General features: G+C 63.4%; 57 protein-coding genes (2 of these 57 cut by a window edge). 33 read left to right on the forward strand and 24 right to left on the reverse strand.

The features are described from left to right. Together ASH00_RS08335 and metE are read left to right on the forward strand one after the other, a co-directional pair. Positions 1-752: the 3' portion of a methylenetetrahydrofolate reductase gene (locus ASH00_RS08335; protein ID WP_056547328.1), read on the forward strand. It extends 193 nt beyond the left edge of the window; the window shows 752 of its 945 coding nt (coding positions 194-945); the start codon falls outside the window, past its left edge; it ends in the stop codon at positions 750-752. A 35-nt stretch (positions 753-787) separates the two neighbouring features. After that, entirely contained in the window at positions 788-3,115 is a 2,328-nt protein-coding gene (gene metE, locus ASH00_RS08340) for a 5-methyltetrahydropteroyltriglutamate--homocysteine S-methyltransferase (RefSeq protein WP_056547332.1), read from the forward strand. A 100-nt stretch (positions 3,116-3,215) separates the two neighbouring features. On the opposite strand, the gene ASH00_RS08345 is transcribed toward metE, so the two are convergent. Next, positions 3,216-4,151: a LysR family transcriptional regulator gene (locus ASH00_RS08345; protein WP_056547334.1), complete on the reverse strand. Its 936-nt coding sequence runs from the start codon at positions 4,149-4,151 to the stop codon at positions 3,216-3,218. Between the two features lie 357 nt (positions 4,152-4,508). Here ASH00_RS08345 and nrdH point away from each other — a divergent pair, with 357 nt between their 5' ends. The 5 genes from nrdH to ASH00_RS08370 all read left to right on the forward strand — a co-directional run bounded on the left by nrdH (position 4,509) and on the right by ASH00_RS08370 (position 9,172). Further along, a complete protein-coding gene (nrdH, locus tag ASH00_RS08350) occupies positions 4,509-4,754 on the forward strand; it encodes a glutaredoxin-like protein NrdH (protein WP_056547337.1) in 246 nt (81 codons plus the stop codon). Between the two features lie 42 nt (positions 4,755-4,796). Next, on the forward strand, positions 4,797-5,255 hold the full coding sequence (nrdI, locus tag ASH00_RS08355; protein ID WP_056547340.1) for a class Ib ribonucleoside-diphosphate reductase assembly flavoprotein NrdI: 459 nt from the start codon (positions 4,797-4,799) through the stop codon (positions 5,253-5,255). Then, complete coding sequence (gene nrdE / locus ASH00_RS08360) at positions 5,252-7,402, forward strand: class 1b ribonucleoside-diphosphate reductase subunit alpha (protein WP_056547343.1); 2,151 nt, start codon at positions 5,252-5,254, stop codon at positions 7,400-7,402. Before nrdI ends, nrdE begins: the two co-directional genes overlap by 4 nt. Before the next feature lie 129 nt (positions 7,403-7,531). Beyond that, positions 7,532-8,506 carry a class 1b ribonucleoside-diphosphate reductase subunit beta gene (gene nrdF / locus ASH00_RS08365; protein ID WP_056547799.1) on the forward strand — a complete coding sequence of 325 codons (975 nt, stop codon included), beginning with the start codon at positions 7,532-7,534 and terminating at the stop codon, positions 8,504-8,506. 234 nt (positions 8,507-8,740) lie between these two features. Next, on the forward strand, positions 8,741-9,172 hold the full coding sequence (locus tag ASH00_RS08370; RefSeq protein WP_157359055.1) for a hypothetical protein: 432 nt from the start codon (positions 8,741-8,743) through the stop codon (positions 9,170-9,172). A 25-nt stretch (positions 9,173-9,197) separates the two neighbouring features. Here ASH00_RS08370 and ASH00_RS08375 read toward each other — a convergent pair whose 3' ends face one another. After that, positions 9,198-10,946 carry an FAD-binding protein gene (locus ASH00_RS08375; protein ID WP_056547349.1) on the reverse strand — a complete coding sequence of 583 codons (1,749 nt, stop codon included), beginning with the start codon at positions 10,944-10,946 and terminating at the stop codon, positions 9,198-9,200. Between the two features lie 71 nt (positions 10,947-11,017). Between ASH00_RS08375 and ASH00_RS08380 the strand changes: the two genes are divergently transcribed. Next, a complete protein-coding gene (locus ASH00_RS08380) occupies positions 11,018-11,968 on the forward strand; it encodes a LysR family transcriptional regulator (RefSeq protein WP_056547352.1) in 951 nt (316 codons plus the stop codon). 36 nt (positions 11,969-12,004) lie between these two features. Here the strand turns inward: ASH00_RS08380 and ASH00_RS08385 are convergent, their stop codons facing one another. From ASH00_RS08385 to ASH00_RS08410, 6 genes are all read right to left on the reverse strand, one after another. Further along, a complete protein-coding gene (locus tag ASH00_RS08385; protein ID WP_056547354.1) occupies positions 12,005-12,436 on the reverse strand; it encodes a hypothetical protein in 432 nt (143 codons plus the stop codon). Between the two features lie 274 nt (positions 12,437-12,710). After that, on the reverse strand, positions 12,711-13,442 hold the full coding sequence (locus tag ASH00_RS08390; RefSeq protein WP_056547356.1) for a DinB family protein: 732 nt from the start codon (positions 13,440-13,442) through the stop codon (positions 12,711-12,713). A 76-nt stretch (positions 13,443-13,518) separates the two neighbouring features. Next, entirely contained in the window at positions 13,519-14,286 is a 768-nt protein-coding gene (locus ASH00_RS08395; protein WP_056547358.1) for an SCO1664 family protein, read from the reverse strand. Then, positions 14,286-14,837, reverse strand: coding sequence for a DUF3090 domain-containing protein (locus tag ASH00_RS08400; protein WP_056547359.1), 552 nt, complete (start codon positions 14,835-14,837; stop codon positions 14,286-14,288). Before ASH00_RS08400 ends, ASH00_RS08395 begins: the two co-directional genes overlap by 1 nt. A 15-nt stretch (positions 14,838-14,852) precedes the next feature. After that, on the reverse strand, positions 14,853-15,566 hold the full coding sequence (locus tag ASH00_RS08405) for a histidine phosphatase family protein (RefSeq protein ID WP_056547362.1): 714 nt from the start codon (positions 15,564-15,566) through the stop codon (positions 14,853-14,855). A gap of 76 nt (positions 15,567-15,642) precedes the next feature. After that, positions 15,643-15,957, reverse strand: a complete 315-nt coding sequence (locus ASH00_RS08410; protein WP_157359056.1) for a hypothetical protein — start codon at positions 15,955-15,957, stop codon at positions 15,643-15,645. A gap of 226 nt (positions 15,958-16,183) precedes the next feature. On the opposite strand from ASH00_RS08410, the gene ASH00_RS17220 reads away from it, so the two are divergent. Next, positions 16,184-16,381 carry a DapH/DapD/GlmU-related protein gene (locus ASH00_RS17220; protein WP_442854348.1) on the forward strand — a complete coding sequence of 66 codons (198 nt, stop codon included), beginning with the start codon at positions 16,184-16,186 and terminating at the stop codon, positions 16,379-16,381. A 33-nt stretch (positions 16,382-16,414) separates the two neighbouring features. Here ASH00_RS17220 and ASH00_RS08420 read toward each other — a convergent pair whose 3' ends face one another. Further along, positions 16,415-16,615, reverse strand: coding sequence for a hypothetical protein (locus ASH00_RS08420; protein WP_056547367.1), 201 nt, complete (start codon positions 16,613-16,615; stop codon positions 16,415-16,417). Between the two features lie 154 nt (positions 16,616-16,769). Between ASH00_RS08420 and ASH00_RS08425 the strand changes: the two genes are divergently transcribed. Continuing rightward, on the forward strand, positions 16,770-18,224 hold the full coding sequence (locus tag ASH00_RS08425; protein WP_056547370.1) for a protein adenylyltransferase SelO: 1,455 nt from the start codon (positions 16,770-16,772) through the stop codon (positions 18,222-18,224). A 9-nt stretch (positions 18,225-18,233) separates the two neighbouring features. Here ASH00_RS08425 and ypfJ read toward each other — a convergent pair whose 3' ends face one another. The 3 genes from ypfJ to ASH00_RS08440 form a co-directional block, all read right to left on the reverse strand. Next, the gene (gene ypfJ / locus ASH00_RS08430; protein WP_056547372.1) at positions 18,234-19,139 is read right to left on the reverse strand and encodes a KPN_02809 family neutral zinc metallopeptidase; all 906 of its coding nucleotides are present in this window, start codon (positions 19,137-19,139) and stop codon (positions 18,234-18,236) included. A 66-nt stretch (positions 19,140-19,205) separates the two neighbouring features. Beyond that, complete coding sequence (locus ASH00_RS08435; RefSeq protein ID WP_056547375.1) at positions 19,206-19,595, reverse strand: ArsR/SmtB family transcription factor; 390 nt, start codon at positions 19,593-19,595, stop codon at positions 19,206-19,208. Continuing rightward, the gene (locus ASH00_RS08440; protein ID WP_056547378.1) at positions 19,510-20,805 is read right to left on the reverse strand and encodes an MFS transporter; all 1,296 of its coding nucleotides are present in this window, start codon (positions 20,803-20,805) and stop codon (positions 19,510-19,512) included. Before ASH00_RS08440 ends, ASH00_RS08435 begins: the two co-directional genes overlap by 86 nt. A 152-nt stretch (positions 20,806-20,957) precedes the next feature. On the opposite strand from ASH00_RS08440, the gene ASH00_RS08445 reads away from it, so the two are divergent. The 6 genes from ASH00_RS08445 (at position 20,958) to ASH00_RS08470 (ending at position 27,245) form a co-directional block, all read left to right on the forward strand. Next, on the forward strand, positions 20,958-22,343 hold the full coding sequence (locus tag ASH00_RS08445) for an FAD-dependent oxidoreductase (protein WP_056547380.1): 1,386 nt from the start codon (positions 20,958-20,960) through the stop codon (positions 22,341-22,343). Positions 22,344-22,351: 8 nt separating this feature from the next. Then, a complete protein-coding gene (locus tag ASH00_RS08450) occupies positions 22,352-24,253 on the forward strand; it encodes a glycoside hydrolase family 15 protein (RefSeq protein ID WP_056547383.1) in 1,902 nt (633 codons plus the stop codon). A gap of 33 nt (positions 24,254-24,286) precedes the next feature. Next, positions 24,287-25,063: a thioesterase family protein gene (locus ASH00_RS08455; protein WP_056547385.1), complete on the forward strand. Its 777-nt coding sequence runs from the start codon at positions 24,287-24,289 to the stop codon at positions 25,061-25,063. 102 nt (positions 25,064-25,165) lie between these two features. Continuing rightward, entirely contained in the window at positions 25,166-25,450 is a 285-nt protein-coding gene (locus ASH00_RS08460) for a DUF427 domain-containing protein (RefSeq protein ID WP_056547387.1), read from the forward strand. A gap of 38 nt (positions 25,451-25,488) precedes the next feature. Then, positions 25,489-26,517 carry an aldo/keto reductase gene (locus ASH00_RS08465; RefSeq protein ID WP_056547388.1) on the forward strand — a complete coding sequence of 343 codons (1,029 nt, stop codon included), beginning with the start codon at positions 25,489-25,491 and terminating at the stop codon, positions 26,515-26,517. 14 nt (positions 26,518-26,531) lie between these two features. After that, on the forward strand, positions 26,532-27,245 hold the full coding sequence (locus ASH00_RS08470; protein WP_056547390.1) for a lipoate--protein ligase family protein: 714 nt from the start codon (positions 26,532-26,534) through the stop codon (positions 27,243-27,245). A 77-nt stretch (positions 27,246-27,322) separates the two neighbouring features. Here the strand turns inward: ASH00_RS08470 and ASH00_RS08475 are convergent, their stop codons facing one another. The 3 genes from ASH00_RS08475 to ASH00_RS08485 form a co-directional block, all read right to left on the reverse strand. Further along, entirely contained in the window at positions 27,323-27,952 is a 630-nt protein-coding gene (locus tag ASH00_RS08475) for an MBL fold metallo-hydrolase (protein ID WP_056547393.1), read from the reverse strand. Further along, positions 27,952-29,037 carry an S-(hydroxymethyl)mycothiol dehydrogenase gene (locus tag ASH00_RS08480; RefSeq protein ID WP_056547395.1) on the reverse strand — a complete coding sequence of 362 codons (1,086 nt, stop codon included), beginning with the start codon at positions 29,035-29,037 and terminating at the stop codon, positions 27,952-27,954. The genes ASH00_RS08475 and ASH00_RS08480 overlap by 1 nt, the downstream gene beginning before the upstream one ends. Positions 29,038-29,156: 119 nt before the next feature. Next, positions 29,157-29,414 (reverse strand): mycoredoxin, encoded by a 258-nt coding sequence (locus ASH00_RS08485; RefSeq protein WP_056547398.1) that lies wholly within the window; start codon positions 29,412-29,414, stop codon positions 29,157-29,159. A 149-nt stretch (positions 29,415-29,563) separates the two neighbouring features. Here ASH00_RS08485 and ASH00_RS08490 point away from each other — a divergent pair, with 149 nt between their 5' ends. The 6 genes from ASH00_RS08490 (at position 29,564) to pdxS (ending at position 35,404) form a co-directional block, all read left to right on the forward strand. After that, positions 29,564-29,887, forward strand: a complete 324-nt coding sequence (locus ASH00_RS08490; protein ID WP_082565998.1) for a chorismate mutase — start codon at positions 29,564-29,566, stop codon at positions 29,885-29,887. A gap of 183 nt (positions 29,888-30,070) precedes the next feature. Next, complete coding sequence (thrS, locus tag ASH00_RS08495; protein ID WP_056547401.1) at positions 30,071-32,086, forward strand: threonine--tRNA ligase; 2,016 nt, start codon at positions 30,071-30,073, stop codon at positions 32,084-32,086. Positions 32,087-32,092: 6 nt separating this feature from the next. Then, positions 32,093-32,713 (forward strand): HIT family protein, encoded by a 621-nt coding sequence (locus ASH00_RS08500; RefSeq protein ID WP_056547805.1) that lies wholly within the window; start codon positions 32,093-32,095, stop codon positions 32,711-32,713. After that, on the forward strand, positions 32,703-33,311 hold the full coding sequence (gene pgsA, locus ASH00_RS08505) for a phosphatidylinositol phosphate synthase (protein WP_056547404.1): 609 nt from the start codon (positions 32,703-32,705) through the stop codon (positions 33,309-33,311). The genes ASH00_RS08500 and pgsA overlap by 11 nt, the downstream gene beginning before the upstream one ends. A gap of 136 nt (positions 33,312-33,447) precedes the next feature. Then, entirely contained in the window at positions 33,448-34,290 is an 843-nt protein-coding gene (locus tag ASH00_RS08510) for a hypothetical protein (RefSeq protein ID WP_056547407.1), read from the forward strand. A gap of 199 nt (positions 34,291-34,489) precedes the next feature. Continuing rightward, complete coding sequence (pdxS, locus tag ASH00_RS08515; protein WP_056547409.1) at positions 34,490-35,404, forward strand: pyridoxal 5'-phosphate synthase lyase subunit PdxS; 915 nt, start codon at positions 34,490-34,492, stop codon at positions 35,402-35,404. 84 nt (positions 35,405-35,488) lie between these two features. Here pdxS and ASH00_RS16995 read toward each other — a convergent pair whose 3' ends face one another. After that, positions 35,489-35,761 carry a hypothetical protein gene (locus ASH00_RS16995; RefSeq protein WP_056547412.1) on the reverse strand — a complete coding sequence of 91 codons (273 nt, stop codon included), beginning with the start codon at positions 35,759-35,761 and terminating at the stop codon, positions 35,489-35,491. Here ASH00_RS16995 and ASH00_RS08525 point away from each other — a divergent pair. Beyond that, complete coding sequence (locus tag ASH00_RS08525) at positions 35,751-36,791, forward strand: CapA family protein (RefSeq protein WP_235563236.1); 1,041 nt, start codon at positions 35,751-35,753, stop codon at positions 36,789-36,791. The two genes, ASH00_RS16995 and ASH00_RS08525, sit on opposite strands and share 11 nt — an antisense overlap. Positions 36,792-36,945: 154 nt before the next feature. Here ASH00_RS08525 and ASH00_RS16665 read toward each other — a convergent pair whose 3' ends face one another. The 3 genes from ASH00_RS16665 to ASH00_RS08540 all read right to left on the reverse strand — a co-directional run bounded on the left by ASH00_RS16665 (position 36,946) and on the right by ASH00_RS08540 (position 40,159). Next, positions 36,946-37,368, reverse strand: coding sequence for a hypothetical protein (locus ASH00_RS16665; RefSeq protein ID WP_157359057.1), 423 nt, complete (start codon positions 37,366-37,368; stop codon positions 36,946-36,948). Between the two features lie 62 nt (positions 37,369-37,430). Continuing rightward, on the reverse strand, positions 37,431-38,144 hold the full coding sequence (locus ASH00_RS08535; RefSeq protein WP_056547417.1) for a GNAT family N-acetyltransferase: 714 nt from the start codon (positions 38,142-38,144) through the stop codon (positions 37,431-37,433). Next, complete coding sequence (locus tag ASH00_RS08540; RefSeq protein WP_082565999.1) at positions 38,141-40,159, reverse strand: M3 family metallopeptidase; 2,019 nt, start codon at positions 40,157-40,159, stop codon at positions 38,141-38,143. Before ASH00_RS08540 ends, ASH00_RS08535 begins: the two co-directional genes overlap by 4 nt. Before the next feature lie 140 nt (positions 40,160-40,299). Between ASH00_RS08540 and ASH00_RS08550 the strand changes: the two genes are divergently transcribed. Further along, the gene (locus ASH00_RS08550) at positions 40,300-41,559 is read left to right on the forward strand and encodes a CapA family protein (protein ID WP_235563238.1); all 1,260 of its coding nucleotides are present in this window, start codon (positions 40,300-40,302) and stop codon (positions 41,557-41,559) included. 31 nt (positions 41,560-41,590) lie between these two features. Here the strand turns inward: ASH00_RS08550 and ASH00_RS08555 are convergent, their stop codons facing one another. After that, positions 41,591-42,331 (reverse strand): type 1 glutamine amidotransferase, encoded by a 741-nt coding sequence (locus ASH00_RS08555; protein WP_056547425.1) that lies wholly within the window; start codon positions 42,329-42,331, stop codon positions 41,591-41,593. Continuing rightward, complete coding sequence (locus ASH00_RS08560; protein ID WP_056547426.1) at positions 42,328-43,608, reverse strand: Mur ligase family protein; 1,281 nt, start codon at positions 43,606-43,608, stop codon at positions 42,328-42,330. The genes ASH00_RS08555 and ASH00_RS08560 overlap by 4 nt, the downstream gene beginning before the upstream one ends. Positions 43,609-43,684: 76 nt before the next feature. Here ASH00_RS08560 and pdxT point away from each other — a divergent pair, with 76 nt between their 5' ends. The 9 genes from pdxT (at position 43,685) to ASH00_RS08605 (ending at position 53,779) form a co-directional block, all read left to right on the forward strand. Continuing rightward, positions 43,685-44,410, forward strand: a complete 726-nt coding sequence (gene pdxT, locus ASH00_RS08565; protein ID WP_056547428.1) for a pyridoxal 5'-phosphate synthase glutaminase subunit PdxT — start codon at positions 43,685-43,687, stop codon at positions 44,408-44,410. Further along, positions 44,394-45,152, forward strand: a complete 759-nt coding sequence (locus tag ASH00_RS08570) for a YebC/PmpR family DNA-binding transcriptional regulator (RefSeq protein ID WP_056547429.1) — start codon at positions 44,394-44,396, stop codon at positions 45,150-45,152. Before pdxT ends, ASH00_RS08570 begins: the two co-directional genes overlap by 17 nt. Positions 45,153-45,182: 30 nt before the next feature. Then, entirely contained in the window at positions 45,183-45,755 is a 573-nt protein-coding gene (gene ruvC / locus ASH00_RS08575; protein ID WP_056547431.1) for a crossover junction endodeoxyribonuclease RuvC, read from the forward strand. Positions 45,756-45,889: 134 nt separating this feature from the next. Then, entirely contained in the window at positions 45,890-46,519 is a 630-nt protein-coding gene (ruvA, locus tag ASH00_RS08580; RefSeq protein WP_056547434.1) for a Holliday junction branch migration protein RuvA, read from the forward strand. Further along, complete coding sequence (ruvB, locus tag ASH00_RS08585; protein ID WP_056547436.1) at positions 46,519-47,637, forward strand: Holliday junction branch migration DNA helicase RuvB; 1,119 nt, start codon at positions 46,519-46,521, stop codon at positions 47,635-47,637. Before ruvA ends, ruvB begins: the two co-directional genes overlap by 1 nt. A 195-nt stretch (positions 47,638-47,832) precedes the next feature. After that, a complete protein-coding gene (locus ASH00_RS08590) occupies positions 47,833-48,300 on the forward strand; it encodes a preprotein translocase subunit YajC (protein ID WP_082566000.1) in 468 nt (155 codons plus the stop codon). A gap of 69 nt (positions 48,301-48,369) precedes the next feature. Next, a complete protein-coding gene (gene secD, locus ASH00_RS08595; protein ID WP_056547440.1) occupies positions 48,370-50,130 on the forward strand; it encodes a protein translocase subunit SecD in 1,761 nt (586 codons plus the stop codon). Beyond that, on the forward strand, positions 50,127-51,140 hold the full coding sequence (secF, locus tag ASH00_RS08600; RefSeq protein WP_056547443.1) for a protein translocase subunit SecF: 1,014 nt from the start codon (positions 50,127-50,129) through the stop codon (positions 51,138-51,140). The genes secD and secF overlap by 4 nt, the downstream gene beginning before the upstream one ends. Before the next feature lie 320 nt (positions 51,141-51,460). Further along, the gene (locus ASH00_RS08605) at positions 51,461-53,779 is read left to right on the forward strand and encodes a RelA/SpoT family protein (RefSeq protein ID WP_056547813.1); all 2,319 of its coding nucleotides are present in this window, start codon (positions 51,461-51,463) and stop codon (positions 53,777-53,779) included. Here the strand turns inward: ASH00_RS08605 and ASH00_RS08610 are convergent. The 3 genes from ASH00_RS08610 to ASH00_RS08620 form a co-directional block, all read right to left on the reverse strand. Further along, a complete protein-coding gene (locus ASH00_RS08610) occupies positions 53,776-54,411 on the reverse strand; it encodes a hypothetical protein (RefSeq protein ID WP_157359058.1) in 636 nt (211 codons plus the stop codon). The two genes, ASH00_RS08605 and ASH00_RS08610, sit on opposite strands and share 4 nt — an antisense overlap. A gap of 99 nt (positions 54,412-54,510) precedes the next feature. Continuing rightward, positions 54,511-56,010 carry a DUF349 domain-containing protein gene (locus ASH00_RS08615; RefSeq protein ID WP_056547449.1) on the reverse strand — a complete coding sequence of 500 codons (1,500 nt, stop codon included), beginning with the start codon at positions 56,008-56,010 and terminating at the stop codon, positions 54,511-54,513. A 51-nt stretch (positions 56,011-56,061) separates the two neighbouring features. Further along, positions 56,062-56,110, reverse strand: the final stretch of a protein-coding gene (locus ASH00_RS08620; RefSeq protein ID WP_327019687.1) for a peptidylprolyl isomerase. Its footprint extends 737 nt past the window's final position; 49 of the gene's 786 nt are visible here — the last part of the coding sequence; its start codon lies beyond the right edge, outside the window; it ends in the stop codon at positions 56,062-56,064.

A 56,110-nucleotide genomic window follows, 5' to 3' on the forward strand; every position in this document is an offset into this window, starting at 1 on the left:
ATACGGCCGTCGAGCTGCTCTCCCGACTCCTGTCGGATTCATCACTTCGCCCACTGGCCCACCTGACCTGCGTAGGCAATTCCCGAGAGTATCTGCTGGACCTCGTGGATGAACTCATCACCCTGGGCGTCCGGGGTATCCTCGCCCTCCGCGGCGACACTCCGAAAGAACCCATTGTGGGCGCGGGGGACCTGCCCTATGCCAGCGACCTGGTGAAACTCGTCCGCGAGGCCGAGCGACGCCGAACCGCCCACCTCTGCGCGGGCAGACTGGCCGTCGGCGTAGCGGCGTACGCCACTAGACATCCGGAGTCGCCCAGTTTTGGCCACGACATTGAGGCCTTGCTTGCCAAGCAGGCGGCAGGCGCCGATTTCGCAATTACCCAGGTATTTTTCTTCCCCGACCACTATCAGCGGCTGGTGTCCGCTGCCCGTCGTGCCGGCGTCGACATCCCGATCATCCCCGGCGTCATGCCCCTCACGAGCGTGCGCCGGCTTGATCGACTGGCCGAGCTCGCGGGCATTGAGATGGATCACCAGCTGCGGAACCGGCTGGCGGCAGCCACCGACGACGACGCCCGACGACGCATCGGCGTTCAGGCAACGGTGGACCTCGCGAATGCTGCTCTCGACGCCGGCGCGCCGGGGATTCATCTCTACACCTTCAACGAGCACGCCGCAGCGCTGGACGTGCTCGAAAACCTTCAGCTTCGCCGTCCTCCCGTTCCGGGTGGACTCAGCCGAACCGCTTAGCAAACGTCAAGAAACGTTAGAAAGAGGACATATCCATGAGCACCGCATTTCCGAAAGCCACCGTCATCGGTTATCCGCGCATTGGCCGCCGCCGCGAGCTGAAGAAGGCAGTCGAGGCCTACTGGGCCGGCCGCACCTCAGCCGCTGAGCTTGAGACAACCGCGGCCGAGCTGCGGGCTGCGTCTTACGCCCGCCTGAGCGAGCTGGGCCTGGAGGCCGGCAATTACTCCATCCCGGCGTCATTCTCCCTGTATGACCAGGTGCTGGACACCGCCGTCACCTTCGGTGCCGTGTCGGACCGGTTCAAGGACCTGTACGACGGCGACGGTTCGCTTGGTCTCGATGCCTACTTCACGCTCGCCCGCGGTGACAAGGAGCGCCAGCCGCTCGAAATGACCAAGTGGTTCGACACCAACTACCACTACCTGGTCCCCGAGATCGGTCCCGACACTGATTTCTCCCCGGCAAATGACTGGCTCCTGCGCGACGTCGCGGAAGCCGCCGCAGGTGGGTACGCGATACGGCCGACGCTGATCGGCCCTGTCACGTTCCTGTTGCTCAGCAAGGCCGCGGACGAGGCTCCCGCAGGGTTCAATCCGCTGAGCCGCCTGGATGACCTGCTTCCGCTGTACGTGGAGCTGCTCGGCAAGCTTGCAGATGCCGGCGTCGAGTGGGTCCAGCTCGAGGAGCCGTCCCTGGTGGCGGACCAGGCAATTCCCGAGCGTGAGGTGGCGGCCGCCGTGGAGCGTGCCTACGCAGCGCTGGCCACAAACGCGGTCAAGCGCCCGGCCATCCTGGTTACCAGCCAGTACGGGTCGCTCGGTTCGTTGCTGCCGGTGATTGCCGGAACCGACATCGACGCGCTGCACATCGACGTCTTCAAGGGCGCCGTGCCCGCGGGTGAGGATCTTGCCAAGTTCGGATCGACCACGCTTGTCGCCGGCCTGGTGGACGGACACAACATCTGGAAGGCCGACCTCGGCGCCGCTGCCTACAAGCTGGCCGAGCTGGAAGCCTCAGTGCCCGCGCTGGCCGTGTCCACCTCCACGTCGCTGCAGCACGTACCGCACGACGTCGGCGATGAGCAGCAGCTTGACGCCCAGTTGCGGAGCTGGCTGGCTTTCGCGGACCAGAAGGTGACCGAAGTTGTCACCCTCGCGCGGGCGATCGGTAACCCGGGAGCCATTGACGCTGAAATAGCTGCAACGGACGAGGTTCTGGCATCCCGTGCCGGAGCCGCCGGCGTGAACCGCGCCGAGGTGCGGAACCGCGCTGCCGCGTTGACGCCGTCGGACTTCTCCCGTGGGGACTATGCGGTGAGGCTCGCCGCTCAGGAGGACGCGCTGAACCTGCCCGCCCTCCCGACCACCACCATTGGATCCTTCCCGCAGACCTCGGAGGTCCGTTCGGCCCGCGCACGTGCCAACAAGGGCGACCTGACTGCGGAGCAGTACGAGCAGCTCATGAAGGACGAGATCAAGCGCGTCATCGACCTGCAGGAAGAGCTCGGCTTCGATGTCCTGGTTCATGGCGAGCCGGAGCGCAACGACATGGTCCAGTACTTCGCCGAGAATCTCGACGGCTTCGACGTGACGGTCCATGGCTGGGTCCAGTCGTATGGTTCCCGCTGCACCCGGCCGTCGATCCTGTGGGGCGACGTCAGCCGGCCGGCGCCGATCACCGTTCCCTGGACGGAGTTTGCTCAGTCGCTGACCGAGAAGCCGGTCAAGGGCATGCTGACCGGTCCTGTAACCATCCTCGCGTGGTCCTTCGTCCGCGACGACCAGCCGCTGGGCGACACCGCAAACCAGGTGGCGCTGGCGCTCCGTGATGAGGTGACTGATCTGGAGGCCGCCGGCATCAAGGTGATCCAGGTGGATGAACCGGCGCTGCGCGAACTCCTGCCGCTGCGCACGGAGGAGCAGGCCGGCTACCTCGAATGGTCAGTCAACTCCTTCAAGCTCTCGACGGCGTCCGCTGCTCCCGCAACGCAGATCCACACGCATCTGTGCTACTCCGAGTTCGGAGCGATCATTGACGCGATTGACGGGTTGGATGCCGACGTCACCTCGATCGAGGCGGCGCGGTCCCGCATGGAGGTGGTGCATGACCTGGAGGCGCACGGCTTCCAGCGCGGCGTCGGGCCCGGTGTCTACGACATCCACTCCCCGCGCGTTCCGGGTCAGGATGAGGTGGCCGAGTTGCTGGAAGAGGCTGTGCAGCACGTGCCGGCGCGCCAGCTCTGGGTCAACCCGGACTGCGGTTTGAAGACCCGCGGCTACACCGAGACCGAGGAATCCCTGCGGAACCTCGTCAACGCCACGGTTGCCGTCCGTTCCCAGCTTGAGGCTTCGGTCTCCTAGACGCCCTCACACCCGCTCAGTGCGCCGATGGACACGTTGTGCCGCAAAGTATTCGTGTTCACCGGCGCACTCAGCGGCGTTTAACGCCTGAATCCATACCCTAAGCCGGGCGGCTGCTCGTCCGCGGGGCGATCCGCCGGTCCTTCAGGACGTCGGCGAGCTGGTCCATGAAGAGACGGACCTGCGTGGTCTGCTTCCCGGCGATCTGAAGCGCGAAGATGCTGCGGGCGAGGCGAATCTCGGGAACATCGAGAGCGACGATGCCTTCCGGGGCGCGCAGCATTGCCAGCTCAGGAACCAGTGCAGCACCCATACCCGCCGCGGCCATGGCGAGGCTGGCATTGAAGTCGTCGCAGTAGGCCGCGATATGCGGGTGCAGGTTGCAGCTGGCGAACAACCTTTCAATGACCGTGGCATCCGAGGTTCCGGGGTGGTGCATGATCCATGGCATATCCGCCAACTGCCCTGCGGACACGGCGGACCCTTCCGCGATTCCCCACGCCGCCGGCAGGACCACGCGGAAGTTGTCATCGCCGATCCACTGCCTGCTCACCGAAGACGGCCAGGCCAACCCGCCCTGTCCCACCTGGAAGACCAGCGCGAGATCCAGTTCGCCACCGTTCCGCAGACCGTGGATGGTCTGCGATGGCTCGCCCACGAAAACCTTCAAATTGATGCCCAGCTGTTTCCACTGCGGTGTGCGGACGAGGCGGGGGAGTGCAAAGGTGGCAAGACTGGGAAAGATCCCGAGCCGCAGTTCCTGGGTCACCGCAGCTCCGGCCTTTGCAGTGGAGGCCATGAGGGTGTCGATGTCGGTCAGCACTTTGGTAGCGTGGCGCGCCATGACGACGGCGGCTTCCGTGGGAACCGCGCTCCGCGCGGACCGGGTGAACAGGGTGACGCCGGTATCCCGTTCAAGGGCGGACATCTGCTGCGACACTGCCGAGGCGGTGTAACCGAGGCGGGTTGCGGCGGACGCGAAGGAACCATGCCGGATGACCTCCAGCAGCGTCCGAAGGTGAACTGGGTTGACCACGTCGTCATCTTCTCACGGTCGGCCGACACGCCGAGCCGACACGACACGCACATGACTTTGCCTGTGTGGACAGCAGTCCACAGGCTGTGGACCGACGGAGGAGAAACCGTGCGTTTGAGCCGTTTCCTGCACCCTCCGCACATGGATTCCCTGTGGACTAATCGGACAGCAAATGACATACTTGTAATACATCATCTTGGGGTCGGCGCCACTGCGTTGCACTAGATGTAGTATCTAGATATCGAATTACCTGCTGGCGTGGCACGTTCCGTATCAACCGTTTGGGCGGTCTGAAGAGCGGCATGAAGCCCACCAACATTGGCCGAATAACAGCACTTCACAAGGGGAGTCAGGGACATGACCGTCACGGTTTACACCAAGCCAGCATGCGTACAGTGCAACGCCACGTATCGGGCCCTGGACAAGAAGGGCATCGCTTACCAGAGCGTTGACATCTCTCAGGATCCGGCGGCGCTGGAGCGGGTTCGTTCGCTCGGTTACATGCAGGCGCCTGTTGTCATCACCGAAAAGGACCACTGGTCCGGGTTCCGTCCGGACAAGATCAATGAACTCGCCCTGGGATCGGTCACTTCCGTAGCCTAGGCCTTTCGTTTCACCCACTCGCGAGGGGCGGATGTAGTCGGGATGACAACACCAACCATCAGTCGAAGTGCCCGTGGACGGGCAGTTGGGGAACCGTTGGAAACTGACGCGCCGCTCATCTACTTTTCGTCGGCGTCGGATAATACCCACCGGTTCGTCACCAAGTTGCCAGTTCGTTCGGCGCGGATTCCGCTCCTCACCAAAGACGACACGCTGCACGCGCTGAGTCCGTTCGTGCTGGTCTTTCCGACCTACGGCGGAATCAGCGGTCAAGGGGCAGTGCCCCGGCAGGTGATCAAGTTCCTCAATGTCGAGGACAACCGCCTGCTGCTTCGCGGCGTGATCGGCGCGGGCAATACCAACTTCGGGGACACGTACTGCCTGGCGGCGGATATTGTCGCGGCCAAGTGCAGCGTTCCCGTTTTATATCGATTTGAACTAATGGGCACGTCCGAGGACGTTGACCGGGTAACCCAAGGATTGGATGAGTTTTGGACATGACAGTCGCTGAAACAGAAGCACCCGCACTTCCGGAGCGCTTCAAGGGCCTGGGCTATCACGAGCTCAACGCCATGCTGAACCTTTACGGCCCGAACGGCGAGATCCAGTTCGAGGCTGACCGGGAGGCCGCGCACCAGTATTTCCTTCAGCACGTCAACAACAACACCGTCTTCTTCCATGACCTCGAGGAGAAGCTCGACTACCTCGTGAAGAATGAGTACTACGAGCGGGAAACCCTCGATCAGTACACAATGAACTTCATCCGCGACCTGTACAAGCGGGCCTACGAGAAGAAGTTCCGGTTCGAAACTTTCCTTGGCGCGTTCAAGTTCTACACCTCGTACACACTGAAGACTTTCGATGGCAAGCGCTACCTGGAGCGGTACGAGGATCGGGTCTGCATGGTTGCCATGCACCTCGCGCGGGGCAATGAAGACCTCGCTAACCGCATGGTTGATGAAATCATCGAGGGCAGGTTCCAGCCGGCAACACCGACCTTCCTCAACGCCGGAAAGCGGCAGCGCGGCGAGCTGGTTTCCTGCTTCCTGCTGCGGATCGAAGACAATATGGAGTCCATTGGCCGCTCCATCAACTCGGCCCTCCAGCTCTCCAAGCGCGGCGGCGGCGTGGCGTTCGCCCTCACGAACATCCGTGAGGTCGGCGCGCCGATCAAGCAGATCGAGAACCAGTCCTCCGGCGTCATCCCCGTGATGAAACTCCTCGAAGACAGCTTCTCCTACGCCAACCAGCTGGGAGCACGCCAGGGCGCCGGGGCCGTGTACCTGCACGCGCACCACCCGGACATCAACCGTTTCCTGGACACCAAGCGGGAGAACGCCGACGAGAAGATCCGCATCAAGACCCTCTCGCTGGGCGTCGTTGTCCCGGACATCACGTTCGAGCTCGCAAAGAAGGACGAGGACATGTACCTGTTCTCGCCCTACGACGTCGAGCGCGTCTACGGCATGCCGTTCTCCGACGTCTCGGTCACCGAGAAGTACTACGAAATGGTTGACGATTCCCGGATCAAGAAGACCAAGATCAAGGCCCGTGAGTTCTTCCAGACCCTCGCGGAAATCCAGTTCGAATCCGGCTACCCGTACATCATGTTCGAAGACACCGTGAACCGGGCCAACCCGATCGACGGCAAGATCATCATGTCCAACCTGTGCTCGGAAATCCTGCAGGTTTCACAGCCCACCACATACAACGATGACTTGTCCTATGCTGATACCGGCAAGGACATTTCGTGCAACCTGGGTTCGCTGAACATCGCGAAGACGATGGATTCCCCTGACTTCGGCAGCACCATCGAGACCTCCATCCGTGCACTCTCGGCTGTCTCGGACATGTCCAACATCACCTCCGTTCCATCGATCGCCAGAGGAAACGACTCCTCGCATGCCATCGGGCTCGGCCAGATGAACCTTCACGGTTACCTGGCCCGGGAGCGGGTGCACTACGGCTCTGAAGAGGGCCTGGACTTCACCAATATCTACTTCTATTCGGTTGTCTACCACGCCGTGCGGGCTTCGAACCTGCTGGCGATTGAGACCGGGCAGACCTTCGGCGGCTTCAAGAAGTCCAAGTACGCGTCGGGGGAGTTCTTCGACAAGTACACCGATCAGGAATGGGTGCCGCAGACCGAGCGGGTCAAGGAGATGTTCGCCAAGGTGCATATCCCCACGCAGGAAGATTGGCGTGCGCTGAAGGCGTCGGTCATGGAGCACGGCATCTACAACCAGAACCTGCAGGCTGTGCCTCCAACCGGGTCGATCAGCTACATCAACAATTCGACCTCGTCCATCCACCCTGTGGCGTCGAAGGTTGAGATCCGCAAGGAGGGCAAGCTGGGACGCGTGTATTACCCGGCGCCGTACCTCACCAACGACAACCTGGAGTACTACCAGGATGCGTATGAGATTGGCTACGAGAAGGTCATCGACACTTACGCCGCTGCCACGCAGCACGTGGATCAGGGCCTGTCGCTGACCCTGTTCTTCAAGGACACCGCCACCACCCGTGACATCAACAAGGCACAGATTTATGCCTGGAAGAAGGGCATCAAGACCGTCTATTACATCCGTCTCCGCCAGCTGGCGCTGGAGGGCACTGAGGTAGAAGGTTGCGTCAGCTGCATGCTGTAACCAGCAAGTAAGCCAACAACGACGTCGATGGGCCGGCGTGCAGAAAGCCGGCCCGCCGTCGTCGTACATTTATTAGAGGAAATTCACCGCCCTAGCGGGCAGTTCAAGCGAATGGGACAAGGGGTCACGATGACCGAGAAGGTTAAGTTGCTGTCGCACGTTGAGGCGATCAACTGGAACCGTATCCAGGACGACAAAGACGTCGATGTCTGGAACCGTCTGGTCAATAACTTCTGGCTTCCCGAGAAGGTGCCCCTGTCCAACGACGTCCAGTCGTGGAACACGTTGACGCCGGCGGAGCAACAGCTCACCATGCGGGTGTTCACCGGCCTGACGCTCCTGGATACCATTCAAGGCACCGTTGGCGCCGTCTCGCTGATTCCCGATGCAATCACGCCGCACGAAGAAGCCGTGTACACGAACATCGCGTTCATGGAATCGGTGCATGCCAAGAGCTACTCCTCGATCTTCTCCACGCTGGCTTCCACGAAGGAGATTGACGAGGCATTCCGGTGGTCCACCGAGAACGTCAACCTTCAGAAGAAGGCCAGCATCGTCATGGATTACTACCAGGGTGACGATCCGCTGAAGCGCAAGGTGGCCTCCACGCTGCTGGAGAGCTTCCTGTTCTATTCCGGCTTCTACCTGCCCATGTACTGGTCTTCACGCGCCAAGCTCACGAACACAGCCGACCTGATCCGCCTGATCATCCGCGATGAGGCCGTTCACGGGTACTACATCGGGTACAAATTCCAGAAGGGCCTGGAGAAGGTTTCCGAGGAGAAGCGCCAGGAAATCAAGGACTACACCTTCGAGCTGCTCTTCGAGCTGTACGAGAACGAAGTTCAGTACACGCATGACCTGTACGACGGCGTCGGACTGGCTGAGGACGTCAAGAAGTTCCTGCACTACAACGCCAACAAGGCCCTCATGAACCTGGGCTACGAGGCGATGTTCCCGTCTTCGGTCACGGACGTGAACCCGGCGATCCTCTCGGCACTGTCACCGAACGCGGATGAGAACCACGACTTCTTCTCGGGGTCGGGATCGTCGTACGTCATCGGCAAGGCAGTCAACACCGAAGACGAGGACTGGGACTTCTAGAGTCGGTGTGCGGCCAGACGGCGTTGCTCGCTGCCGTCTGAATCTGGTTTTTCGACCATGTCTTCGGAGCTGAGGGCGTCCTCGTTGACGGTGACTACTCAGCTTTCGATGCATTCGCGCCCCGACAGACCGTGGAGTCATTGTTCTCGCCCTGGTGCTACACGTATTGCCAGCCCATCGACGAAATGAGAGACGATGCTTAAGGGGCGGCTAGTCGTTGGAATAACGGCGCTCTTGTTCACCATGACAGGTTGTAGCAGTGAATCGCTCATCGGCGCGCAGCCGGACGCACCTCCAACTCACGCGGACCTCGATGTCCTACAGACAACGGCCGGTCAAGAGGACACGATTTCGACGGAAGCGGACGTTTCCTACCTCGATGAGAACTCTTCACGTTTCCTCGCCGAGCAGGACGGTTTGCATTTCTACGCGGGGGTAAAAACGTCGAAGGCGGGTTCCAACACCTGTCTCGTCGTCGTGTCGCAGGGGCACGGCCAGACGACCGGTGGGTGCGACCTAAACAGCGGCGAAGAGGTCGGCGCATCGTATATCGCCTTTGGCGTTGAGGCTCGGCTCGTAACCGACGACGCAAACCTTCAGGACTATGTGGACAACGGATGGAGCAATCCTCATCCGAACCTGATCACGAGAAACAGCTCGAGCTGAAAGTCCGCAACTGGAGATTCAGTATTCACTCCAAAAGCTTGCCGGCGACGGAGTCGTCCGCGGTGGATTCAGCGAGAGCCCGGAAAGAACCGGGAGCCGGGGGCAGCGCTTCGAAGCTGACTCCCTCTGCCGGCGACCAGATGAAGTTCCCCTTCAGGGAGGGATCCATCGCAGGGAAATCCCCACGGTTATGGGCCCCACGGGTTTCGCGCCGTTCGAGCGCGCACTCCAGGGTGGCACGTGCGGCCAGCAGCGAGCCAAGCAGGTCGTAGGCATGGGCCAGGTCATCGAAGCCGGCGATGTCCGGATGTGCGGTGACGTTCTGAACACGCTCCTCCAGAGCCGCTAGCTTGTCCAGCCCTTCCTGGAGCCCCTGCTCGGTACGCACCACACCGGCATGCTCGGTCATCAGGTTGCGCAGCTCGCGCTGTAGGCGCCGTACTGACTCGGTGCCGTTCTCGCGCAACAGAGACTGCATCTCGGTGCGGGCCAGTCCGACGGCGGCCGGATGCCTGCTTATCTCGGTGCGGGAGCCCACGTACGCAGCGACATGCTCCCCGGTGATGCGCCCGTAGACAAGTAGCTCAATCAGTGAATTGCCACCCAACCGGTTGGCCCCATGTAGACCCGAGGAAGCCTCGCCGATTGCGAACAGCCCGTTCACTCCGGTGCTATGGTCCTCCGGTGCTACCCACACCCCGCCCATCGAGTAATGGGCGGTGGGGGCGATTTCCATTTTGGTGGTGGTGATGTCCACCATCTGCAGGTCGATCAGGGTGCGGTAGACCCGCGGCAGCTTGTCCAGGATGGTCTCGCGCGGCAAGTGTGAGACGTCCAGATAGACGCCTCCCTTCTCGGTCCCGCGGCCCTCGGCAACCTCGGTGAATGCGGCAAGAGCCACCCGGTCCCGGGTGGAGAGTTCCATACGCGCGGGATCATAGCGTTCCATGAAACGTTCACCGAGAGCGTTCGTGAGGATACCGCCCTCTCCACGCGCGGCTTCGGAGACGAGGGTGCCGGCGGCGTCGTCGGGCTCCAGGAGGCCCGACGGGTGGAACTGAACAAGTTCCGCGTCGCGAATCCGGGCACCGGCCAGTGCTGCCAACCTGAAGGAGTCACCGGTGTTCTCGTCGCGGCGGGAGGAGGTATGCCGCCAAATTCGGGTGTGCCCACCTGCGGCCAGGATGACCGCGTCGGCGTGGATCTGCACGGGGGTGCCGTCCACGATGTCGAAGCCGTAGGCGCCGAAGATCGTGCCGTCGGCGACGAGCAGGCGGGTGATGTAGACCGTGTCGATGATCGGCACGTTCAACTCTGCCGCCCGGCGCATCAGGGTGCGCTGGATTTCAAGACCGGTGTAGTCCCCGGCGTAGGCGGTACGGCGGTACTTATGGGCACCGAAGAAGCGCTGCGAGATCCGTCCGTCTTCCTCCCGGGCGAACGGCATCCCCCACTGTTCGAGGTCCGCAATGCCGCGGGCCGCATTGCGCGCGACGGTCTCTACGATGCTCGGGTCGGCCAGGAAGTAAGACTCGCGCAGGGTATCGGCGGCGTGCTGCTGCCAGCTGTCCTCGGGGTCCATAGTGGCCAGAGCGGCGTTGATCCCGCCAGCCGCCAGAGTGGTGTGCGCATCATGCTTGCGGCGCTTGCCCACCGCCAGCACCTGCACCCCACGCTGAGCGAGTTCGATCGACGCGCGCAACCCGGCGCCCCCGGTGCCGATGACCAGCACGGACGTGGACATGAGACGTTCGGAAGTGTGGTGGAGATTCATACCCACAACGTTAGGTTTGTCTTCGTTATGTCTCCAATGAATTATTCGATTCAATATCATGCGTTTACGCTATGATGATGAAGTTAGACCAGTTGCGCTCCTTCGAAGCGGTAGCTCGGGTGGGGCATTTCACACGCGCGGCCGAGGAGCTGTATCTCGCCCAGCCGTCCCTGAGCCGTCAGATCGCGTCGCTTGAGGCCGATCTTGGCGCCGAGCTGTTCCACCGGGGCTCGTCACGAGCAACGCTGACGAATGCGGGCGAGGTATTGCTGCCCATCGCCAGGCGCATGCTCGGCGACGCGCAGACCGCTCGCGAGAAGATGGACGAACTGTCAGGATTACGCCGCGGTCGAGTTCGGCTCGGTGCCCCACCGACTCTGTGCGTCTCGCTGGTCGCTGATGTGTTGGCCGCCTTTCGCAGTGCGCATCCCGGGGTGGAATTGCACATCACGGAGGGCGGCTCGCGTTTCCTGGTGGAGGCCCTCCACGAAGGTGCACTGGATCTGGCCCTGGTGGTCACCCGCGCAGTGAACCCGACGGTTCCTGGCACCGAATTGATTCCACTGCTCACAGAAGAGCTTGTGGTCGTCTCCGCCGCCGGATCGGCGATGCCGGAAGAGCTCACATTGAAAGAGCTGGCTCACATCCCTCAGGTGGCGTTCAACCGCAGTTACGACCTGCGGGTCGCCACCGATGCTGCGTTCTCCGCCGCGGGTCTGGAACCGGTGGTGGCCGTCGAGGGCGCCGAAATGGACGCAGTGCTGCGGTTTGTTGAAAGAGGGCTCGGCGTGGCCGTGGTGCCGGCGATGGTGGTCAATGACCGCCCCGGACTGCGGAGCGCTCGCTTGGCGAGTCCTTCGCTGACGCGGACCGTCAACTTGGCCCGGCGCAACGACGTCGGACCCTCGGCCGCTGCTGCTGCCATGCAGCAGCTCGTCTTTGACATCGTGGACCGACTTGCGGCGCCGGGCACCGACCTGGCGCGTCTGGTTACGCCAGCTCCACGGGACTCAGAGAATTAGATCACCCCATGACTGCTGGACATGTCCGGTGTTTGCTCACTCGGATATCGGCGCCCGTTGTCTGTTGCCTACGGCTTCGATTGCTGCGGCGATGCCAAGCAACACGGCTGTACCGAAAGTAGTACCGAAGGCGACAAGTATCGCCCCGACCGCCCACAGGCCGCCCGAATCTATGGCAGAGGCAGTGCTGATCCATGCAAGCGTGAAGGAAGCAGGAAGTACCAGCAGAGCAACGATGAAATGCAAGAGCCGGTAGGCGAGCCCTATCACCACGATGCCGCACAGAAGCGCCGCCACTCCCTGCCATACTTCATACGGTCCAGTCAGTTCACCCGTGGCGGCGTCGTACTGGTACTCGGTATCCCAGGCGAACCAGCCGAACCAGAGCGCTGCTGACAGGAGGGCAATCAGGACGACGGCCGACCATTGCTCAAACGGCCGCCGGTCGCGGTTTCGGGTCAGGCGCATCCTTTACTCTAAATCCGAGTATCGGTTGAGCCGACAAGCTGTACTTCGCCGTTCCCGTGTTCTCCTGAGCTGATTGTCACTACCGCCGGATGAGTTCCTGAGGACAGCAGTAGCGATCTGTATGCCGAACGCTACGGTGACCAGTGTTATCAGGAGCGCCACCCATGCGGATGGGGAAGTCTGCGAGAAGTATCCGACTATAAGCATCAGAACAAGGCTCCCTATCAGCGGTTCTGTCCTGACATTCCTGACTCGTCCCTGGTTTTTTCTGGCCCTAACCAATACGGGCGAGATCCCGTCTGATGTAGCGGAGGTGTGCCCACTCCTCCTCGAGGATCACGCGAATGCAGTCGCCGACGGTCGGACGCCAGTCGCCGCCGCCCCATGGGTTCTCGCGTTGCTCTGCGAGAAGATCCGCAGTCACCGTGGCCAGAAAATCGGTGACCTGCCGTTGTCGCTGTGCCCGAACAGCGAGGATCTCCTCGTACGCCGGCGCTTCCACCCGGAAGATCGACATGTCGAAACCCATCTCGCGGGCACCGGTGAAGATCAGCCCGATCTCGTGGAACGGCTGCTCCTTCCGCAGGATCCCGCCGCCGAGCCAAGCGTCGGTCGCCAGAATGAGGTGCCTCAGGGTTTGGGCCAGAGACCATTCCTCCGCTACCTGTCTGTCCACCAGGTCCGTCGGCGTGCCCTCCACAGTCTCCTGCCACGCGGACTGCACCGCGAGCCACCCCTCCCGCAGGCCTTCGGGCGTCTGCGCCTTCTGCAGTTCGCGGCCAGGGAAATGCCGGTTGAGCTCGGCATCCACAAGCGGCACCACGTCGACCCCGTTGACGAAAAGACTGCCGAAGAACAGGTCGTGGCTGTCGATGTCGAGTCCGTCCACGTCGACGCCGCGCATCGACACGCCGCTGACATCAGAGAATCGCAGGGTGGCGCCTTTGAAACTTGCCCTGACGAAGGTTGCGCCTTCGAATTCCTTCGTGCCGTTGTATGTCCTCATGGCCCTCATTCTCCGGTGAAGGCGCGCTGAAAGCTACGGTAGAGGACGACTCTTTGCGGAAGGATTGTGTCCGTTCCTAGAACAACGGCCAGGGCACCGCGGGCATTTCACCGCTCGGAGCTGGGAACCGCCCGGACGAGCCCATCCGGGTGCAACGCGCCGCGAGCGCAGCGATTTCGTCCGCGGACAGAAGGTCCGCGAGTTCATGGCCCAGCTCACCGTGCAGGGCTTCGATGAGGCGATCGACGCCGTCGAGCTCTTCGCGAGTCAGCGGATCACCCAACCAGCCCCACAACACCGTGCGCAGCTTATGCTCGCTATGGAACGTAAGCCCATGGTCCACGCCATGCCGATGGCCGTCTGCCATTGCAAGGATGTGGTCGCCCTTGCGGTCGGCGTTGTTGACCAGTACGTCGAACACCGCCATACGTCTCAGCGCGGGGGAGTCCTCGTGGATGAGAGCTACCATCGAGCCGTTCTCGTCCTGACCTTCGAGGACCTGCTTCCAGCCGGTCTCCGGCACATCCCCCGTGGCGACCAGATCCACGGCATTCTGGGAATGGTCCGTCTCCTGCCAGAGCTGGACCATTCCCTCACCCAATGGACCACCGCGCAGCCAGGTGCGAGGCACAACATTCCAGCCCAAGGTCTCCGAGACCAGGTAGGCGGCAATCTCCCGGTGGGCAAGGGCGCCGTCGGGGAAATCCCAGAGCGGACGCTCGCCTGCTACCGGCTTGTAGATAACTGCTGCATCGCCGATGCTGCCCAGGAAGGTAGCATTTGACGCCGTCGTGATGCGGCCGGTGAGGGTCAGCTCGGCGGTCAACAGGTCCGGCGTCGGCATCAGGCTTCGGGCAGGGCGCAGGTGTGACCGTCGGCGTCGATGGGCTGACCGCACAGCACGCAGATCGGACGCCCGGCACCTACGACCTCGCGGGTGCGCTTGGCGAAGGCGCGGGCGGTACCGACAGGCATGCTGACCCGCAGCACTTCGGACGCATCGGCGTCGTCGTCATCGGGGAAGGCTTCGTCTTCTCTCTCAGTGTCGCTGAGCGGGTACGCCTCGACGACAATCTGGGCTGTCGTCGGGTCCCACCCCAGACTCATGACGCCGGTGCGGAACTGTTCCTCGACCGCCTCAAGCTGCTCATTGTCGACGAGTTCGATGGGAGTGCTCGTGGGCACGCTGAAGGGGTTGCCCTCGAGGCTGATGAGCTGATCGAGGATCTCATCGATCTTTTCGGCGAGTTGCGCCGACTGCTGCTTCTCGAGGGCGATGCTGACGATCTGCTTTCCTGCACGTACCTGCAGGTAGAACGTGCGGGCCCCCGGAAGCCCGATGGTGCCGACGACGACGCGGTCAGGCCAGACAAACTCGTGAACAGTTGTGGGCATGTGGCTATTTTAGGCTCATCGGGCTGATGACGCCGTGTGTCCTGTGCCACCGCCCACCGGCGCGTCGTCGGAAGTGACGCTGTTGGTGAGCCACGACAGATCCCCGGCGTCGGTATTGGTTGCATGAACGGTCGGTCGACTGGCTCCATAACGCACGATCGACACGGAGGCTGGGCCGACGTTGATGCGTTGGAACAGGTCGAGGTGCATGCCGAGTGCGTCTGCAAGGATCGACTTGATGATGTCACCATGACTCACCGCCACCCACACTGCTCCCGGCCCGTGGAGAGATTCGAAGGAGGCGTCGCGGCGTCGGATCGCCGCCACCGACCGGGCCTGCATCGCGGCCATGGATTCGCCTCCGGGAAAAGTGACGGCGGACGGTTGCGATTGCACAGCCGACCACAGGTCTTCGGTGGCGAGATCATTGAGCATGCGGCCCTGCCACTGGCCGTAATCACATTCCGTCAGACAGGCATCGAGATCCATTTCGACGGGTGCACGCGAGGCACCGGACTGGCGATCGAGGATGAACTGGGCGGTCTGCTGACATCTCTCAAGCGGGCTCGATACGACTCCGGCAACCTGGACGGCTGCAAGCCGGTCAGCGGTCAGGGCTGCCTGCTCCCGGCCGACCTCGTCCAGACTGACGCCGTCGGCCCTACCGGCCAGAAGCCCTGAAGCATTTGCTGTGGTGCGGCCGTGCCGCACGAGAAGAACTGTCGCCATCCACCCAGCGTAACCATCTGCGCGACGGTGGACCTTCAGGGTGCTGACGTGTGGTTACTTGCACCCGGGTGGACTGTCACATTAGGCCGCCACCCCCGCGTCCGCGATGATGGCGCTGACCCTCATCGTCAGCCCTGAGCTTCACGTGCTTTTCCCTGAGATGGCGCAGGGCAAGAGAGATTAGCAGCGATAGCGCCACCACCGCGAACGCCTCCAGAACCGAGATGTCCGATAGCACCCAGACCGTGGAGACTATCAGCACGGCAGAGATGCCCGCTGTAGTGACGAGAACTTTCAACGTATTCCCCATAAGGGCATCCTGCCATGGAGAGTTGTCATCAAACGGCGGTTCTTCGGCCGCCTCGAAACCGACATCAGACCGAAAGGACACCATGGAACTGAACGACTACTTGACGCGCTGAACGCAGGCCCCACCATCACAGGGGACTCCCCACTGCACGAAGTGATGCATCGGACCAGCCAACAGGCTCTGCGCATCACTGGCGAGCTGAACGGTCTCTACCAGGAACCTGCGCGGGTGCGGGAGTTGTTAGCCCAGTTGACGGGCAAGCCGGTCGCTGAATCCGTCACATCTAGAGCCGCGCCGTCGTGCGGATATGCATCCCGCTGCCGTCGTGATCGGCCGCAATGTGTGGATCGGATCCAACGCCACGATCCTGCCGGGCGTAACAATCGGCGACAACGCGGTCGTGGCTGCGGCATCAGTGGTGACGAAGGACGTGCCGGCGAACACCGTCGTTGTGGGCTCGCCCGCACGAGTGGCACGCTCGCTGGCGGACAATCCCGAACGCTGAGACACTCACGTAGCGAACGCCCTGGGACGCTTGTCACCCGGGGAAAGGCATGAACGGGACGTCCGGTTTGCCGTCACCGTCCTTGTCGCCATACGCCCTCATTGCCAGGTCGTTGGCCTTTTCTTCACTCCCATGGATGTGGACGTACCCCTCGCGGAAGTCCTTTTGATGGGCAGATGCAGCGGCGGCCTTCTTGCGCTCGAAGGCGGCGCCCTTTCGTCGGAAGCTAAACATGTCCGGCTCCTTTCCCGTGCCGCATAGCTACGGCGCCGGGCGGACGGCCCATTGCCGACATACCTCCAACATACGCCCGGCCCTCAGGGAAAGCGATAACGAAAGGGGGCCATTCGCGGGGAACAACCCGAACGCCACGTCTGTTGACATATGCGTGAGTGTTTCTACGGCGCCGACCGTCACCCTCGACAACCACTTCGCCCGCCACCTGCCGGAAATGGGCATGCCCTGGCAAGCAGCAGAGCCGGCCGAACCGCACCTGCTGGTGCTCAACGAGCAGCTCGCGGCCGAGCTTGGGCTTGACCCCGCCTTCCTTCGCGCTCCCGACGGCGTCCGTCTCCTCACCGGCGCAAGTGTGCCCGAAGGCGCAGCCCCGGTTGCGCAGGCTTACGCCGGCCACCAGTTCGGCGGGTACAGCCCCCGCCTCGGTGATGGACGCGCGCTGTTGCTCGGAGAGGTTGCAAACCCGGGCGGCACCCTGCGGGATATCCACCTCAAGGGCTCCGGCCGCACACCGTTCGCAAGGGGTGGCGACGGACTCGCCGCAATAGGCCCCATGCTGCGTGAATACATCGTCAGCGAAGCGATGAACGCACTTCGCATCCCGACCACCCGTTCGCTCGCCGTCGTGGCCACGGGACGTCCCGTGCAGCGCGAGGAACTGCTGCCGGGCGCCCTACTGACCAGAATCGCCGCCAGCCACCTGCGCGTCGGTACCTTCCAGTACGCCCGTGCCACCGGTGACATCGAACTGCTCCGCCGCGTAGCGGATTACGCCATCACCCGCCACTATCCCGAGGCAGCACAGGCACCCAACCCCTACCTCGCCTTGCTTGAATCGGTCATCCGTGCCCAGGCGGAGCTTGTCGCGCAGTGGATGCTCGTGGGCTTCGTCCATGGCGTCATGAACACGGACAACATGACCATTTCCGGTGAGACCATCGACTACGGTCCGTGCGCCTTTCTGGACGCCTTCAACCCCTCAGCGGTCTACAGTTCAATTGACACCATGGGCCGCTATGCCTATGCGAACCAGCCGGCCGCCGCCCACTGGAACCTCACCCGCTTCGCCGAAACGCTGCTGCCCCTGCTCGATGAAAACCAGGACGACGCCGTGAAGCTGGCAGAGCAGGCGCTGGCAGAATTCCCCGCTTTCTACAGCGGTGCCTGGTCCGTGGGAATGCGCATCAAGCTGGGCCTGCCGGACGGCGTCGATGCGGCAGACATCGCAGGAAAGCTCCTGACGCTGTTGGAGGAGGACCAGGTGGACTACACGTCGTTCCTGCGGAGCCTGAGCGCTGCCGCACGCGGGAACGTTGAAGTGTCCCGCAGCTACTTCGCTGCCCCGGCACGTTTTGATGCCTGGTTGGCGCAGTGGCTCACCCTGAACCCGTCAGCAGACGCCATGGACAGGGTTAACCCCGTGTACATCCCGCGGAATCACCGCGTGGAAGAAGCTCTCGCTGCTGCCGTTGAGGATGACCTCGAACCGCTGGGCACGCTGCTCGCTGCTGTGACGGCGCCGTTTCAGGAGCGTGACGGTTTCGAGCGCTATGCCGCTGGAGCGCCTGAGGACTTTGGCTCGTACCGGACCTTCTGCGGGACCTGAGAAAGCGGGCTAGGGATTGTCGAGATCCTCAGCGGCGAATGTGTCGCACGCCTCGATGTCTCCCGTTTCTAGTCCCCGCAGGAACCACGCCTGACGCTGCTCACTGGAACCGTGGGTCCACGCCTCGGGGTTGACCTGGCCGGTGGTCGATTCCTGGATGCGGTCGTCGCCGACCGCCGACGCCGCTGACAGCGCGTCCTGCAGGTCGGTTCGAGTGAACTCGCGCAGGAAGGGAACCCCGGATTCCGGATCGGGGACCGTTGTGGCATGCGCGGCCCACATGCCGGCGTAGCAGTCGGCCTGCAACTCCACCCGGACTGCTCCGGACTCTGCACCGCGGGGGTCCTGCTGGGATGCGCTCAGTGCGCCCGTCAGGTTCTGGATGTGGTGCCCGAACTCATGGGCGATTACGTACTCCTGAGCCAGCGGCCCAGCGGACGCACCGAAGCGGGTCACCAGATCGTTGAAGAAGGCGGTGTCATAGTACGTCTGCTCGTCCGCCGGGCAATAGAAGGGCCCGACGGCGCTGCTCGCCGCGCCGCAGCCCGTGTTGGTCTGGCCGCTGAACAGGACCACCCCGGGCGGCGTGTACTGAATGCCGAAGGGCTCCAGGTAAGGGGACCAGAAGCTATCGAGGCTTTCAGCGGTGCCAAGGATGCGGCAGTCAAGCCGCTCGTTGGCGTCCGCGCCGGTCTGGCACGCGTTGATGGCGGGATCAGAGTCCGCACCGATACCGGTATCCGTGTCGGTGCCGCCGTCAAGTCCTAACTGGTCCACCACACCCGGGCCGAAGAACAGTGACAGCAGCAGGATCAGGCCGCCGCCGAGGCCGCCGCCGATAGCGACGCCGCGACCGCGGCCGCGCCGGTCACTCACCCGGGAGGGATCGAACTGGGCATTGTCATTGAAGCTCATGCCAGAACTCTAAACTAGGAAGCCTGCTGTGTATTCGGTAGGCGCCGGTTCCGAGGAGCAGTGGGATCAGTCGTGTGCGGGCTCCCCGGTAACGCGGTGGTCGGCGTGGTTCAGGCCCTCCCGTACCAGGCGTGCGAGGTGCCCGTCCGCAATGCTGTAGATGACATTGCGGCCGCTTTTCCGCGTGGTTACCAATCCCGAGAAACGGAGCTTGGCCAGATGCTGGCTGACTGATGTGCGGGTTGCTCCCGTGCGTTCCACCAGGGAACTGACGTCGCCGGATTCCTCGGAGAGCAGCCACAGAATGTGCAGCCGCGTAGGGTCGGCGAGCATCCTGAACAGGGAAGCGCCGACGTCGAGGCGTGCTTCATCAGGATCGTTCGGATGATTCAGGCTGGGCCGCGAGCCGACCGGTTCTTCGCTCAACAGTCCACTCCTTGCTGACAGGTGACTCATCTGCCCCGGTTGCCGGAGGCTCGGCCGTCCAAAGCCGCAATGCTGCCACAGCGCCCAGTGTAGCGAGCGTTGCAAGGACGAACGCGGCCGCAGGCTGCCCGGCGGCGGCTCCAGCCCATCCCGCAATCGGGTAACTGAGAATGAAGCAGGCGTGCGAGAGGGAGAACTGCGCCGTGAACAGGTAGGACCGCGTTGCATCCGTGGCCGCGCGGCGCAGCAGCCGCGCGGACGGCGTATTGATCATCGAAGTACCGGCACCCAGCAGCGCCCACAGCAGGAGCATCAGTACCCAAGCGGGCTGCACTAACGCGATGACGCCGGCCGCACCCACGCACGCTGCGATCACCGCGCTTCCACTCAGCATGAAGGCCCGTTCCGGAAAGCGCTCCAGCAGTGCCGGCGTCGTCAGTGCCACAGCCATTGAGCCGGCGCCGTAGCAGGCGAGGGCGATTGCCACCTCAGCGTTGGTTCCGCCATAAAGATCTCGGACATACACGACGGTATTCACCAGGACGAGCGCGGTACCGCAGCCCACCACCAGGTTCAGTGCGAGGAGTCCACGAAGAGACGGCATCTGAAGGAAGATCCGGGCTCCCAGGGTGGTGCGGTGCAGGAGGGAACTCCGGCGCGCAGGCGGCGGGGGAGCGGGCAACCGGGTGGTTCCGACGAGCAGAGCGGAAATCAGGAACCCAATGACGGTGCCGACAAAGAGACTGGAATAGCTCATAATTACCAGCAGCGCGGCTGCGATGACGGGGCTCAGGAGCGACTCAAGATCGTAGGCAAGCCGCGAGAGGGATAGCGCCTTCGTGTAGTCGCGCTCCCGCGGCAGAATCACAGGAATCACCGACTGGAACGCCGGGGTGAAGGTAGCCGAGGCCGACTGCAGCACGAATACCAGAACGTAGACCTGCCACACCTGATCCACGGACGGCAGCACTAGGGCAACGGCCGCGCGGACGAGGTCAGCTGCAATCAGGACGGCTTTCCTGGGAACGTGTTCCACCAGTGCCGCCATCAGGGGAGCCACGAAGACGTAGGCCAGCATTTTGATGGTGAGGGCAGTACCGAGGACGGCTCCAGCTCGGCCCGCCGCAAGATCGAACGCGAGGAGGCCCAGCGCCACGGTGAGCAGGCCTGTACCAAGGAGCGCAATCACCTGCGCGGAGAATAGCTTGCGATACGCAGTATTGCGAAGAACTATCAGCACACTGTTCAACATAGTGCTTAAGTGCGCATCTGTGCACTCTTATCTCCGACGACGACCGCCACACATTGACAACCATCGATAGAGCCCAGATACTCATATCGATGAATATCAATGTTGGCAGATCCACAGAACGCCGAACGGAAGGAACAGCGATGTCGAAACAGCGTCACTTGCCCGTCGCCATCATCGGGGCCGGCCCGATCGGCCTCGCAGCCGCCGCCCATCTCCTCGAACGAGGGCTGACACCCTTGATTCTCGAGAAGGGCGACGCCGTCGGGGCTGCCATCCGCCAATGGGGCCACATCCGCCTGTTCTCTCCCTGGCAGTACAACATCGACGACGCCGCCCGCCGGCTCTTGGAGCCGACCGGTTGGCAGGCGCCTCGCGGCTCAGCGCTTCCCTTCGGTAATGAACTGGTTGAGGCCTACCTTGAACCGCTCGCGGCGCAACCCGGCATCGCAGCAGCCCTGCACCTCAACACGGAGGTGCTCGCAGTGACACGGCAGGGAATGGACAAGACGAGGACCCGGAAACGAGAGGACCAGCCGTTCCTTGTCCGTGTGCTCGGCCCGCGAGGACTTGAGGATCACCTGGTGCAGGCCGTCCTCGATGCATCCGGCACCTGGAGCCAGCCCAATCCGCTGGGCCAGGCCGGGCTACCGGCCCCGGGAGAGAGCGCTGTGCACGCCTTCATCACGCAGCCCCTTCCCGATGCTGCAGGCAAGGACCGCGCCCGCTTCGCCGGCAAGCGCGTGATGGTGGTCGGCGCAGGGCACTCCGCCGCGAACACCCTGCTAAGTCTCGGACAGGTTGCCAAAGCTGAGCCGGGAACCCGCCTGATCTGGGGTGTGCGCGGATCCGGATCAGCACAGCGGCTCTACGGCGGCGGAGACCTCGACGGGTTGCCGGCCCGCGGAGCGCTCGGAAGCCGACTGCGCTCGCTGGTGGAGGACGGCGTGGTGGAGCTCCTGACCTCGTTCGCCATCACTGAGCTGGAGGCCGGCGACGGCGCACTCCGCGTTCATGCCTCGAGCCCGGAAGGCGCACGTGAGGTCGAAGTGGATGTGCTCGTTCCGGCCACGGGGTTCCGTCCGGACCTGCGGATGCTCCGCGAATTGCGGCTCGAGCTCGATCCCGCTGTTGAAGCGCCGCGCGCGTTGGGGCCACTGATCGACCCTGAATTCCACTCCTGCGGGACCGTACCGGCGCACGGGGCGGCTGTCCTCGCGCACCCGGACAAGGACTTCTACCTCGTAGGTATGAAGAGTTACGGCCGCGCCCCCACCTTCCTGCTGGCCACCGGATATGAGCAGGTGCGGTCAGTCATCGCCGCCATTGCCGGCGATGACGACGCCGCTGCGTCAGTTCACCTCGATCTCCCCGAAACGGGGGTCTGCAGCACCGACCTCGGGGGAAGCTGCGACACTGCATCCTCCGGTGGCGGGATGGTTTCGCAGTCCGGTTGCTGTGGTCAACCGGAACCGGTCAGCCTCGGCATTCCCACCGGGCTCCTGCACGGCAGGATGCTTGCTGATTGAATGGGAGGATGACAGCTGAGCATGCAGAGCACGCGTCCACGCCGCTGGAGGACTACGCCCTCCTGTCTGATCTGAGTACGGGGCCACTGGTATCCCGGGACGGCAGTATCGACTGGCTTTGCTTTCCGCGCTTCGATTCCCCCTCCGTCTTCGCGGCACTGCTGGGGTCCCCGGAAGACGGACGATGGAAAGTTTCGGCCTCGGGCGGGGAGGTAGTTTCCCGGCGGTATCTTCCACGAACGTTCGTCCTTGAAACGACCTGGAGCACCCCGACCGGAAAGATGGTGGTCACCGACTTCCTGCCGCCTGGCGACGCGCAGTCGGATCTGGTGCGCCGGGTGGAGTGCGTCGAGGGAACCGTTGAAGTGGAGCACGACCTGCGCATCCGGTTCGACTATGCCCGGGCGAAGCCCTGGACGCGGCGGGTCGACCTCGAGAAAGTCGGCTCGTGCGGACTGCTGTCGGTTGCAGGTCCGGATGCGCTGCTGCTGACCGGACCGTTGCTGCACCCTCACGAGTCCCAGCGGGCAGAACCACAGACCGGAATGGAAGACCGCCACGAAGCCTCCGCCGAGGGCCATGCGGACGATTACCAGGGCGCTGTCTCGAAGCGGCTGAGCGGTGTCTTTCCGCTTGTAGCCGGCGAATCCGAAAGCTGGGTACTTACCTGGCACCAGTCTCACGAGGGGCTTCCAACTGCAGCAGACCCGGACAGAGCTCTGGAGTCGACTATCGCCTACTGGACTCAGTGGTCCTCCCGGGTGGAGGTTCATGATCGACACGATGAGGCCGTACTGCGCTCGCTGATGGTGCTCCGCGCCCTTACCCATGGCAGAACCGGCGGCATCGTGGCCGCAGCCACCACGTCGTTGCCGGAGGAGTTCGGCGGCTCTCGCAACTGGGACTACCGCTACACCTGGCTGCGCGACGCCGCACTCACCATCGAGGCGCTCATTGCGCATGACTTCACCGAAGGTGCGCTGCACTGGCGCAACTGGCTGTTGCGTGCGGTAGCCGGCGATCCGGATCAGGTGCAGATCATGTACGGCATCGCCGGCGAACGCCAGCTCCCCGAAAGCGAGCTGGACCACCTGGCCGGCTACGAGAATTCAAAGCCGGTAAGAATCGGTAACGGGGCTGTGGGCCAATACCAGGCCGACGTCGTCGGGGAAGTCATGCTCGCCCTCGCGGCGCTGAGGGATGCAGGGGCAGCCGAGGGCGAGTACTCCTGGGGGCTGCAAAAGAACCTCCTGCGGTTCTGTGAGCAGAACCTGGACCGGAAGGGTCACGGCATCTGGGAAATGCGCGGGGAAGCAGAGTTCTTCGTTCATGGACGTGTGATGATGTGGGCTGCCTTCGATCAGGGGATCCGGGCAGTGCGTGAGCACGGGCTGGAAGGGCCGGCCGATCGATGGGAGGAGATCCGGGACCGGCTCCGGGAGGAGATCATGGAGCGCGGATTCAACGCCGAGCTCAACTCGTTCACACAGACATACTCGAACGATGAAGTCGATGCGTCCCTGCTGCAACTGCCCCACACAGGCTTTGTGGCCAGTGATGACCCGAAGATGCTTGGCACCGTGGCCCGCATTGAGGAGCAATTGCAGGATGCCCATGGGCTCCTGCACCGTTACCGCACAGCATCCGGCCTCGATGGTTTGGAGGGCCACGAATACCCATTCCTGATCTGCACGTTCTGGCTTGTGGAACAGTATGCAAACAGCGGCCGCACCGACGATGCCACGGCGTTGCTTGACCGGCTCACCGGTTACGCGAATGACCTCGGACTGTACGCGGAAGAGTACGATCCGGTGAGCGGCCGGCTGGCAGGCAACTTCCCGCAGGCCTTCAGTCACCTAGGCTTTATTCGTGCCTCGGACGCCGTCAACAGGGCCCGAGTCCAGCCTTAACCGAGCTTTCCCTCAGGAGCGTGTTTTCCCACCATGGCAGATTCCTACTACCGTCCCGCGGGCGGGGGCCGGTTCGAGGCCACAATTCATGCACAGGGTGCCTGGAACGCACACGAGCAGCACATGGCGCCCGCATCCGGTCTGCTCGCACATTGCCTTGAACAGTTCCAGCCACGCGCAGAGCTGCAGATGGCGCGCATCTCGTTCGAGATCCTGGGCCTGATACCGCTGGAGACCGTCGAGGTGACCACCCGGATGGTGCGCCCAGGGAGGACCATCGAGTTGCTGGAAGCGGAGATGAACCATGGCGGGCGGACAGCTATCCGCGCCCGCGCCTGGCGGTTGGCCTCGAGCGATACCTCGTCCGTCGCGGCGCTTGAGGACGAGTCCATGCCGGGACCGGATGAGGGTGAGGAGCACGACGCCGTGGCGGAGTGGCCCGGCGGCTACATCCAGTCGATTGATGTCCGCAAGATCGAAGGCCACAGGCCCGGCCGGGGCAGGGTCTGGTTGCGGACGCCCCACCCGCTGGTGGAGGGTGAAGCGTCGTCGGACTCGGCCCGGCTGATCGGGCTCATCGACACCGCAAACGGAATCGCCACGCGGGTTCCTCCCGGACCCGGCAGCTGGGCATTTCCCAACGTCGACCTGCAGGTGCACCTTCACCGCCAGCCCTCGGGCCAGTGGCTCGGCCTCGATACCCGAGTGAGTTTCGGGCGGGAAGGAATCGGGCTGACCTCGTCCGTCCTGCACGACCTCGACGGGCCGTTCGGCCGGAGTGAGCAGATCCTTACGCTGCGCAAGCTCTGACTCCAGGCGGGGGAATGCAGCGAGCACCGTCGTCGTTGGCAGATTGTGTAATCGCGCTCACAGCGCAACCGGCGCTGAGCCGTTCAGAGGATTGAGGACATCATGGCCAAGGCAGTCTGGAACAATCAGGTCATTGCGGAGTCTGACTCCACCGAGATGGTCGAGGGGAACCACTACTTCCCGAAGGAAAGCGTCAAGCAGGAGTTCCTCCGATCGAGTGACACGCACACCACATGTCCCTGGAAGGGTGACGCCAGCTACTTCAGCCTGGAGGTTGACGGTGAGAGTAATCCGGACGCGGCATGGACCTACCCGGAGCCGAAGGAAGCCGCCGCGAACATCAAGGACCACGTGGCGTTCTGGCGCGGCGTGACCGTGCTCGACTGAAGAGCAGTGCACGCACTATCACCTACCCAGGAGAGTTGATGGAATACAGGAACCTCGGAAGCAGCGGAGCATCGGTTTCGGCTTATGCGTTGGGCACCATGACGTTTGGTGCCGAAGCCGATGAAGCGACGTCACATGCGATCCTCGATGACTATGCCGACGCCGGAGGCAACCTCATCGACACCGCTGATGTCTACACCGCGGGAGCGTCCGAGGAGATCATCGGGCGCTGGCTGGCGAAGAGCCCGTCCGCTTCCGGCATGATCATCGCGACGAAGGGTCGGTTCCCGATGGGTAAGGGCCCCAATGATCTGGGCCTCTCCCGGCGGCACCTTCGGCTGGCGCTCGATGCCTCGCTGAAGCGGCTCAACGTCGACCACATCGACCTGTACCAGATGCACTCCTGGGACCCGCTCACTCCTCTGGAGGAGACGCTCGGCTTCCTCCACGACGCCGTGAGCGCCGGCAAGATCAGCTACTACGGCTTCTCGAACTACACCGGGTGGCAGCTGTCCAAGGCCGTCGGCATTGCGAAGGCGCGCGGGTGGGACCTGCCGGTCACCCTCCAGCCGCAGTACAGCCTTATGGTGCGGGGGATCGAGGCAGAAATTGTGCCTGCAGCGCTCGACGCCGGTATGGGCTTACTGCCGTGGTCACCGCTTGGCGGGGGCTGGCTCACCGGAAAGTACAAGCGGGATACTGCGCCCAAGGGCGCAACCCGTCTCGGCGAGAATCCGGAACGCGGAATGGAAGCGTGGGAAAAGCGCAACGCGCAGGAGCAGACCTGGGCGATCATTGACGTCGTCCTCGGTATTGCTGAGGCGCGCGGAGTCAGCGCGTCCCAGGTAGCGCTGGCATGGGTTGCGCAGCAGCCGGCTGTCACGTCGGTCATTCTCGGTGCCCGTACTCGCGAGCAGCTTGAAGACAACCTTGGGGCAGCTGCCCTGACGCTGAGCAGCGATGAGCTGGAACGGCTATCCCAGGCCAGCGCACCGGGCTTGGCTGATTATCCTTACGGAACCCCGGGCGTCGAGCAGCGGAGCCGCTCTATTGACGGCGGCCGCTAAGGAGCCTGCGACACATGATTCCTCGTGCCTGGTCTGAAGGGCGCCTGCAGGTCCTACACGAATTGTCCTCGGGTGCGGCAGCGGACATGGAGCGCGGGCTTACTCTTTTACGCGCAGCGGCAGCTGGGGACCTCAGGCCGACGCTACGGCTCTACCGCCCCCAGCCCACTGTTGCCTTCGGGCAGCGGGACACCCGTCTGCCCGGTTTCGGGACGGCTTCGGACGCCGCCCGGACGCTCGGGTTCGAGCCGCTGGTCCGAAAGGCGGGCGGACGGGCTGCGGCCTACCACCACGGGTGTCTGATCGTGGATCATATCGAGCCCCACCATGACGCGGTCGCCGGATCGCATGCCCGGTTCCGACTGCTCGGTGAGATCCTTGCAAAAGCGCTGCGGCGGGTCGGCGTTGATGCCCGGATGGGACAGATTCCCGGTGAATACTGCCCCGGCGAGTTCAGCGTGCACGGCGTGGACGGCACCCAGGCCGTGAAGCTGGTCGGCACCGCGCAGCGAGTCATCTCCGGTGCATGGCTCTTTTCCTCGGTGATCGTGGTGGAGGACTCTGCATCGATTCGGTCAGTCCTTGAAGCGACGTACTCGGCGCTGAAACTTCCGTGGGAGCCGTCGACGGCGGGGGCGGCGGAAGACCTTGTGCCCGGTCTCACCGTGGATGCGGTGGCAAGCGCCGTCGTCGCCGCCTACGAGGATGTCGCGGCCCCGATGCCGTAACTGCTCAGGCTGGTCCTTCTGAGGCCTGCTGCCGGCCGGCAGTTCTGAAGACGGAGCCGGCCGGCAGTCGGGTTCAATCAGTGCCCGCGGGCGATCCACTCGTCGAGGTTCGGTGCTTCCTCACCGATGCTGGTCGAGTCGCCGTGCCCGGTTCTCACCACGGTATCCGCGGGCAGGGTGAACAGCCTGGTGCGGATGGATTCGATGATCGTGGGGAAATCGCTGTAGGACCGTCCGGTTGCTCCCGGCCCGCCCCGGAACAGGGTGTCGCCGCTGAACAGGGTGCCGGCGTCGGGCAGGTAAAAGCAGACCGAGCCGGGGGAGTGGCCGGGCGTGTGAATCGCGTGGAGGGTGACTCCGGCGACGCTGAAGGTATCGCCGTCGGCAATGGTCGCTCCCGGAACGGTCTCCGGGTACACCGCGTCCCACAGCATGCGGTCTTCGGCGTGAAGGTGGATCGGCGCTCGCACTGTGTCGAAGAGCTCCCCGACGGCACGGATGTGATCGTCATGGCCGTGGGTCAGCAGGATCGCGCGGACCTGGCGCCCGTTGATCTGGTCTACGATCGCGCCGGCGTCGTGCGGTGCGTCGATGACAATACATTCGGAGTCGTCGCCGATGATCCACACGTTGTTATCCACCTCCCATGTGCCGCCGTCAAGGGAGAACGTGCCGGAGGTAACCAGGTGGTCGATACGCGCGCCCATCAGAGCTCCACCACCGAACGCAGCACTACGCCGTCGTGCATTTTGGTGAAGGCTTCCTCCACCTGGTCAAGCGCTATGCGCTCGGTGACGAACGCGTCGAGGTCCAGGTTGCCCTGCCGGTAATGATCCACGAGCATCGGGAAGTCGCGTGAGGGGAGGCAATCGCCGTACCAGGAGGATTTCAGCGCGCCTCCCCGGCCGAAGACGTCCAGCAGGGGGAGGTCGAGCGTCATATCCGGCGTAGGTACCCCGACGAGCACCACTGTGCCGGCGAGGTCACGGGCATAGAACGCCTGCTTGTAGGTCTCAGGACGGCCGACGGCGTCGATCACCACGTTGGCTCCGTTGCCGCCGGTCAGCCTGCGGATTTCCTCGACGGGATCGGTTTCCTTGGAGTTCACCAGATCGGTGGCGCCCAGTCCCTTGGCGAGTTCCAGTTTGCGGTTGTCGATGTCCACCGCGATGATCCGGGTTGCGCCGGCCAATTTTGATCCGGCGATGGCAGCTATACCCACTCCGCCGCAGCCGATCACGGCTACGGAGTCTCCGCGCCGGACATTGCCGGTGTTGATCGCTGCACCGATGCCCGCCATGATTCCGCAACCCAGAAGGCCGACGGCGGCTGCATCCGCATCGGGATCGACCTTGGTGCACTGCCCGGACGCTACGAGGGTCTTCTCGGCGAAGGCTCCGATACCGAGGGCGGGCGACAGTTCCGTGCCGTCTTCGAGGGTCATCTTCTGCGTTGCGTTGTGGGTGTTGAAACAGTACTGCGGCTCTCCGCGCAGGCACGCACGGCACTGCCCGCAGACAGCCCGCCAATTGAGGATGACGCGGTCGCCGGGCTGGACGTTGGTCACGTCAGACCCGACGGCGCTCACAACGCCGGTTGCCTCGTGGCCGAGCAGGAAGGGGTAATCATCGCTGATGCCTCCCTGCTTGTAGTGAAGGTCCGTATGGCACACGCCGCAGGTCAGGATGTCGACAAGCGCCTCACCCGGTCCCGGATCAGGAACCTTGATGGTGACGACGGTAGCGGGCGCGTCCTTCTCCATAACGACGACGCCCTTGACGCTGTGTGCCATTGAGACAGTCCTTTTCCTCGAAGGTGGGGGGAACGTCTCCAGCTTATCGACATTGAAAAAGCAGGACACGCCCCTTATCCGGGCGGATAAGGGGCGTGTCCTGCGAAATCACGTGGGTGCTAGGCGGCGACGCGCGCTTTCACCTCGGCTGCGGAAGGGTTGGTGGCCGTGCTGCCGTCGGGGAAGATGACCGTAGGCACGGTCTGGTTTCCGCCGTTGAGCGAGGCGACGAGTTCCGCAGTGCCTTCCACTTCCTCAATGTTGATCTCCTGGTAGCCGATGCCCTGCGCGTCGAGCTGCGACTTGAGCCTGCGGCAATAGCCGCACCAGGTGGTGCTGAACATGGTGATGGTGCCGGCAGCGGGTGTGTAATCCACGGTGCTCCTCTGGAAAAATTGCGGACTCGTCGAGTCCGCGGATTATTGCGGTTTCTGTCAGCAAATGTAACGTCTGCGCTGCGCGGTCCATTCCCGGTATGCGCGTCATCAACCGTGGCGCTCAGTGGCTCCTCGCGTAGTGTCGCCGTATGCCAAACCCCCTAACGCCCGAGCGACCGAAGCCCGGTTCGGTCCAGGCCGAACAGCTGAAGGCCGTCCGTATCGCGATCAACGAGGTCGATGAGCAGATGGTCGGGTTGATCTCCCGACGTGAGCGGCTGGTGCGGAGGGCGGGTTCACTCAAGGACGACGACGAGTCCGTGCGCGCCCCCGCACGGGTCGAACAGGTCATTTCGAACGTGCGCGGTTACGCCGAAAAGCTCGACGTGGATCCCGCTGTGGTCGAACGGACCTACCGGGCCATGATCGAGGCCTTCATCGAGTTTGAACTGAAGGTCCGGCGCACGTCCTGAGCCCGGATCACCCCAGAGCGCACCCGGCAATGGCATAGGTACGCGCTGGTTGGTTGGCCGCGCACGCAACGGATACCATCGAAACACCCCCGCAGGAGTGTTGGGCCTAGGTTGGCCAACATCCGCGGGTACGGTTGATCGATCAGTATCCGTGCACTTCACCCTTATCAAGAGGAGACCTCAGTGTCAGCGCCCCCATCAATCACCCTCATCGTCAACGGCGAAGAGCAGCGGGTGACCACCGGGACTACGGGAGCGGACCTCTTCAGGGAGCAGCGCGACGTCGTCGTCGTCCGTGTGAACGGCGAGCTTTGGGACCTGAGCCGCGAGCTGGAGGACGGCTCGCAGGTGGAGCCGGTCGCGGTCGATTCTGCGGATGGGCTGAACGTCCTTCGCCACTCCGCCGCGCACGTGATGGCGCAGGCCGTCCAGCAGCTGCGACCGGATGCGAAACTAGGCATCGGCCCTTACATCACCGACGGCTTTTACTTCGACTTCGATGTCGAAGACCCCTTCACCCCCGAAGATCTGAAGCAGCTCGAAAAGATGATGCTGAAGATCGTCAACGCGAACCAGTTCTTCCAGCGCCGCGTCGCGAGTGAAGACGAAGCCCGCGAAGCGATGAAGGACGAGCCCTACAAGCTCGAACTGATCGGTTTGAAGGGCGGCAACGGCGATATTACTGACGACGACGGCGCTTCGGTTGAGATCGGTGCCGGCGAGCTGACCATTTACGACAACGTGGACCGCAAGTCCGGCGACATCATCTGGAAGGACCTCTGCCGGGGCCCTCATCTGCCGAACACCAAACTGATTTCCAACGCGTATGCGCTGACGCGTTCAGCTGCGGCGTACTGGCGCGGCAGCGAGAAGAACAAGCAGCTGCAGCGCATCTATGGCACCGCCTGGCCCACCAAGGAAGACCTCAAGGCCTACCAGGAGCGCCTGGCCGAAGCGGAGCGCCGCGACCACCGCAAGCTCGGCACTGAACTGGACCTGTTCTCCTTCCCGGACGAGCTGGGTTCAGGCCTGCCCGTATTCCACCCCCGCGGCGGCATCATCCGCAAGGCGATGGAAGACTACTCGCGCCAGCGGCACGTCGAGGCCGGCTACGAGTTTGTCTACACGCCGCACATCACCAAGGGCCACCTTTATGAGGTTTCCGGGCACCTGGACTGGTACCGCGACGGCATGTTCCCGCCCATGCACGTGGACGCGGAGCTCGACGCCGACGGCAAAGTCCGCAAGCCCGGCCAGGACTACTACCTGAAGCCGATGAACTGCCCGATGCACAACCTGATCTTCCGCTCCCGCGGGCGGTCCTACCGGGAACTGCCGTTGCGGCTCTTCGAGTTCGGGTCTGTGTACCGGTACGAGAAGTCCGGTGTGGTGCACGGACTTACCCGCGTACGCGGCATGACCCAGGATGATGCCCACATCTACTGCACCCGCGAGCAGATGAAGGATGAGCTCACCGGTACGCTCAACTTCGTCCTCGGACTGCTGAAGGATTACGGCCTCAACGACTTCTATCTGGAACTTTCCACCAAAGATCCCGAGAAGTACGTCGGCGAGGACGAGGCCTGGGAGGAAGCAACCCGGACTCTCGCGGAGGTCGCAGAGGCATCGGGCCTGGAGTTGGTTCCCGATCCAGGCGGAGCTGCGTTCTATGGGCCGAAGATCTCTGTGCAGGCCCGCGACGCGATCGGCCGCACCTGGCAGATGTCAACCATCCAGCTGGATTTCAACCTGCCCGAGCGCTTCGAGCTTGAGTACCAGGCGGCGGATGGAACGCGCCAGCGGCCGGTCATGATCCACCGGGCGCTGTTCGGCTCCATTGAGCGGTTCCTCGGTGTGCTGACAGAGCACTACGCGGGTGCTTTCCCAGCCTGGCTGGCTCCCGTCCAGGTCCTCGCCATTCCCGTTGCCGACGCTTTCAACGATTACCTGTTCGACGTCGTCGACAAGCTCAAGGCCGAGGGGATCCGGGCGGAAGTCGACATCAGCTCTGACCGCTTCCCAAAGAAAATTCGGACAGCGAGTAAGGAGAAGGTGCCCTTCGTCCTGATCGCCGGTGGGGACGACGCCGACGCCGGTGCCGTTTCCTTCAGGTTCCGGGACGGAAGCCAGGAGAACCAGGTGCCGGTCGACGAGGCCGTGAAGCGGATCGTGGAAGCCGTCCGCAACCGGGAACAGTAGCGGCATATGCACCACGAGTCGGGCGTTGACGGTCAGACCCACGAGGACACGAACGTAACGGACAGCTTTGAGCTGCCCGGTGTCCCCGACGCCTTCCAGCGCCTGTGGACTCCACACCGCCTCGCATACATCAAGGGCGGGCAGGGGCAGTTCAACAAACAGGAGGACTGCCCCTTCTGCGCCGCTCCTGCACGGTCCGATCAGGAATCGCTGATTGTCCACCGCGGCTCAAGCGCGTACGTCGTCCTGAACCTGTTCCCCTACAACCCGGGCCACCTGCTGGTGTGCCCGTACCGCCACGTACCCGACTACACCGACATCACCTCCGAGGAGACAGTCGAAATAGCGCAGCTGACGCAGACGGCCATGCATGCGCTACGCAATGTTGCCCGGCCCACGGGTTTCAACCTCGGCATGAACCAGGGAGTCACCGGGGGAGCAGGTATTGCGTCCCATCTGCACCAGCATGTTGTTCCCCGGTGGAGCGGCGACGGCAATTTCTTCCCGATCATCGCGCAGACCAAGGCAATCACGCAGACCCTCGACGAGGTGAGGGCGCAACTCGCCGCAGCATGGGAAGAAGCCTCCGCCACCCCCACCGATGCCGGAGCGGGCGATGCTGAATAAATACGCGCGGTCATTCTTCACCTCGCTGTTTACACCGCTGGCTACCCTGCTCCTCAAGTGGAAAATATCGCCGGACACGGTCACCGTGGTGGGCACACTCGGTGTGGCAGGAGGAGCGCTGGTCTTCTACCCACTGGGGCAGCTCTTCTGGGGCACCGTCTTCATCACCCTGTTCGTCTTTTCGGACGTCGTTGACGGAATCATGGCGCGGATGCAGGGCCGTAGCGGCTCGTGGGGCAGCTTTCTCGATTCCACCCTCGACCGCATCGCGGACGGCGCTCTGTTTGCCGCCGTCGCTATCTGGTTTTTCCTGGGCGGAAGCAACAGCGCAATCGCCGTCGCTGCTCTCGCCTGCCTGGTGCTCGGCATGATTGTCTCCTATGCGCGTGCCAAGGCCGAGTCACTCGGGTTCACTGCGAACGTTGGTATCGCGGAGCGCGCCGAGCGCCTTGTCTCGGTGCTGGTGGTGACGGGCCTGACCGGCCTCGGCCTTCCGGAGGTAGTTCTGCTGGCAGTCCTGATCCTGCTGGCACTGGCAAGTGTCGTCACCATCGTGCAGCGCATTCTGACGGTGCGGGTCCAGGCTGCAGCTTCCTGAGCGCGATGCATCTGCACAAGGGGCCGGATGCTGGTCGTGCTTTTCCTTACGCCTGAGGATAAGCTTCGCAAAAATCGCAGGGCCGCACGGAGCAGTCAAGTTTAGCGCCAAAGCGGCTATTCAGGGAGGACCTCTTATGAGTTTTGACCAGCAGCACCGGCCGATGAACGCGTCGCCGGTTTTCGGCGTCGTCGCGACAGTAGCCGCGGGGGGTTTGTCTCTCATTGACGCGTCGAAGCTGGATGCACCCCAGCGCCGCGCCGTGCACGCCGTAACAGCAGTCCTGACCGGTTTTTACGTCGCCGCTACAATCGCCGGCAGCAAGAGGGGGTTGGTTCCGCTGAAGACGACGGCCGGGATCGCCGCAACCGGTATCGCCCTTCGCTTCGCCGACGCCGGCGACACGATCGACCTGCGCTTTCAGGAGAAGCTGCGCGAGGCCGGGGCGAAGCATCCTCGCCGCTGGATGGCGGTGGCGGCAACAGCAGCCACGTTCGCCGGCTACCTGAGTGACCGAGCCGCCGCCCGGAAGAGCCGGTTCGAGGCCGTGCTAGGCCACCCGCCTGAGCATGAGAGGGGGCTGGAACCTGGGGTTCGAATCATCGCCGAAGCCATCCTGGGTGCCCGGGACATTCCGGGAGCGCCGGAACTTCTGGCGCAGCTCGCCTCCGCTCGGGAGGTCTACTGGGACGAGGAGTTCACCTCGAGCGCGCACTTCCGGGTTCCGGATGAGTTGCCCCGCGCCGTGCCCCACAACCAGGTGTTCCCGGTTCGTGCGCAGTTCACCGGTCCGGGTGGCATCCGGCTGCAGGTCCTGCTGCATATCTGCGACGGCAAGCTCGATATGTTGACTGTCGACGCGGCGGACCCGGACGACAGCGATTACGTCGACGGGGGCCTCCAGAGCTGGCCGGAACCCTCCGAGATCACACACGTCATCGAAGGTCCTGACGGAGGAACTGTGCCGATCGACGAGTGACTGCTCACGCGGCCACGACGCGTAGAGACTGCCGTGAAGCCGCTCGGTCAAACAACTGACCACCTTGTGCCCTATCGTGTGGAGCGCTGTTCGCGTGCACAAGAAATCCGCCGTTACGTACAGTTGCTGACCGGCGATTCGGGGCAGCCGCCGGGCGTATCATGGATTGTCATCTTTTCTCTACCCGAGGGGCCATACTGTGTCCACTGTTGAAGAAGCTTCCACCACTGCGCCCGTGACCGGCAGCAGCCGCGTCAAGCGCGGAATGGCGGAGATGCTCAAGGGCGGCGTCATCATGGATGTCGTCACCGCAGAGCAGGCCCGTATCGCCGAGGACGCCGGTGCCGTTGCCGTCATGGCGCTCGAGCGCGTACCCGCCGACATCCGTGCCCAGGGCGGGGTGTCGCGCATGTCGGACCCGGACATGATCGACAGCATCGTCGAGGCCGTCTCCATCCCGGTTATGGCAAAAGCCCGCATCGGCCATTTCGTAGAGGCGCAGATTCTGCAGTCGCTCGGTGTGGACTACATCGACGAGTCCGAGGTGCTGACTCCTGCGGACTTCACCAACCACATCGACAAGTGGAAGTTCACCGTTCCCTTCGTCTGCGGTGCGACCAACCTGGGTGAGGCTTTGCGCCGCCTCAACGAAGGTGCGGCCATGATCCGTTCCAAGGGCGAGGCCGGCACCGGAGACGTCTCCAACGCCACCATGCACATGCGCAAGATCCGCTCGGAAATCGCCCGCCTCACTTCCATGGCCGACGACGAGCTGTACGTCGCAGCCAAGGAGCTCCAGGCACCGTACGAGCTCGTCAAGGAAGTTGCCGCGGCAGGCAAGCTTCCGGTCGTCCTGTTCACCGCCGGCGGTATTGCCACACCAGCCGATGCCGCCATGATGATGCAGCTCGGTGCTGACGGCGTCTTCGTAGGGTCCGGTATCTTCAAGTCCGGCAACCCGGCCGAGCGCGCCGCCGCCATCGTCAAGGCAACCACCTTCCACGACGATCCGGACATGATCGCCAAGGTCTCCCGCGGCCTCGGCGAAGCAATGGTCGGCATCAACGTGGACGAGATCCCGCAGCCGCACCGCCTCGCCGAGCGCGGCTGGTAGGACTGCAGACAGCATTGAATAGCGCGAAGGGCCGGACACTATGTCCGGCCCTTCGCCGTTTGGGCTCCTGGCGCTCACTCGGGGCTACGCTGTCGGTGTGAACCGTTGCAGCGCATCAGTTGTCCAGGCAACAGCACTGTCGATGTTGCTGCTGATACCCGGGTGCTCGGGTCCGGGGAGCGTGCCATCGTCCACGGGATCCCTGAAAACAACCTCACCTTCGCCGGTCGCTCCATCGCCTGAAGCGTCCGCTACGGCGCGGCCTAAGCCTGAATCACCGAGTCCGACGCCGCTTCGCACCACCGCCGCCAAGACCGCTACCTGCCCGGGCGGGGAATGCCTCACCGTGGTGCTCACCGGTGACCTGCTGCTTCACGAAGGTCTGTGGGAACAGGCAGCCGTAGATGGCGGCGGCGAGTTGGACTTTGGACCGATGCTTGCGGTGCAGGAGGAGTACGTCGCGCCGGCCGACCTCGCTATCTGTCACCAGGAGACCCCGCTGGCTGAGCCCGACGGCCCGTATTCCGGCTTTCCAGCGTTCAACGTCCCTCCCCAGATTGCCGACGCCGTCGCGAATTTGGGTTACGACGCCTGCACAACAGCCAGCAACCATACCCTCGACGCCGGCACTGCGGGACTGAACCGCACGCTGGACACCCTGGATACGGCAGGGCTCGAACACACCGGCTCCTACCGCACAGCCGCGGAGGCAGCTGAGCCGCTTATTGTGGACACCGGCGAAGCGCGAATCGCCGTGATCACCGGAACCTATGCACTCAACGGGATAGTGCCAGAGTTCGGCTGGCAGGTCGATCAGCTGGATCCGGCAGTGATGATCGCCAAGGCGGACGAAGCGCGCGACGCGGGCGCCGACGTCGTACTTGCAGCGGTGCACGCCGGCGACGAATATGCCGACTATGCCAACGCTCAGCAGCAGGAGGTGACCCACGCACTCGTGGACAGCGGCCGCTTCGACCTGGTTTACGGTCACCACAGCCATTCGGTGCTGCCCATCGAGAAGTACAACGGCGTCTGGATCGTCTATGGACTCGGGAACACCATCGCCGCACACCTCACGCCGGACATCCGCAACACCGAGGGACTGCTGGTGGAAGTTTCCTTCGAGCAGGACGACGACGGCGGCTGGCAGGGCGCAGCAATCCGCTGGCTTCCGGCCACCTGGAACGGGCCGGCCCACCGCTGGTGCCCGGTGGCCGCCGTCAATCTCGAGGAGATGGCCGCGTTGGGCACGTCTTGCGTCTCCACCGAGGCGGACGCGGCGAGCAGGCAGCGCAGCAAGGTAACCGTCGAGTCGATGGGGGCGGCAGATGCCGGTGCCGTCGAATGGGGCGCCGCCGATGCCGTCCAGACGTCCGGTAACGAGTAGGCAAGCCGATGAGGATGGCGTGCACACGGTGGATCCTGAAGGTGTGGCTCGCGGTGAGGTGCTTCGGCAATGGGTCTGTGTCGCGCTCGAATTCCACTCGCGCACCTAGTGGCTGCCTGAACGAACAGGCGGCGTTCTTCCCGCGCTTGCCGGGTCAGGGAACGAAGATGTCGTTCAGTATGAGCGGCTTGAGAATCTCAGCATGCTCGGTCCAACGCGGGTATGAACCGTTGAGGAAGAACGTGAGCCGTGTCCCGCTCTCGCGTGAGAATTCTATGTATCTGCGGATGACTTCGCTGTTGGACCCATCGTCGACAGTCCAGGCGAACACGGGCTCCGTGGTGGGAAGTCCGGTGATGATTCCCTGCGGCAGCGGCACCTTCATCACTGCTGGAGCTGTCGGCGATGCAACCGCAGTGGGGGACGGTGTTACCGGTGACGGAGCGGGCCTCGGCGTGGACGGCGGTGTTGTGGTGGGTCGCGAACCAGCCGGTCCACGATCCGGGCCGGCACAGGCAGCGAGCCCGAACCCCAATCCCGTCGCCGTAAGCACGCTGATAAATGCGCGTCGTTCCACAGTGAAGCCTTCCCCCATAGCCATAGTCGGCAACAAGAAGCGTATAACGGGCAACAAGCCCATCAGTTCAGCTGGAGCCACCACGTTTGTCCGCGGCCAATGAGTTCGAATCCTCGTCGGGAATATAGCTCATACCCCTCAGGCGTGGCATTCAGCGCCAGTTCCTGTGCTCCCGCAGTAGCGGCCCGCTGCGCCACCGCTGACAGCAGCGCCGTGCCGAGGCCGCGGCGGCGGAACTGGGGGAGCACTTCCATGTTGAAGATCCCACCGACGGCTTTGGCGTCACCAGCCGCACCGTCGTAAAAGGAATACGCGGCGCCAACAGGCACCCCTTCCACGCGCGCGAGTGCATGCCAGGCCTTCGGCGGTTCTGCACGGGCAATGGCTAATTCCGCGGCGAATGGACCGGAGTATTCGGGCACGCGCGAGGTGATCGCCGCTCCTGCTGAGTCAAGCCCGGTGAGCGCCTCGATCGGCGCGCTCATCCACCACGGCTGCCAGCCGGATTCAAACCCGAAGTCGACTAGCTCCTTGCCCCGGACTGCGCCGTTGAGCCATACGCCTACGGTTCGCGCTCCGAGGCGCACGCCCTCTGCGAGCGCTGGCCGCAATCCTGCCGATGACAACGTGGTGGGAAACATGAGCATGAGCTCACGCCGGGCCGGCAGCCAGACCCAGTCGGACTCATGCGTGGAGAAAGTCCGGCCGCCGGTTGCCTGTGCCATGGCAGCGAACCAGGCGCGCTGCAGACGCTGGCAACCGGCGATGGTGGTCATGACTGCTCAGCCAGCCCTCGACGCTCGAGGAGGGGATCGATGCTGGCTGCGCGGCCACGGAAGGCAGCGAAGGCATCCAGCGGGTCAACGCTGTATCCGCGTGAAAGCAGTTCCCTGCGGAAATGTTCTCCGTTCTCCCGCGTCAGCCCGCCCGATTCCTTGAACCACTCGACGCTATCCGCATCCAGTACCTCGCTCCAGATGTAGGCGTAGTAAGCCGCTGAGTAGCCGCCCGCGAAAATGTGTTTGAAGTATCCGGTGCGGTACCGCGGCGGGACGGGCGCATAGTCCACGCCGGCGTCGTGCAGTGCCTGCTTCTCAAAAGCAAGCTGGTCCTCCACCGTGGTGCCCGGCGGCAGCTCATGCCACGCGAGGTCGAGAAGAGCAGCACCCAGGTATTCGGTGGTGGCGAAACCCTCACCCCATTTCCTGGCGGCTACGAGCTTGTCGATCATCTCCTGAGGGAGCGCCTCACCGGTCTGATGGTGGCGCGCATAGTTGCTGACCACTTCCGGCCAGAGCATCCACATTTCGTTGACCTGTGAAGGGTATTCCACGAAGTCCCGCGGAACGCTCGTTCCGGAAAACAACGGGTACGTGACATCCGAGAAGAGCCCATGCAGTGCGTGGCCGAACTCGTGGAACGTGGTCCGCACCTCGTCGAAGGTCAGCAGTGTGGGTTCACCCGCCGGTGGCCTGGACACGTTCAGGTTGTTCACCACGACGGCCCGGGTTCCGCCAAGGCGCGACTGCTCCACGAAGGAATTCATCCACGCGCCGCCGTTCTTGGTGTCCCGTGTGTAGTAGTCGCCGAGGAAGAGCCCCAACTCGGAGCCGTCCTCTTCCCGGACCTCCCAAATCCGTACCTCGGGGTGGTACCCCTGGAGATCTTCCCGTTCATGGAAAGTGAGCCCGTAGAGCTTATTCGCCGCGAAGAAAACGCCGTCATTCAGTACCCGGTCGAGCTCGAAGTAGGGGCGCAGTGCGGCGAGGTCCACGTCGTACCGCTCGGAGCGGACCTTCTCGGAGTAGAACGACCAGTCCCAGGCCTCAACCGGGTGACCTGCCACGTCCTCGAGCTGCTCAGCTTCCGCGCGTGCATTCCGGACAGCCGGCTGTGCAAGGCGTTCGAGCATTTCGTGGATAGCATCCAGTGACGGCGCAGTCTGGTCATCAGTGGCGAGCTCGGCGTGATTGGTGAAACCCAGCAGGGACGCCCGCTCAGCCCGCAGTGCCGCCATTTCTGCGGCGACGCGGATGGTGTTGTTCGCGTTGTCGCGGGACCCGCGATTGACGGACGCTTCATGCAGGCGGCGGCGGGTCTCTCGGTTGGTCAGGGACTCCAGTGCAGGCTGGGAGGTCGGCAGGATCAGTGTCAGGAGATACTTGCCCGGGTGGCCGGCGGCACCGGCGGCGTCTGCTGCAGAGGCGATGTCGTCCGCGGACAATCCGTCGAGTTCTGAAGCGTCGTCGACAAGCAGGGCAGACGCATTCGTGTCACGGAGCAGCCGCTGCCCGAACTCGGTGCTGAGCCGGGAGAGCTCGCCGTTCAGTTCGCGCAGGCGGTGCTGCGCGGCGTCGTCGAGCTGGGCGCCGGCGCGAACGAAGCGCTGCCGGTACTCGTCGGCCAGACGTGCGGACTCAGCGTCGAGCCCGGATGTCCCAACTGCATTCACGCGCGCGAAGAGCGCAGCGTTGAGGTAGATGTTGTCCTCATGCGCGGCAAGGCGCGGGGCGATCTCCGTCTCCACCGCCTGGATTCCCTCAGTGGAGTGAGCGGATGAGTTATTGAAGAACACCAGCGCGACGCGGCGAAGCGCTTGCCCGGCGCGCTCCATTGCCACGATCGTGTTGTCGAAGGAAGCGGGCTCAGGCTCGGCGATGATCGCCTCGATCTCAGCGAGGTGCTCCCGGATACCGGTTTCAAACGCCGGCAGGAAGTCTTCCTCGCGGATCTGCGCGAAGGGAGGCAACTGGAACGGCAAGGTGCTCGGGTTCTGAAAAGGGTTGCTCATGGTAACCAACCTTGGCATAACGAGCGGCGCCGCTCCAGCAGGCAAGCCCGTTTGCATCCCGTGTTCGCTTCGGTGGGTTCATCCTCAGGTTCCCCTCCCAGCGCACCTATCATTGGAAGTCATCATCAAGGGAGGTCGTTGTGTCGGGACAGACGCGAATTCGAAGCACGTGGGGGGCGCTGGGACTGGCCCTCACGCTTGCCTGCTCGGGCTGCATGGGAGCAGGCGAGGGGCGCACCACCCAGGGCTCAGAACCAACGACGACGGCGCCTGCCGCCTCCTCTGCGCCCGCCACCTCAAGCCCTCCCGAGGTCACTCCGGAACCTACCCCCGGGTCGACGCCCGGGAAGGGCCCGGATTGCCCGACGGATCGCTGCTTCTCCTTCATGGCTTCCGGCGATCTTCTGGTGCACCCTCAGCTGTGGGACCAGGCAGCCGTCGATGCGCAGCAAACCGGCAACGGCACTCTTGATTTCGAGCCGCTTCTGGCCGGGCAGCGTCCCTATATCGAGGCGAGCGATCTCGCGATGTGCCATATGGAAACCCCTGTCTCGACGCCGGAAGGTCCGTTCAGCGGCTACCCCCAGTTCAACGTGCCGCCGCAGATCCTCGACGCCGCAAAGGCGGTCGGGTACCAGGCGTGCACCACGGCCAGCAATCACACGATCGACGCAGGTACCGAGGGTCTGGTCCGCACGCTGGACACCCTGGACCGGCTTGAACTGGAACACACGGGCTCCTACCGCACGGAAGCCGACGCACAGGAGTTGATGATTCTCGAGACGCCTGCTGCGCAGGCGGCAGTCATCGAGGCCACCTACGGTTTGAACGGACTGATTCCGGAATTCCCCTGGCAGGTGGACATGCTCGACGCGCCCACCATGATCGCGAAGGCGGAAAGAGCGCGCGAGGAGGGCGCCGACGTCGTTATCGCGGCTATCCATGCCGGCGATGAGTACGCCTCGCTGCCCAACCAGCAGCAGATCGACCTCGCCCATGCCCTTGCCGACAGCGGGGCGGTCGACTTCATCTATGGCCACCACACGCACTCGGTGCTGCCGATCGAGTATTACAACGACACCTGGATCGTCTACGGTCTCGGCAATGGGGTCACCGAGCTGTCACCGGTATATGACGTCAACAATGAGGGGCTGACCATCCGGGCGCAGTTTGCCGCCGATGAGTCGGGTCAGTGGACAGTCAGCGATCTGGCCTGGGTGCCGTCGGTCATTGTCCGGGACCCGTACCGCTGGTGCTCGCTGGCTCCTGACCAGGAGCCGGGCTCCTGCTCAACCCCGGAGCATGAGGCGGCAGTCAAGGCCCGGACGCTGGCAACGGTGGAGACCTACGGCGCGTCCGAAGACGGCGCACACCAGTGGCTGGTTTCGGAAGAGGACTAAGAAGGCCCTTTCAAGCTCAACCGCGTCAGACTCAGCGCGGCCGGGCCGCAGCGTGGCGGCGCGCGAGCTCAGCAAGGCTGTCATCGACATCGCCCGGCTCGAAGGAGCCGTACTTGCGGGTCACCGCCTCACGGATGAGGAAGTCGGCAACCGCGGGATTCTTCGGCAGCAGCGAGCCGTGGAGGTAGCTGGCCACGATGTTGAGGTGCCGGGCCCCTTCGTGGTCCTCCTTCGAGTTATTGCCTTCACCCTTGGTCACGGTGGCGAGCGGACGGACGTTTGGACCGAGGAAGGTCTGACCGCTGTGGTTCTCATAGCCGTGGATGTCGCCGAACTCCTCGCTTCGGGCGACCACGTTCCCGATCAGCCGCTCCGACCCGCCATGCGTTTCGATGTCCAGGATTCCGATCCCGGGTATGACTGTGCCGTCGTGGGTCTTGAAGAAGTTTCCGAAAAGCTGGTAAAGACCGCAGATCGCGAGCATGGGCGTACCGTCCCCGGCAAGCGAGCGAAGATGGGCTGCATTGGACTGCAGGTCCTGTTGGATTACAACCTGCCCGCTGTCCTGTCCGCCGCCGCCGATGAGGATGTCCACGTCTGAAGGGAAGGTGTCCCCGGCATTGTGTTCGAGGATCACCGCCTCATACCCGTGCCAGGCGAGGCGCTGCTTGAGCACCAGCACATTGCCCCAGTCGCCGTAGATGTTCATGTCCCGCGGATACAGCTGCAGAATCCGCACGGTGCCCTTGTTCGCAGGAGTGCCGGAACTCATGAGACCACCTTCACATCGGTAATTTTGGACAGGTCCCTGCGGATCGCGAGCATCGCGGTATAGGTGCAGAAGATCCGCTTCGGGCGGTCCTTCGCACCGCGGATGAACGTGCGGAGTGCTGATCCGGTGTCAGGATCGATGTCCTGGGCGGCGACGTCGTCGTACTGCAGTCGCAAAGCCATGTCATACGCGCGGACGCCGCTGACCATCTCAACACCGCCGGCCCGCAGGCTGTCGAAATCAACGTCCCAGAGCCAGGACATGTCCCGTCCGTCCGCGTAATTGTCATTGATCGCAATCATGGTCGCGTAGCCTGCAGCATCGAAGGACTTCAGGCCCAGGCGGAAGCCGCTCGGATTCTTCACGAGGACAAGCTCCAGCGGCAGGCCGTCCACCACCAGGGACTCGCCGCGGCCGAAGGCCGGCTCAACCGCTGCGAGTGAGCGCAGCATCGCGTCCCGTTTCGCCTCACCGCCCAGGATGATCCTCGCCATGGCCAGCGCCGCCGCGGCGTTGAAGATGTTGTAGACGCCGCGGAGGCTCAGGTCGACGGTGCTTGCCTCGCCGTCCATGCTGAACGTAGCGGTATTGGATTCGACCGTTTCAAGCACGACGTCGGCGGGCAGGGAAGAGGCTGGTGCTGTTCCTGTGGCGCCGCGAAGGTCATCATCGCTGGGAAAGGTGTCCCGGAGAGATTCAGCCAGCCCGAAATAAGCCACCGCGGCGTTGCGGACCGATGGTGCGATTGAAGCGACCCGCGGATCTTCCCGGTTCAACACCACCGTGCCGGTGGTCTTCACTGCGATGTGCTCGAGCAGCTTGGTGGTCTTGTCGATCTCACCGAAGCGGTCAAGCTGATCCCGGAGTACATTGAGCAGCAGAGAATGGGTCGGAGGGACCAGATTCACGAAGTGGACGGCGTGGGCTTCGTCCAGTTCCAGGACGGCGACGTCGGCTCTCAGTCGTCCGCGCCAGTCCACCTCGCCGAGCAGCGCGGCGGCAACGCCCCTGGTGAAGTTGCTTCCCGTCCGGTTGGTGAAGACTTTCAGCCCCTGGCCCTCAAGGAGTTCGACCACCATCTTGGTGGTGGTGGTCTTCCCGTTGGTGCCGCTGACGACGATGATGCCCTTCGGCAGGTTTCGCAGCGCCCGCGCCATGAAGCCTGGATCGATTCGTTCGACGACCAGACCGGGAAACGCCGAACCACCGCCGCGCAGACGCGTGAGCGCCCGAACTGTTTTGCCCAGGGGCACGCTCAAGGTAGACAGACCAGACATGGTGTCTAACTTATCGCGCTTTCGCTGCCTACCCGGTATGGCGCCCACAGTCTCAGCGCCAAACTAGACTGGGTCGGTGACTTCCACCATTTCCCTTGGCGGTGCCGCTCCGCGCGTCGGCGTTCTCGCAGTGCAGGGCGACGTACGCGAGCACATCCGGGTGATCGAATCCTTGGGCGGAGAGGCGTCAGCGGTCCGGCGCCCCAGCGAGCTGGAGCAGGTCGAGGGCGTTATCATCCCCGGCGGGGAGTCGACCACCATGGACAAGCTGACCCGCGCGTTCGGGCTCGCCGAACCGCTACGCCAACTCATCCGCGGCGGGTTCCCGGTCTACGGGTCCTGTGCGGGAATGATCATGCTCGCGGACACCATTGCTGATCCCTCCCTTGACCTGGCGGGTAATCCCCAGCAGACGATCGGGGGGCTGGATATCGTCGTCCGCCGCAACGCCTTCGGCAGGCAACGCGAGTCCTTCGAGACCGACCTCCCGTTTGAGGAACTGCCTGGGAACGGATCCGACGTCCACGCGGTGTTCATCAGGGCCCCGTGGGTGGAGAAGGTAGGGGAGTCGGTGAAGGTCCTCGCACAGGTCGAGGCGCCGGATACGCCGCCCGCCGAGCACGGTGCCCGAACCGGGCCTGACAATGCCAGGGCACAGCCGGTCGCTAGGATTGTTGCAGTTCGCTCAGGAAACCTGCTCGCCACGAGCTTCCACCCGGAAGTGACCGGTGAGCATCGTATCCATGAGCTTTTCCTATCGTTGATTGCACAAAGAAGGGCAGAGCATGTCGGGGCACTCTAAATGGGCTACCACCAAACACAAGAAGGCCGTGATTGACGCCAAGCGCGCCAAGTCTTTCGCGAAGCTGATCAAGAATATCGAGGTGGCGGCCCGCGCCGGCGGCGCTGACCTGGCGGGCAATCCGGCACTCGAGCTTGCCGTGCAGAAGGCCAAGAAGACGTCCGTTCCCATCGACAACATCAACCGGGCGGTCAAGCGCGGCGCTGGGCTCACCGGAGAGGTCGTCGACTACTCGGAGATCATTTATGAAGCGCGCGGACCCCAGGGTTCGGCGCTGCTCATCGAATGCCTCACGGACAACAAGAACCGTGCAGCCTCGGAGGTCCGGGTCGCCATTACCCGAAACGGTGGATCAATTGCTGATCCCGGATCGGTCGCCTACCTGTTCGCGCGCAAAGGCGTAGTCTCCCTGCCGAAGAAAGACTTGTCGGAGGATGATGTCCTGATGGCAGTCCTGGACGCAGGCGCTGAAGAGGTGAAGGAGTCGGGCGAATCATTCGACGTTCACTCCGAGCCCACAGACCTCCGCGCGGTCGTCGCGGGTCTCGAAGAAGCAGGTATCGAATACGAGACCGACGAGGTCGAGTTTGTCCCGTCGATGCAGGTTGAACTCGATGCGGACGCCGCACGCAAGTTCCTCAAGCTCGTGGACGCGCTCGAAGAGCTTGACGACGTCCAGAACGTGTACTCAAATGCGGAGCTCGGCGATGACGTGCTCGCTGAGCTGGAGAGCGACGATTAGTTTCCGCTCCGCCCATCTTGGGGGACACCCGTGACACTGCGTGTCATGGGTGTTGACCCGGGGTTGACCCGCTGCGGACTTGCCGTGGTTGATGTCGAACCGAACCGGCGCGCCACTCTGGTGGCGGTCGGTGTGGTCGGTACGCCGGCTGACCAAAGCCTCGATCGCCGCCTGCTGATGATCGCCGAGTCAGTGGATGTGTGGCTGGACACGCACTCACCGGCGGTGCTCGCCGTCGAACGCGTTTTCAGCCAGCTCAACGTCAGCACCGTCATGGGTACCGCTCAGGCTTCGGGCGTGGTGATAGCGGCGGCGGCGAGGCGGGGTATTCCGGTAGCGCTTCACACACCGACCGAGGTCAAGGCGGCAGTGACGGGTAACGGCCAGTCTGACAAGGCCGCAGTGACCAAGATGGTGACGAAAATCCTTCGCCTCGCAACGCCGCCCACCCCTGCCGACGCTGCTGACGCACTGGCGCTTGCCATCACGCACGCCTGGCGAACCGGAACTACGTCCTCAGCCCGAAGCCAGGGTGGGGCTGGCCAGACCGCGGCCCAACGGCTGTGGGCGGAAGCGGAAGCGAAGGCGCGTCAACGGCGATGAACCTACTCCCGGGTAGTCTGCGTACCGGAGTACATCGGTGTGGCGGCGCCGGATAGTCCGCGCCGGGACGTACGCTGATTCGTAGATATGTTCGGTGATATTCGTTTCGATTCTCAGCATCTGGAGCCCAGCGCATGATCAGTTCTCTGACCGGGACCGTAAGCCATGTGGGCCTGCACTCGGCCGTACTCGACGTCAACGGGTTCGGAATGCAGGTACAGGCAACGCCCCAGACTCTTTCCACCCTCCGGCTTGGCAACCAGGCCAGGCTCAACACCTCGCTGATAGTCCGCGAGGATTCCATGACCCTGTTCGGATTCACGGATGCCGACGAGCGTGAGGTGTTCGAGACACTGCTGGGCGTCAGTGGCGTAGGCCCACGGTTGGCGCTGGCGGTGCTCGCGGTGTACGCCCCGGCGGCCATCCGCACCGCCGCATCGTCCGGGGATGACAAAGCATTCAGCAAGGTGCCGGGGATCGGCCCCAAGGGCGCGCGGCGCATTGTGCTTGAACTCGCTGACAAGCTCATTCCGCTTGAGACGGATACCTCAACTACAGCTTCCGGCGCCTGGCAGTCCCAGGTTCTCGCCGCAATGATGGGTCTGGGCTGGTCGGAGAAGGACGCCGGCTCAGCCATCGACGCCGCAGTGAAGGATTCTCCAGAGATTGCGGCATCTGGAGATGTCGGTTCCATCCTGAAGCTCACACTGCGCAGGCTGGGCCAGGATGGCGCCCGCAGCTCGGCACGGGCTTCGGTGAACTGATGACAGATCAGGAACAGCCCCTTGTCTCGCCGGCCGTGGATCCGGAGGACCGGGCGGTCGAGGCAGCCCTGCGGCCGAAGAACCTGGATGATTTCGTCGGTCAGGCAAGAGTGCGCCGCCAGCTGTCCCTCGTCCTCGAAGCATCCCGAATGCGTGGCCGCAGCGCGGACCATGTTCTCCTTTCCGGACCTCCCGGGCTCGGAAAGACCACCCTCGCGATGATCATCGCCGCGGAGATGAATGCGCCCCTCCGCATCAGTTCCGGCCCCGCCATCCAACATGCCGGAGACCTCGCCGCTATCTTGTCCTCGCTGACCGAGGGGGAGGTGCTCTTCCTCGACGAGATCCACCGCATGTCGCGCCCTGCGGAAGAAATGCTGTACATGGCAATGGAGGACTTCCGGGTAGACATCATCGTGGGCAAAGGGCCGGGCGCAACAGCGATTCCGCTGGATCTGCCACCTTTCACCCTGGTCGGCGCCACCACCCGCGCCGGGCTGCTGCCGGGTCCGCTGCGCGACCGGTTCGGATTCACCGGCCATCTCGAGTTCTACTCCACGGCGGAGCTTGAACTCGTTCTCCGGCGCTCGGCCATGATGATGGACATGCGGGTCAACTCCGCAGCCTTTGCTGAGGTAGCAGGACGTTCCCGCGGCACGCCCAGAATCGCGAACCGCCTCCTCCGGCGCGTTCGTGACTGGGCACTGGTGCACGGCGTGGACGTCATCGATGCACGGTGCGCAGGATCCGCTCTGGATATGTACGAGGTTGACGCCAAAGGACTCGACCGCCTCGACCGGTCTGTGCTGACGGCGCTTGTGACAAAGTTCAATGGAGGGCCGGTGGGACTGTCCACTCTGGCCATTGCAGTAGGGGAAGAACCCGAGACCGTGGAAACGGTCGCCGAGCCGTATCTCGTGCGGGAGGGGATGCTCGGCAGAACGCCGCGCGGGCGAATCGCCACAGCAGCTGCGTGGGAACATCTGGGCCTGGTCATGCCTGCATCAATCGCAGCCGCCATGCCCGAAGGACTTTTCCCGGTGTACGAGGATGATCCCGTTTCCGGGGTCGAAACGGCGCTCGGGAGCGAAACGGAATGGAGCCGCAACAGCGGCTAGTGCGAAAGTTGAGGCCCATTCCCCGTAGACTGTTCTGACGTGTGGCGCAGCGCACGGTCAAAGCTTTGGAAACACTGCTGGCTTAACAGTCAGGCAGTGCTCCCGCGGACCGCGCGCAGCCGCGGAACTTCAGCGTCGGAATCACCTGCACCGCAGCCGACTGTGCTGACCAAAATATAGGAACGGATCTTCTCTGTGCTCGCAAATGTAGTTGCCCAGACCACCGAGCAGACGGGTGGCGGGTTTGACATCTTCAGCCTGCTCCTCCCGTTGGCTCTCGCCTTTCTGATCTTCACCATGTTCCGCAAGCAGCGGAAGATGAAAAAGCAGGTCGCGGAGCAGCGCACCCAGATGGTCCCGGGTACCGAGGTCATGACCAACTTCGGTCTCTTCGGCACCATCGTTTCCCTCGACGAGGACAACAACAAGGCCCTTATCGAGCTTTCCCCAGGTGTTACCGCGACCGTTCACTCCCAGACCCTGAGCAAGGTGGTCGCCCCGGAACCGGTGGTCGAGGAAGAGCACAGCGTCCCCGATGACGCCTCCTCACTGACGGACCCGCTCAGCGATGCTGACCGCCCGCTTCGCGAAGAGACACCGGAAGAGTCAGCCGAGCGGCTGAACAGGGAAAACGCGCGCGACCGAAACGACAAAGAACAGTAACCTGCGACACGGCCGTACTCCTTCGGCCCGTCACGTCTCGAATTCCAACACCCAAAGGATTCACGCACCATGGCACGAACCGGCCCAGGCTCCGCCGCCAAACGTACGCTCGTATGGCTCGGCGTAGTCTTTGCACTCCTCGCCTTGCTGCTCGGCGGAGGCTCGCTGTGGAGTAACGCCAGCTGGGCACCGAAGCTCGCCCTCGACCTCGAGGGCGGTACCCAGATGATCCTCGCACCCGAGGTACAGGGCAGCAGCGAGGAAATAACCCCCGAACAGCTTGACCAGGCGGTCGAGATCATCCGGCAGCGCGTCGACGGTAGCGGTGTCGCCGAGGCCGAGATCAGCACGCAGTCGGGACAGAACGTCATTGTCGCGCTCCCGGGCATCCCTGAACCGGAGACGCGGGAACTGATCCAGGCATCGGCCCAGATGGAGTTCCGGCCCGTGCTCTTCGGAGGCCCTGGGCTTGCCCCGGCGGCTGAGACGCCGACGCCCGAAGACCAGCTTCCCACTCCGAGTGCCGAACCGACTGGTGCCAGCGATCCCAACTGGATAACCCCCGAGCTTCTGCAGGAGTTCGAGTCGACTGACTGCACCAGCCCGGAGGCACTTGAGCCTGCAGTCGAGCCGGCTCCCGCCGACCAGCCGATGGTTGCCTGCGAGCCGGACACACAGGGGAAGTACATCCTCGGTCCGGTCGAGGTTCGCGGCACTGAGATCGAGTCAGCCGATTACGGCATGGCGCGCAGTGCCCAGGGCCAGACCCTGAATGAGTGGGTCGTCAACATCGACTTCAACGATGAGGGTACCGAGACCTTCCGCGAAGTAACCGAGCGGTTGTTCGCCATCGGTCCGGGAGATCCACGGAACCAGTTCGCCATCGTGCTGGACGGCGTTATTGTTTCAGCTCCCACCACCAACGCAGTGATTCCTGACGGGCGTCCGCAGATCAGCGGCAGCTTCACGGAGGAATCGGCAGCAGCTCTCGCAGAGCAGCTGAAGTACGGTGCGTTGCCCATCAGCTTCGAAATTCAGAGTGAACAGCAGATCTCCGCCACGCTCGGAGCCGACCAATTGCGACTCGGCCTGATCGCCGGCGTGATCGGGCTGGTTCTCGTCGCTGTGTACTCACTCTTCCAGTACCGGATGCTCGGCCTGGTGACGATCGCCTCGCTCGTGGTGGCCGGGGTACTTACCTACCTGGCAATCTGCATCCTCGGCTGGACAGAAAACTATCGGCTATCCCTCGCCGGTGTAGCGGGGCTGATTGTCGCAATCGGTCAGACAGCAGACTCATTCATTGTGTACTTCGAACGCATCAGGGATGAGCTCCGTGACGGCCGTGGTCTGGTCCCTGCTGTCGAGAACGGGTGGCGGCGTGCCAAGCGAACCGTACTGGCGTCCAAGGCCATGAACCTTCTCGCCGCCGTCGTGCTGTATTTCGTGGCCGTCGGAAACGTGCGCGGTTTCGCGTTCACGCTTGGATTGACGGCAATCGCCGACCTCGTTGTCGTGTTCCTGTTCACCCACCCGGTAATGCGACTGCTCGCCATGACCCGGTTCTTCGGCGAGGGTCACCGCTGGTCCGGGCTTGATCCCTCGCGACTCGGCGTGCTTCCGCTGTACCGCGGAGCCGGCCGGGTGCGGCACAAGCCGGTAGAGCGGCCCGCAGTTGAACTGCGCGGCCGGAACAAGGCCGCTGCGGGTGAAGCTGAGCGGCGCATGACTATTGCTGAACGGCGGCTGGCTGAACAGCAGAAGGCCGTTGAAGAACAAAAGACCGTCAGTGCGCAAGCACGCGGAACCAAGGAAGGGGACAACCGATGAGCCGGTTCAGTTTTGCCGAATTCGGAAACGAACTGTATTCCGGCAAGCGGTCCTATCCCTTCGTTGGAAAGCGCAACCTGTGGTTCATGATCGCCGGTGTGGCTATCTTGCTCTCGCTGCTGGTTCCGGTGATCAAGGGTGGGTTCAACCTGGGCATCGACTTCCGCGGTGGGTCAGAATTCACCGTCTCGAATGTGCAGGACACTTCCGTCGCCGCGGGCGAACAAGCCGTCACCGAGGTGGTGCCGGAAGCGGTTCCGCGGGTAACCAACATTGCCCCGGAAACCATGCGTATCCAGACGGAACGGCTCAGCGATGACCAAACCCTGAGCGTGCGTGATGGGCTGATCGGCGCCTATAACGTCACGGAGGAAGACGTCACGTCCAACTTCGTGGGGCCCACCTGGGGAGAGGATGTCAGCCGCCAGGCGATCATCGGTCTGGTTGTCTTTGTGGCTCTCGCCGCGGCGCTGATGGCGATCTACTTCCGCACCTGGAAGATGTCGGTTGCGGCAATGGCGGCGCTGGTGGTGGTGATGGTGACTTCTGCCGGCATCTACTCGCTCAGTGACTTCGAAGTCACTCCATCGGCAGTCATCGGCTTCCTGACGATCCTGAGCTATTCGTTGTATGACACAGTCGTGGTCTTCGACAAGATTCGGGAGAATACGGCAGATCTGGAGGTGTCCAGCAAGCGGACCTTCGGAGAGCAGGTTAACCTGGCGGTCAACCAGACACTTGTCAGGTCGATCAACACCTCCGTTGTTGCCGTCCTGCCAGTCGCTGCAATCCTTTTCATCGGCGCGATGCTGCTCGGCGCGGGCACCCTGCGGGACCTCTCACTGGCGCTTTTCGTCGGTATCATCATCGGCACGCTGACCACCGTGTTCGTTGCTGCTCCCATGTACGCGATGCTTCGGATGAACGAGCCTGACATCCGCAAGCAGGAGAAGCGCGTAATGCACCGCCGCTCCCTCGAAGCCAAGGAAGCTGATACCGCTCCGGCGTGACCTCGCTGCGCTGCGGCGCACACCGAGACAACGGCCCGGTACCTGCGAGGTGCCGGGCCGTTGACGTTCCATCTTCCGGAAGCGGCACTGATCTCTACGCGGACGGCAAAACGTGCACGGGATGCCGCGGACGGCGGATAAACTTGGAGAGGCAGCCGTGAGTGTGGGATGTTGTAGCCTTACCCGTCCGCGGTGGGGATGACGGAAGTCCAACGGAAGTGGGGTAATGGGTGGCTGAAGCCAGTAGTCCCGGACGCCCGTCCGGAACCGGACCGTCCACAGGTCCGGGCACCGAAGCACGTACACAATCAACCCGTACGGTGGCTCCGGCGCCGGAGCGCCCCGCGACCGGATCCGGGTCCCCGGTTCCTACTGAAGGGTCCGTCGCGCCTGGCCGCAGGGAACGAACCCGTGCCCGCCTCGCACGCCTTGCCGGACGGGGAACCACAGATTATTCTCCGGTCCTCGAACCGCTGTTGCGCACCGTCCGCGCGAACAATCCGAAAGAGGATCTCGAGTTCATCAAGCGGGCGTATGAAGTGGCTGAGCGCAGTCACGAGGGTCAGAAGCGCAAAAGTGGTGATCCTTACATCACCCACCCGGTTGCGGTAGCCACCATTCTCGCTGAGCTCGGCATGACCGGGACAACCCTTGCCGCCGCTCTCCTGCATGACACCGTCGAGGACACCAGTTGCACCCTTGATGACATCCGGCGTGACTTCGGCCAGGAAGTGGCAATGCTCGTTGACGGAGTCACCAAGCTGGACAAGGTGTCCTTCGGCGACGCAGCCCAAGCGGAGACCGTCCGCAAGATGGTTGTCGCTATGGCCAAGGACATCCGGGTCCTCGTGATCAAGCTGGCTGACAGGCTGCACAACGCGCGGACGTGGCGCTTCGTATCACCCGAATCCTCCGCTCGAAAAGCACGGGAAACTCTCGAGATCTTCGCACCCCTCGCGCACCGCCTGGGCATGAACACCATTAAGTGGGAACTTGAGGATCTCTCCTTCGCGGCGCTGCATCCCAAGGTCTACGAGGAGATCGTGCGGATGGTGGGGGACCGCACCCCGGAGCGCGAAAAGCACCTGAACCTCGTCCGGGACCAGATCGGCGAGGACCTGCGCTCGGTGAAGATCAAGTCCACCATCACAGGACGCCCTAAGCACTACTACTCGATCTACCAGAAGATGATCGTGCGGGGTAAGGACTTCGACGACATCCACGACCTGATGGGTGTACGCGTCCTTGTTGACTCGGTGCGCGACTGCTATGCAACCCTTGGGCAACTGCATGCGAGGTGGAACCCGCTCCCGGGCAGGTTCAAGGACTACATCGCGATGCCCAAGTTCAACATGTACCAGTCGCTGCACACGACGGTGATCGGCCCCGGCGGCCGTCCGGTTGAGATCCAGATCCGCACACACGACATGCACCGGCGTGCCGAGTACGGTGTGGCAGCGCACTGGAAATACAAGAATCAGGGCGGGGCCGGCACCAACGGTGTTCCGGACAACAGTGATATGGGGTGGCTTCGCAGCCTCGTGGACTGGCAGCAGGAGACGTCCGACCCGGACGAATTCCTTGACTCGCTGCGGTTTGAAATCAACGCCCGAGAAGTATTCGTGTTCACGCCCAAGGGCGAGGTCATGGCATTGCCCGCCGGCTCCACTCCGGTCGACTTCGCCTACGCAGTGCATACCGAAGTTGGCCATCGCACCATTGGAGCGCGGGTCAACGGCAAGCTTGTGCCGCTCAACAGCGAGCTGAACCACGGCGACTGGGTGGAAATCTTCACATCGAAGGCGGAGGGAGCCGGGCCAAGCCAGGACTGGCAGGGATTCGTCAAGAGTCCTCGGGCGCGGAACAAGATCCGTCAGTGGTTCACCAAGGAACGCCGCGAAGAAGCGATTGAGAAGGGCAAGGACCAGCTGACGCGCACTATGCGGAAGCAAAATCTTCCCCTGCAGCGCATGATGACGCACGACGCCCTGCTGGCGGTGGCCCAGGAACTGCGGCATGCGGACATTTCAGCGCTCTACGCCGCCGTTGGAGACGGACATTCCTCGGCCCAGAACGTCATCGAGCACCTTGTCACCCAAATGGGCGGCCATGCCGGCGCTGAGGAAGACATCGCTGAGGCGACGGTCGCAACGCAGCCGCGGCGCCCCAAGTTCTCGGATTCAGGCGTCACCGTGCGCGGTGTGGGTGACGTCTGGGTCAAGCTGGCCCGCTGCTGCACACCGGTCCCTCCCGATCCGATCGTCGGGTTCGTCACGCGGGGGTCTGGGGTCTCGGTGCACCGTAACGACTGCCGGAACGTCCAGGAGCTGCGGGACCAACCGGGCCGGATCGTGGACGTGGAATGGGCTCCCACGCAGTCCAGTGTGTTCCTGGTGGAGATTCAGGTAGAGGCGTTGGACCGCAAGAGCCTTCTCTCGGATGTGACCAGGGTGTTGTCCGAGAACCATGTGAACATCCTGGCAGCGAGCGTGAACACGTCGACCGACCGGGTGGCTATGTCGCGGTTCGCTTTCGAGATGGGCGATCCCAAGTACCTGAGCCACATCCTCAGCGCGGTGAGAAGGATTGACGGCGTGTTTGACGTTTACCGAACCACCGGATCCCAGCGGCGCATCTAGCGGCTGACACGCAGGGCCTCGCGCAAGCGACTCAACGCACGTGCTTTTCCGGGCACCCGCACGGAACTCTCCAGCGAGAGGATCACCAAGTGCAGCGGGCAGCGCAGTCCAGGTGCTGCGGCAATGCTCTTGAGCGTCTCAACAGCCCAGGAATCCTGACCGTGAATTGCGACGTCGAGCGCAGTCCGCAATGGAGAGGTCACTGGCACACCGCCGATTGTGGAAAGATCGCAGGGCCCCAGGGTTACCTGATGCATCACCGCATCACAGAAGGCGGGAAGCGCCGTTGTGCGCCGGCGATGATCGGTGACCAGACTGACGACACTTGGAGCAGGGGAGCAGCCGTACACCCAGGCCGCGCTCTGGCGGGCGAGCGCAACCCGCGCGTGGAGAGAGCGCGGAACCGTGTTGATGGCTGACTGGGCGCGAATCGCCGGAGTTGACGGCTGATCTGTGCGCACGTAGGACTCCCCGCAGACATGCGCCATCAAGCCGTCCATCCGCATGGCCTGCAACTCGACGGAACTGAACAGGCTTCCGCCGTGGAACAGCACTCCGCCCGTGGAGTTGATGGCAAGGTCCCGATGGGCAAGCCCGCGGCCCTGCACAGGAGGTCCTTGCGAATATGGCATGCCTCAAGCTTCTCCAACCGGCAGGAAAAGGGAAAGTCCCGGCCTACCCGCTGTGGATAACGGTGGACCGGGACTTCATGCCTGGAGGGCCGTACGTGCCTACGAGAAGTCTTGCGCCGATTTCTGCAGCATGTCCAGCCACTGCCTGCGCGCCTCGAGCGCCTCACGTGCCTCGGAGATCCGGCGGGTATCCCCGTTCTTCTCCGCTGCTGCCAGGTCTTCCTCGAGGGACGCGATGGTGCTCTCGAGCTGGCTGAGCGCGCTGTTGGTGCGTGCCTTGGTCTCCGGGTTGGTGCGCTGCCAGTGCTCCTGCTCCGCGGCCTGCACTGCATCTTCCACTTCACGCAGGCGCGCTTCGACGCGCCCCATGTCCGCCCGGGGAACCTTTCCGGCTTCCTCCCAGCGGTCCCGAATGGACTGCAGTGCCTTCCGGGCCGCGGTGGCGTCCTTGACTGGCAGAAGCTGACGCGCTTCCGCGATGAGGGCTTCCTTTACCACGAGGTTTGAACCGTATTCCTCATCAATGGCCTCGTTTGCAGCTTTGCGGGCAGCGAAGAACACGTCTTGTGCAGCCCGGAAACGGGTCCAGAGGGCGTCGTCGTCCTTGCGACTCGCCCGCTTTGAACCTTTCCACTCGTCCATGAGCTGCCGGTACTCGGCTGCAGTGTGACCCCAGTCGGTCGAGGCGGAAAGCTCCTCGGCGCGGCGGATCAGTGCTTCCTTTGCCTGTTTTGCCTCTGCGTTGTCATTGTCGAGCTGCGAGAAGTACGCCCTGCGGTGACGGTCGAAGATAGTGCGCGCCGAGCGGAACCGCTTCCACAGTGCGTCCTCGGTGCCCCGCCCGAGCCGAAGCCCTGACTTCTGGGCAGCTTTCCACTGCTCAAACAATTCGTTCATCCGGTTGCTGCTGGCCTTCCACTGCACGGTGGACGGATCGCGGCCGGCGATCTCCTCGGCCTCGGCAACGATCGCCTCCCGTGCTTCCCGTTCGCGGGCGCGGGCGGCGTCCTGCTCGGCCTTCTCCGCGGACTCAAGCTCGGTGACGAGGTTGACCAGTGCTTCAAGCCGGGCCTCCAGGGCACGGACATCGCCGACCATCTTCCGCTCGGAGACCTGCTCGGCAAGATGGGCGGCGGTCTTCCGCATGTCCGTGGTGGGTGCTTTTGCGTGGACCCGCTGCTCCAGCAGTGTGACCTGGCCGGCGACGTCGTCGTACTTGCGCACGAAGTAGCCCAGCGCTTCCTCGCGCGGGGCATCCGGGTACTGGCCTACGGGGAACTCCTCGCCGTCCACGAGCAGGAAGACATGACCGTCTTCCTCCACACGGGCGAAATTCTCTGCCTCCGCCAGCGGCGTGCTGTGAATCGGGGGAGCAGCGACGACGGCGGGCGCGGCGGGACCGTTGGGCCGCGGTGCCATCGCGGCAGGGGTGGGACGGGGACGCGCAGCGTTTGCGGCTCCCGGCACCGGCGCGGCCGGTTGCTCAGGAGCCGGCGCCGTGGGCTGCTCAGTAGCAGAAGGTTCTGCTGCAGCCTCAGGTTGCTCGATCCCGGTCGCTTCGGTTTCAGGCATTTCGTCGGATTGCTGACTGTTTGTCACCGCTAAAAGTCTTTCGCTCGATGGACGACCCACATGGCCGTGTCCCGTTGATTACTGCAAGGTTAATGAGTCTATCGTCACAGGCGTTGCCGGGGCTCCG

This window comes from Arthrobacter sp. Soil782, assembly GCF_001428435.1.
Taxonomy (GTDB): Bacteria; Actinomycetota; Actinomycetes; order Actinomycetales; family Micrococcaceae; genus Arthrobacter_D; species Arthrobacter_D parietis.

Excerpts from the sequence above, each read along its gene's own strand:
- metE (WP_056547332.1), top strand. The coding sequence starts at position 788 with ATGAGCACCGCATTTCCGAAAGCCACCGTCATCGGTTATCCGCGCATT.
- nrdH (WP_056547337.1), top strand. The coding sequence starts at position 4,509 with ATGACCGTCACGGTTTACACCAAGCCAGCATGCGTACAGTGCAACGCC.
- nrdI (WP_056547340.1), top strand. The coding sequence starts at position 4,797 with ATGACAACACCAACCATCAGTCGAAGTGCCCGTGGACGGGCAGTTGGG.
- nrdE (WP_056547343.1), top strand. The coding sequence starts at position 5,252 with ATGACAGTCGCTGAAACAGAAGCACCCGCACTTCCGGAGCGCTTCAAG.
- nrdF (WP_056547799.1), top strand. The coding sequence starts at position 7,532 with ATGACCGAGAAGGTTAAGTTGCTGTCGCACGTTGAGGCGATCAACTGG.
- ASH00_RS08375 (WP_056547349.1), bottom strand. The coding sequence starts at position 10,946 with ATGAATCTCCACCACACTTCCGAACGTCTCATGTCCACGTCCGTGCTG.
- ASH00_RS08380 (WP_056547352.1), top strand. The coding sequence starts at position 11,018 with ATGATGATGAAGTTAGACCAGTTGCGCTCCTTCGAAGCGGTAGCTCGG.
- ASH00_RS08385 (WP_056547354.1), bottom strand. The coding sequence starts at position 12,436 with ATGCGCCTGACCCGAAACCGCGACCGGCGGCCGTTTGAGCAATGGTCG.
- ASH00_RS08390 (WP_056547356.1), bottom strand. The coding sequence starts at position 13,442 with ATGAGGACATACAACGGCACGAAGGAATTCGAAGGCGCAACCTTCGTC.
- ASH00_RS08395 (WP_056547358.1), bottom strand. The coding sequence starts at position 14,286 with ATGCCGACGCCGGACCTGTTGACCGCCGAGCTGACCCTCACCGGCCGC.
- ASH00_RS08400 (WP_056547359.1), bottom strand. The coding sequence starts at position 14,837 with ATGCCCACAACTGTTCACGAGTTTGTCTGGCCTGACCGCGTCGTCGTC.
- ASH00_RS08405 (WP_056547362.1), bottom strand. The coding sequence starts at position 15,566 with ATGGCGACAGTTCTTCTCGTGCGGCACGGCCGCACCACAGCAAATGCT.
- ASH00_RS17220 (WP_442854348.1), top strand. The coding sequence starts at position 16,184 with ATGCATCCCGCTGCCGTCGTGATCGGCCGCAATGTGTGGATCGGATCC.
- ASH00_RS08420 (WP_056547367.1), bottom strand. The coding sequence starts at position 16,615 with ATGTTTAGCTTCCGACGAAAGGGCGCCGCCTTCGAGCGCAAGAAGGCC.
- ypfJ (WP_056547372.1), bottom strand. The coding sequence starts at position 19,139 with ATGAGCTTCAATGACAATGCCCAGTTCGATCCCTCCCGGGTGAGTGAC.
- ASH00_RS08435 (WP_056547375.1), bottom strand. The coding sequence starts at position 19,595 with ATGAGTCACCTGTCAGCAAGGAGTGGACTGTTGAGCGAAGAACCGGTC.
- ASH00_RS08445 (WP_056547380.1), top strand. The coding sequence starts at position 20,958 with ATGTCGAAACAGCGTCACTTGCCCGTCGCCATCATCGGGGCCGGCCCG.
- ASH00_RS08450 (WP_056547383.1), top strand. The coding sequence starts at position 22,352 with ATGACAGCTGAGCATGCAGAGCACGCGTCCACGCCGCTGGAGGACTAC.
- ASH00_RS08455 (WP_056547385.1), top strand. The coding sequence starts at position 24,287 with ATGGCAGATTCCTACTACCGTCCCGCGGGCGGGGGCCGGTTCGAGGCC.
- ASH00_RS08460 (WP_056547387.1), top strand. The coding sequence starts at position 25,166 with ATGGCCAAGGCAGTCTGGAACAATCAGGTCATTGCGGAGTCTGACTCC.
- ASH00_RS08465 (WP_056547388.1), top strand. The coding sequence starts at position 25,489 with ATGGAATACAGGAACCTCGGAAGCAGCGGAGCATCGGTTTCGGCTTAT.
- ASH00_RS08470 (WP_056547390.1), top strand. The coding sequence starts at position 26,532 with ATGATTCCTCGTGCCTGGTCTGAAGGGCGCCTGCAGGTCCTACACGAA.
- ASH00_RS08475 (WP_056547393.1), bottom strand. The coding sequence starts at position 27,952 with ATGGGCGCGCGTATCGACCACCTGGTTACCTCCGGCACGTTCTCCCTT.
- ASH00_RS08480 (WP_056547395.1), bottom strand. The coding sequence starts at position 29,037 with ATGGCACACAGCGTCAAGGGCGTCGTCGTTATGGAGAAGGACGCGCCC.
- ASH00_RS08490 (WP_082565998.1), top strand. The coding sequence starts at position 29,564 with ATGCCAAACCCCCTAACGCCCGAGCGACCGAAGCCCGGTTCGGTCCAG.
- ASH00_RS08500 (WP_056547805.1), top strand. The coding sequence starts at position 32,093 with ATGCACCACGAGTCGGGCGTTGACGGTCAGACCCACGAGGACACGAAC.
- pgsA (WP_056547404.1), top strand. The coding sequence starts at position 32,703 with ATGCTGAATAAATACGCGCGGTCATTCTTCACCTCGCTGTTTACACCG.
- ASH00_RS08510 (WP_056547407.1), top strand. The coding sequence starts at position 33,448 with ATGAGTTTTGACCAGCAGCACCGGCCGATGAACGCGTCGCCGGTTTTC.
- ASH00_RS08535 (WP_056547417.1), bottom strand. The coding sequence starts at position 38,144 with ATGACCACCATCGCCGGTTGCCAGCGTCTGCAGCGCGCCTGGTTCGCT.
- ASH00_RS08540 (WP_082565999.1), bottom strand. The coding sequence starts at position 40,159 with ATGAGCAACCCTTTTCAGAACCCGAGCACCTTGCCGTTCCAGTTGCCT.
- ASH00_RS08555 (WP_056547425.1), bottom strand. The coding sequence starts at position 42,331 with ATGAGTTCCGGCACTCCTGCGAACAAGGGCACCGTGCGGATTCTGCAG.
- ASH00_RS08560 (WP_056547426.1), bottom strand. The coding sequence starts at position 43,608 with ATGTCTGGTCTGTCTACCTTGAGCGTGCCCCTGGGCAAAACAGTTCGG.
- ASH00_RS08570 (WP_056547429.1), top strand. The coding sequence starts at position 44,394 with ATGTCGGGGCACTCTAAATGGGCTACCACCAAACACAAGAAGGCCGTG.
- ruvA (WP_056547434.1), top strand. The coding sequence starts at position 45,890 with ATGATCAGTTCTCTGACCGGGACCGTAAGCCATGTGGGCCTGCACTCG.
- ruvB (WP_056547436.1), top strand. The coding sequence starts at position 46,519 with ATGACAGATCAGGAACAGCCCCTTGTCTCGCCGGCCGTGGATCCGGAG.
- secD (WP_056547440.1), top strand. The coding sequence starts at position 48,370 with ATGGCACGAACCGGCCCAGGCTCCGCCGCCAAACGTACGCTCGTATGG.
- secF (WP_056547443.1), top strand. The coding sequence starts at position 50,127 with ATGAGCCGGTTCAGTTTTGCCGAATTCGGAAACGAACTGTATTCCGGC.
- ASH00_RS08610 (WP_157359058.1), bottom strand. The coding sequence starts at position 54,411 with ATGCCATATTCGCAAGGACCTCCTGTGCAGGGCCGCGGGCTTGCCCAT.